Annotated in this window: 45 protein-coding genes (2 of these 45 running past the window's edge); 28 read left to right on the forward strand and 17 right to left on the reverse strand. The window is 54.7% G+C overall.

The features are described 5' to 3' along the window. Nucleotides 1–1,388, reverse strand: the 5' portion of a protein-coding gene (bcsE, locus tag DFO56_RS18835) for a cellulose biosynthesis c-di-GMP-binding protein BcsE (RefSeq protein WP_045507616.1). Its footprint begins 172 nt before the window's first position; only the first 1,388 of its 1,560 coding nucleotides appear in the window; it begins with the start codon at nucleotides 1,386–1,388; its stop codon lies beyond the left edge, outside the window. Between the two features lie 172 nt (nucleotides 1,389–1,560). On the opposite strand from bcsE, the gene bcsR reads away from it, so the two are divergent. The 9 genes from bcsR to DFO56_RS18885 all read left to right on the forward strand — a co-directional run bounded on the left by bcsR (nucleotide 1,561) and on the right by DFO56_RS18885 (nucleotide 17,507). Continuing rightward, nucleotides 1,561–1,749 (forward strand): cellulose biosynthesis protein BcsR, encoded by a 189-nt coding sequence (bcsR, locus tag DFO56_RS18840; RefSeq protein WP_017458258.1) that lies wholly within the window; start codon nucleotides 1,561–1,563, stop codon nucleotides 1,747–1,749. 12 nt (nucleotides 1,750–1,761) lie between these two features. Then, a complete protein-coding gene (gene bcsQ / locus DFO56_RS18845; RefSeq protein WP_045507619.1) occupies nucleotides 1,762–2,526 on the forward strand; it encodes a cellulose biosynthesis protein BcsQ in 765 nt (254 codons plus the stop codon). Further along, entirely contained in the window at nucleotides 2,523–5,126 is a 2,604-nt protein-coding gene (bcsA, locus tag DFO56_RS18850; RefSeq protein ID WP_045507623.1) for a UDP-forming cellulose synthase catalytic subunit, read from the forward strand. The genes bcsQ and bcsA overlap by 4 nt, the downstream gene beginning before the upstream one ends. A gap of 25 nt (nucleotides 5,127–5,151) precedes the next feature. Beyond that, entirely contained in the window at nucleotides 5,152–7,536 is a 2,385-nt protein-coding gene (gene bcsB / locus DFO56_RS18855) for a cellulose biosynthesis cyclic di-GMP-binding regulatory protein BcsB (RefSeq protein ID WP_072051616.1), read from the forward strand. Nucleotides 7,537–7,542: 6 nt separating this feature from the next. Beyond that, on the forward strand, nucleotides 7,543–8,649 hold the full coding sequence (gene bcsZ, locus DFO56_RS18860; protein ID WP_072051617.1) for a cellulose synthase complex periplasmic endoglucanase BcsZ: 1,107 nt from the start codon (nucleotides 7,543–7,545) through the stop codon (nucleotides 8,647–8,649). Next, nucleotides 8,631–12,119, forward strand: a complete 3,489-nt coding sequence (gene bcsC / locus DFO56_RS18865) for a cellulose synthase complex outer membrane protein BcsC (protein ID WP_045507632.1) — start codon at nucleotides 8,631–8,633, stop codon at nucleotides 12,117–12,119. Before bcsZ ends, bcsC begins: the two co-directional genes overlap by 19 nt. A gap of 220 nt (nucleotides 12,120–12,339) precedes the next feature. Then, nucleotides 12,340–14,346 (forward strand): biofilm formation regulator HmsP, encoded by a 2,007-nt coding sequence (hmsP, locus tag DFO56_RS18870; protein ID WP_045507635.1) that lies wholly within the window; start codon nucleotides 12,340–12,342, stop codon nucleotides 14,344–14,346. A 157-nt stretch (nucleotides 14,347–14,503) separates the two neighbouring features. After that, nucleotides 14,504–15,790 carry a dicarboxylate/amino acid:cation symporter gene (locus tag DFO56_RS18880; RefSeq protein ID WP_045507638.1) on the forward strand — a complete coding sequence of 429 codons (1,287 nt, stop codon included), beginning with the start codon at nucleotides 14,504–14,506 and terminating at the stop codon, nucleotides 15,788–15,790. Nucleotides 15,791–16,007: 217 nt separating this feature from the next. Beyond that, entirely contained in the window at nucleotides 16,008–17,507 is a 1,500-nt protein-coding gene (locus DFO56_RS18885; protein WP_045507640.1) for a pitrilysin family protein, read from the forward strand. Between the two features lie 43 nt (nucleotides 17,508–17,550). On the opposite strand, the gene DFO56_RS18890 is transcribed toward DFO56_RS18885, so the two are convergent. Then, entirely contained in the window at nucleotides 17,551–18,480 is a 930-nt protein-coding gene (locus tag DFO56_RS18890) for a sugar kinase (RefSeq protein ID WP_020455662.1), read from the reverse strand. Between the two features lie 232 nt (nucleotides 18,481–18,712). Here DFO56_RS18890 and pdeH point away from each other — a divergent pair, with 232 nt between their 5' ends. Further along, nucleotides 18,713–19,483 (forward strand): cyclic-guanylate-specific phosphodiesterase, encoded by a 771-nt coding sequence (gene pdeH / locus DFO56_RS18895; RefSeq protein ID WP_020455661.1) that lies wholly within the window; start codon nucleotides 18,713–18,715, stop codon nucleotides 19,481–19,483. A 67-nt stretch (nucleotides 19,484–19,550) separates the two neighbouring features. After that, entirely contained in the window at nucleotides 19,551–21,605 is a 2,055-nt protein-coding gene (locus DFO56_RS18900) for an AsmA family protein (RefSeq protein WP_045507649.1), read from the forward strand. Between the two features lie 50 nt (nucleotides 21,606–21,655). On the opposite strand, the gene DFO56_RS18905 is transcribed toward DFO56_RS18900, so the two are convergent. The 3 genes from DFO56_RS18905 to DFO56_RS18915 all read right to left on the reverse strand — a co-directional run bounded on the left by DFO56_RS18905 (nucleotide 21,656) and on the right by DFO56_RS18915 (nucleotide 25,228). Then, nucleotides 21,656–22,972, reverse strand: coding sequence for an MFS transporter (locus DFO56_RS18905; protein ID WP_020455659.1), 1,317 nt, complete (start codon nucleotides 22,970–22,972; stop codon nucleotides 21,656–21,658). A 272-nt stretch (nucleotides 22,973–23,244) separates the two neighbouring features. Next, nucleotides 23,245–24,276: an inner membrane protein YhjD gene (gene yhjD, locus DFO56_RS18910; RefSeq protein WP_020455658.1), complete on the reverse strand. Its 1,032-nt coding sequence runs from the start codon at nucleotides 24,274–24,276 to the stop codon at nucleotides 23,245–23,247. Nucleotides 24,277–24,325: 49 nt separating this feature from the next. Then, nucleotides 24,326–25,228, reverse strand: a complete 903-nt coding sequence (locus DFO56_RS18915; RefSeq protein WP_044489752.1) for a LysR family transcriptional regulator — start codon at nucleotides 25,226–25,228, stop codon at nucleotides 24,326–24,328. A gap of 119 nt (nucleotides 25,229–25,347) precedes the next feature. Here DFO56_RS18915 and DFO56_RS18920 point away from each other — a divergent pair, with 119 nt between their 5' ends. Further along, on the forward strand, nucleotides 25,348–26,106 hold the full coding sequence (locus tag DFO56_RS18920) for an SDR family NAD(P)-dependent oxidoreductase (protein WP_045507652.1): 759 nt from the start codon (nucleotides 25,348–25,350) through the stop codon (nucleotides 26,104–26,106). Nucleotides 26,107–26,147: 41 nt separating this feature from the next. Here the strand turns inward: DFO56_RS18920 and DFO56_RS18925 are convergent, their stop codons facing one another. After that, nucleotides 26,148–26,546: a YdeI family stress tolerance OB fold protein gene (locus tag DFO56_RS18925; RefSeq protein ID WP_045507655.1), complete on the reverse strand. Its 399-nt coding sequence runs from the start codon at nucleotides 26,544–26,546 to the stop codon at nucleotides 26,148–26,150. 68 nt (nucleotides 26,547–26,614) lie between these two features. Beyond that, complete coding sequence (locus DFO56_RS18930) at nucleotides 26,615–27,145, reverse strand: GNAT family N-acetyltransferase (RefSeq protein ID WP_370447823.1); 531 nt, start codon at nucleotides 27,143–27,145, stop codon at nucleotides 26,615–26,617. 163 nt (nucleotides 27,146–27,308) lie between these two features. Between DFO56_RS18930 and DFO56_RS18935 the strand changes: the two genes are divergently transcribed. Next, nucleotides 27,309–28,898, forward strand: a complete 1,590-nt coding sequence (locus tag DFO56_RS18935) for an STY4199 family HEPN domain-containing protein (protein WP_045507658.1) — start codon at nucleotides 27,309–27,311, stop codon at nucleotides 28,896–28,898. Nucleotides 28,899–29,023: 125 nt separating this feature from the next. Here the strand turns inward: DFO56_RS18935 and DFO56_RS18940 are convergent, their stop codons facing one another. Further along, the gene (locus DFO56_RS18940) at nucleotides 29,024–30,673 is read right to left on the reverse strand and encodes an alpha,alpha-trehalase (RefSeq protein ID WP_045507661.1); all 1,650 of its coding nucleotides are present in this window, start codon (nucleotides 30,671–30,673) and stop codon (nucleotides 29,024–29,026) included. A 307-nt stretch (nucleotides 30,674–30,980) separates the two neighbouring features. Between DFO56_RS18940 and DFO56_RS18945 the strand changes: the two genes are divergently transcribed. Further along, entirely contained in the window at nucleotides 30,981–31,388 is a 408-nt protein-coding gene (locus DFO56_RS18945) for a GNAT family N-acetyltransferase (protein WP_045507664.1), read from the forward strand. A 31-nt stretch (nucleotides 31,389–31,419) separates the two neighbouring features. On the opposite strand, the gene aguA is transcribed toward DFO56_RS18945, so the two are convergent. Together aguA and aguB are read right to left on the reverse strand one after the other, a co-directional pair. Next, nucleotides 31,420–32,502: an agmatine deiminase gene (aguA, locus tag DFO56_RS18950; protein ID WP_045507667.1), complete on the reverse strand. Its 1,083-nt coding sequence runs from the start codon at nucleotides 32,500–32,502 to the stop codon at nucleotides 31,420–31,422. A gap of 3 nt (nucleotides 32,503–32,505) precedes the next feature. Beyond that, the gene (aguB, locus tag DFO56_RS18955; RefSeq protein WP_020455649.1) at nucleotides 32,506–33,390 is read right to left on the reverse strand and encodes an N-carbamoylputrescine amidase; all 885 of its coding nucleotides are present in this window, start codon (nucleotides 33,388–33,390) and stop codon (nucleotides 32,506–32,508) included. Nucleotides 33,391–33,523: 133 nt separating this feature from the next. Here aguB and DFO56_RS18960 point away from each other — a divergent pair, with 133 nt between their 5' ends. From DFO56_RS18960 to DFO56_RS18975, 4 genes are all read left to right on the forward strand, one after another. Continuing rightward, complete coding sequence (locus DFO56_RS18960) at nucleotides 33,524–34,417, forward strand: LysR family transcriptional regulator (RefSeq protein ID WP_082071761.1); 894 nt, start codon at nucleotides 33,524–33,526, stop codon at nucleotides 34,415–34,417. Between the two features lie 280 nt (nucleotides 34,418–34,697). Next, on the forward strand, nucleotides 34,698–35,231 hold the full coding sequence (locus DFO56_RS18965; protein WP_072051618.1) for a type VI secretion protein: 534 nt from the start codon (nucleotides 34,698–34,700) through the stop codon (nucleotides 35,229–35,231). A 2-nt stretch (nucleotides 35,232–35,233) separates the two neighbouring features. Further along, complete coding sequence (locus DFO56_RS18970; RefSeq protein ID WP_147271689.1) at nucleotides 35,234–35,668, forward strand: putative T6SS immunity periplasmic lipoprotein; 435 nt, start codon at nucleotides 35,234–35,236, stop codon at nucleotides 35,666–35,668. A gap of 177 nt (nucleotides 35,669–35,845) precedes the next feature. Further along, entirely contained in the window at nucleotides 35,846–36,454 is a 609-nt protein-coding gene (locus DFO56_RS18975; RefSeq protein WP_045507676.1) for a histidine phosphatase family protein, read from the forward strand. Between the two features lie 16 nt (nucleotides 36,455–36,470). Here the strand turns inward: DFO56_RS18975 and DFO56_RS18980 are convergent, their stop codons facing one another. The 3 genes from DFO56_RS18980 to DFO56_RS18990 all read right to left on the reverse strand — a co-directional run bounded on the left by DFO56_RS18980 (nucleotide 36,471) and on the right by DFO56_RS18990 (nucleotide 39,263). After that, nucleotides 36,471–36,851 (reverse strand): hypothetical protein, encoded by a 381-nt coding sequence (locus tag DFO56_RS18980; protein WP_045507678.1) that lies wholly within the window; start codon nucleotides 36,849–36,851, stop codon nucleotides 36,471–36,473. A 134-nt stretch (nucleotides 36,852–36,985) separates the two neighbouring features. After that, on the reverse strand, nucleotides 36,986–38,338 hold the full coding sequence (gene gorA, locus DFO56_RS18985; protein ID WP_020455643.1) for a glutathione-disulfide reductase: 1,353 nt from the start codon (nucleotides 38,336–38,338) through the stop codon (nucleotides 36,986–36,988). Nucleotides 38,339–38,420: 82 nt separating this feature from the next. Continuing rightward, complete coding sequence (locus DFO56_RS18990) at nucleotides 38,421–39,263, reverse strand: 23S rRNA (adenine(2030)-N(6))-methyltransferase RlmJ (protein ID WP_020455642.1); 843 nt, start codon at nucleotides 39,261–39,263, stop codon at nucleotides 38,421–38,423. Nucleotides 39,264–39,446: 183 nt separating this feature from the next. Here DFO56_RS18990 and DFO56_RS18995 point away from each other — a divergent pair, with 183 nt between their 5' ends. From DFO56_RS18995 to rsmJ, 3 genes are all read left to right on the forward strand, one after another. Further along, complete coding sequence (locus DFO56_RS18995; protein ID WP_045507681.1) at nucleotides 39,447–42,296, forward strand: RHS repeat protein; 2,850 nt, start codon at nucleotides 39,447–39,449, stop codon at nucleotides 42,294–42,296. 221 nt (nucleotides 42,297–42,517) lie between these two features. After that, the gene (prlC, locus tag DFO56_RS19000) at nucleotides 42,518–44,560 is read left to right on the forward strand and encodes an oligopeptidase A (RefSeq protein WP_045507684.1); all 2,043 of its coding nucleotides are present in this window, start codon (nucleotides 42,518–42,520) and stop codon (nucleotides 44,558–44,560) included. 4 nt (nucleotides 44,561–44,564) lie between these two features. Beyond that, entirely contained in the window at nucleotides 44,565–45,317 is a 753-nt protein-coding gene (rsmJ, locus tag DFO56_RS19005) for a 16S rRNA (guanine(1516)-N(2))-methyltransferase RsmJ (RefSeq protein WP_020455639.1), read from the forward strand. A gap of 189 nt (nucleotides 45,318–45,506) precedes the next feature. Here rsmJ and uspA read toward each other — a convergent pair whose 3' ends face one another. Then, nucleotides 45,507–45,944, reverse strand: coding sequence for a universal stress protein UspA (gene uspA, locus DFO56_RS19010; RefSeq protein WP_007369617.1), 438 nt, complete (start codon nucleotides 45,942–45,944; stop codon nucleotides 45,507–45,509). A gap of 26 nt (nucleotides 45,945–45,970) precedes the next feature. On the opposite strand from uspA, the gene DFO56_RS19015 reads away from it, so the two are divergent. Both DFO56_RS19015 and uspB read left to right on the forward strand, forming a co-directional pair. Beyond that, nucleotides 45,971–46,186 carry a hypothetical protein gene (locus DFO56_RS19015; protein WP_020455638.1) on the forward strand — a complete coding sequence of 72 codons (216 nt, stop codon included), beginning with the start codon at nucleotides 45,971–45,973 and terminating at the stop codon, nucleotides 46,184–46,186. Nucleotides 46,187–46,393: 207 nt separating this feature from the next. Further along, nucleotides 46,394–46,732 (forward strand): universal stress protein UspB, encoded by a 339-nt coding sequence (uspB, locus tag DFO56_RS19020; protein WP_020455637.1) that lies wholly within the window; start codon nucleotides 46,394–46,396, stop codon nucleotides 46,730–46,732. Between the two features lie 61 nt (nucleotides 46,733–46,793). On the opposite strand, the gene pitA is transcribed toward uspB, so the two are convergent. Further along, nucleotides 46,794–48,290, reverse strand: a complete 1,497-nt coding sequence (pitA, locus tag DFO56_RS19025; protein ID WP_045507687.1) for an inorganic phosphate transporter PitA — start codon at nucleotides 48,288–48,290, stop codon at nucleotides 46,794–46,796. Nucleotides 48,291–48,519: 229 nt separating this feature from the next. Between pitA and DFO56_RS19030 the strand changes: the two genes are divergently transcribed. Continuing rightward, on the forward strand, nucleotides 48,520–49,722 hold the full coding sequence (locus DFO56_RS19030; RefSeq protein WP_045507690.1) for an NAD(P)/FAD-dependent oxidoreductase: 1,203 nt from the start codon (nucleotides 48,520–48,522) through the stop codon (nucleotides 49,720–49,722). Between the two features lie 73 nt (nucleotides 49,723–49,795). Here DFO56_RS19030 and DFO56_RS19035 read toward each other — a convergent pair whose 3' ends face one another. Beyond that, the gene (locus tag DFO56_RS19035; protein WP_045507693.1) at nucleotides 49,796–50,632 is read right to left on the reverse strand and encodes a DUF1796 family putative cysteine peptidase; all 837 of its coding nucleotides are present in this window, start codon (nucleotides 50,630–50,632) and stop codon (nucleotides 49,796–49,798) included. Nucleotides 50,633–51,301: 669 nt separating this feature from the next. Here DFO56_RS19035 and DFO56_RS19040 point away from each other — a divergent pair. Further along, complete coding sequence (locus tag DFO56_RS19040) at nucleotides 51,302–52,723, forward strand: hypothetical protein (RefSeq protein WP_045507695.1); 1,422 nt, start codon at nucleotides 51,302–51,304, stop codon at nucleotides 52,721–52,723. Between the two features lie 150 nt (nucleotides 52,724–52,873). On the opposite strand, the gene DFO56_RS19045 is transcribed toward DFO56_RS19040, so the two are convergent. Then, on the reverse strand, nucleotides 52,874–53,578 hold the full coding sequence (locus DFO56_RS19045; protein ID WP_020455632.1) for a GNAT family N-acetyltransferase: 705 nt from the start codon (nucleotides 53,576–53,578) through the stop codon (nucleotides 52,874–52,876). A 531-nt stretch (nucleotides 53,579–54,109) separates the two neighbouring features. Between DFO56_RS19045 and DFO56_RS19050 the strand changes: the two genes are divergently transcribed. The 3 genes from DFO56_RS19050 to DFO56_RS19060 form a co-directional block, all read left to right on the forward strand. Next, nucleotides 54,110–56,035, forward strand: coding sequence for a type VI secretion system Vgr family protein (locus tag DFO56_RS19050; RefSeq protein WP_020455631.1), 1,926 nt, complete (start codon nucleotides 54,110–54,112; stop codon nucleotides 56,033–56,035). After that, the gene (locus tag DFO56_RS19055; protein ID WP_017458296.1) at nucleotides 56,035–56,454 is read left to right on the forward strand and encodes a DcrB-related protein; all 420 of its coding nucleotides are present in this window, start codon (nucleotides 56,035–56,037) and stop codon (nucleotides 56,452–56,454) included. Before DFO56_RS19050 ends, DFO56_RS19055 begins: the two co-directional genes overlap by 1 nt. 2 nt (nucleotides 56,455–56,456) lie before the next feature. Further along, nucleotides 56,457–57,671: part of a DUF6531 domain-containing protein coding region (locus DFO56_RS19060; RefSeq protein ID WP_147271690.1), annotated on the forward strand (this coding region is incomplete at its 3' end). The annotated region continues 2,348 nt past the right edge of the window; the window shows 1,215 of its 3,563 annotated nt.

Here is a 57,671-nt window from a genome sequence, read left to right on the forward strand (position 1 = left end):
ATCTGGTTATCTTCAAACCACACCACGCGATTAGAAAAAATATCTGCCGTTGGCAGCGGGAAAATGTGGTTCAGCGCCGTGTCGAGATCGTTAACCCGGCAGAACGACAAAAACAGCACCAGGCGATTATCGCTAAGGCTGACAATATCGCCCACGCGGTTTGGGCGGCACAGCGTTAGCGCTTGTTCAACGCGGATGCCTGGCACCGGGCGCAGCGCGACCAGCACCCCTTTGCCATCGGCGGGCAACAGCGGGTTATTAACCATATTCCCGACGGCGTCGCAGAACACGTTCCACGGCTGAAAACCACGCAGTTTTAATGGCTGAGTCATAGACAGTAATGTGGTGATATCTTCCGGCACCAGACGGTTAAATTGCTGGCCCTGCACGCTTTCAATCAGCGTCAGACAACGGGAAAGAGGGGCGTTCCACGGGATCACCATATTGGCGCCACAGCCGAGCAATAAGCGTTCGTCGGTAGCACGCAGGCTGGCCTGGGTTTCACGGACAATAATTTTCAGCCCGCTGCCGCGCTGGCGGCGCAGCGTGTGCACCTGGCGTGCGATGTTGTCGATTTGATTGTTTCGCGCAAGGGTGAAAATCAACGTCGCCGCCTGGCTGGAGCGCGCTTCTTCAAATAACGCTTCGTTGGTATCAAATAAGGTCCAGTGTTCCGACAGCGGCGGTGCGCCTTCCAGCACGGCGACATTACTTAATATGCGTTTCTCATCGCTGCGGGGTTGCACCGACGTTTCTTCTTGCTGCGCGAGCTGCCAGCGACCTTGATGATGATTAAGCACTAATTGCTGGCGCGCGCTAATGCCCTTTTCATTGCACCACCAGGCAACATCATAAAGATACATATCGTTGCGGTAGCGTAAACTCGCCAGCCCAAACAACGAACGGTATTCACTCATTAAAATGGATGATTGTTTGTCGTTATTACTGCCAGGATTAATAACCAGTAAGGAGCATTTATGATATTTCGCCCAGGCATGAGTTCTTTCTAACCATTGTTGTAAATCAGGCGCCGATATATTCTGCCAGGCATTATTTTCCCCCAGCAGAATCAGTAAATAGTTTTCAGGTTCAAATGAGCAAAGTAAATCGCGGGTGAAAAAGTATAGACTATTATTCTGATTCGGCATTGTGAAAATTCTGATTTTGTCAGGACCATACTCTTTATCTAATTTAATGATTTTCCGCAGGTCCTGACCCATACCGATTGCCGCCACCTGTGCGTCTTTGTTCTGGGCTGCAAGTGTTTGATTTATGAGACTTATTGCATCTTGTTGACGATCGGTATTTACCCACCAAACGCCGCCCGCGGGCATATGACGCAATTCGTCCCATAATGACTCAATGCCAATAGAAAATATGGGCTCCACGATGTCCCTCTTGATGCAAAATTGTCTGTATCTCAGTTTACTAGCGAAAGCCGAGAAATAAACCTAACATTGAAATTAAAGAACATCAGATTTAGCATGTAAACGAATTTTCTCGGGTGCGATGCCCTGCTACTTCTGTACATGTATTTCTTTTCAAAGGGATCGGGCCAGAATGCATAACAATGAACCTAAAACGCAGTCAGACCCTACTCTGGGCTATACATTCCAAAATGATTTTCTGGCGTTAAGTAAGGCATTTTCATTGCCTGAAATTGATTACGCCGATATTTCCCAGCGAGAACAGTTGGCAGCGGCATTTAAGCGCTGGCCACTGCTGGCAGAATTAGCCCGTCAACAATAAGGGATAACCAGGATGGCCATCTTGGGATTACAGGGGATTCGCGGTGGTGTGGGTACAACATCGATCACCGCGGCTCTGGCCTGGTCATTACAAATTTTAGGCGAATCGGTGCTGGTGATTGATGCCTGCCCTGATAACCTTTTACGCCTGTCATTTAATGTCGACTTTGAACATCACCACGGCTGGGCGCGCGCGGTACTGGATGGGCAAGACTGGCGCGATGCCGGTATGCGCTATACTTCGCAGCTCGATCTGCTGCCTTTTGGCCATCTGGCGGCAAATGAGTGGGAAAACCTCCATTTATTACACGAACCCCTTAGCCAACTCACCACCATTTTGCAGGCGCTGAAAACGCAGCAAAGTTATCAGTGGGTATTAATCGATATCCCGCACGGCGTTTCACCGCTGACGCGCCAGTTCGTGGCGCAGTGCGACCATCTGTTTACGGTGGTAAAACCCGACACCAACTGCCATATCCGCTTGCACCAGCAGCTTTTACCTGCTGGCGCGCATATTTTGCTTAACGATCTGCGCATCGGCAGCCAGTTGCAGGACGATCTTTGGCAGGTATGGCTGCAAAGCCAGCGGCAGATCCTCCCGACCCTTATCCACCGCGATGAAGCGATGGCGGAATCTCAGGCGTCGAAACAGCCGTTGGGCGAATACCGGGCGGATTCGCTGGCGGCGGAAGAGATATTAACGCTGGCGAACTGGTGCCTGTTGCATTGTGCGCAGCCGCAAGAAGTAAGCGGTGAGCAGGAAGGGAGCCCGCAATGAGCCGCCTTTCCGCCTGGTTGCTGATCCCGCCGGTGAGCGCGCGTTTAAGCGAGCGCTACCAGCGTTACCGTGAACACGGCGCTTCCGGGTTTAGCGCAGCGTCTGGCTGCTTCTGGGCGATCCTCGCATGGGTGTTTATTCCGCTGGAGCACCCGCGCTGGCAGCAACTCCGTGCGCAGCAGCATTTGTGGTTCCCGCATATTGATCGGGATAAACCGCGACCGCTCGATCCGGCGCGTTACCTGTTGCAAACCTTGTGGTTGCTGGTCATGCTGCCCTGGGGTGACAGAAAATCGCCTCGTCGCCAGCGTTTCGCCCGGGCGCGCGTGCTGCGCGGGCGGTGGTATCACTGGCTGGATACGCTGCCGGAGCGCGTAACGCATCGCACCGGTCATCTGGATGATAAAAAAGAGCTGGCGCATATTAGCCCGCGTACGCGCCGCTTTATTCTCGGCGTCATTGTGGTGTTCTCGCTGATCCTCGCCATTCTGTGTATTACGCAGCCGTTTAATCCGCTTTCGCAGTTTGTTTTCCTGATGCTGCTATGGGGCGTGGCGCTGCTGGTACGCCGAATTCCGGGGCGTTTCTCCGCCCTGATGCTGATCGTGCTCTCGCTAACCGTTTCCTGCCGCTATATCTGGTGGCGCTACACTTCGACGCTGAACTGGGACGATCCGGTGAGCCTGGTATGCGGCCTGGTGCTGCTGTTCGCGGAAACCTACGCGTGGATTGTGCTGGTGCTTGGCTATTTCCAGGTGGTGTGGCCGCTTAATCGCCAGCCGGTGCCACTGCCGAAAGATATGTCGCTATGGCCTTCTGTCGATATCTTCGTACCGACCTATAACGAAGATTTGAATGTGGTGAAAAACACCATCTACGCCTCGTTGGGCATCGACTGGCCGAAAGACAAACTAAAGATTTGGATCCTCGATGATGGCGGACGCGAAGAGTTCCGCCAGTTTGCCAAAAGCGTCGGCGTCGAGTACATCGCGCGAACCACTCATGAGCACGCAAAAGCGGGCAACATCAATAACGCGCTGAAACACGCGAAAGGCGAGTTCGTGTCGATTTTCGACTGCGACCATGTGCCGACACGCTCGTTCCTGCAAATGACCATGGGGTGGTTCTTAAAAGAGAAAAAGCTGGCGATGATGCAGACGCCGCACCACTTTTTCTCGCCGGATCCGTTTGAACGTAACCTTGGCCGTTTTCGTAAAACCCCGAACGAAGGCACGCTGTTCTACGGGCTGGTGCAGGATGGCAACGATATGTGGGACGCCACCTTTTTCTGCGGTTCTTGTGCGGTGATCCGCCGTGGGCCGCTGGATCAGATTGGCGGTATCGCCGTTGAAACCGTCACCGAAGATGCGCACACCTCACTGCGGTTACACCGCCTTGGGCATACGTCGGCGTATATGCGCATCCCGCAGGCGGCGGGGCTGGCGACAGAAAGCCTGTCTGCGCATATTGGCCAGCGTATTCGCTGGGCGCGCGGCATGGTGCAGATTTTCCGTCTTGATAACCCACTGACGGGCAAAGGGCTCAAGCTGGCGCAGCGTTTGTGCTACGTCAACGCCATGTTCCATTTCTTATCGGGAGTACCACGGCTTATCTTCCTTACCGCACCGCTGGCGTTCTTGCTGCTACATGCCTACATCATTTACGCGCCAGCGCTGATGATTGCGCTGTTCGTACTGCCGCACATGATTCACGCCAGCCTGACCAACTCGAAGATTCAGGGCAAATACCGTCACTCTTTCTGGAGCGAGATCTACGAAACCGTGCTGGCATGGTATATCGCGCCGCCCACGCTGGTGGCGCTGTTCAACCCGCACAAAGGGAAGTTTAACGTCACTGCCAAAGGCGGCCTGGTGGAAGAAGAGTATGTGGACTGGGTGATTTCACGTCCTTACATCTACCTTGTGCTGCTCAACCTGTTAGGCGTACTGGTGGGGATTTGGCGTTGTTTCTACGGCCCGGAAAACGAAATACTCACCGTGTTCGTCAGTATCGCGTGGGTGTTCTACAACATGGTTATCCTTGGCGGTGCGGTCGCGGTTTCTGTAGAGAGTAAACAGGTTCGTCGCTCGCACCGCGTTGAAATGTCGATGCCTGCGGTAATTGCCCGAGAAGACGGGCATCTTTTCTCCTGTACCGTGCATGATTTCTCCGACGGCGGGCTTGGCGTCAAGATTAACGGCCAGGCGCAGGTGCTTGAAGGGCAAAAAGTGAATTTGCTGCTCAAACGCGGCCAGCAGGAGTATGCGTTCCCCACGACCGTGGCGCGTGTTCACGGCAATCAAGTGGGCCTGCAACTGATGCCGTTGACGACCAAACAGCATATCGATTTTGTTCAGTGTACTTTTGCCCGCGCCGACACATGGGCGCTGTGGCAGGACAGCTTCCCGGAAGACAAGCCTCTGGAAAGTCTGATGGATATTTTGAAACTGGGTTTCCGCGGCTATCGCCACCTCGCGGAATTTGCTCCACCGTCTGTCAAAGTGATTTTCCGCTCATTCACCATGCTGGTGTCCTGGGTGGTGTCATTTATTCCGCGCCGTCCGGAACGGAATGTGGCAGTGCAGCAACCGATGACGTGATTGGCTTAACAATGATGAAAACGCGATGAAAAGAAAACTTTCCTGGATTTGTGCAGTGGCTATGGGGACGAGTGTTTTATCTCCGGTGATGACGTATGCAGCGCCAGCCCCGACGGTTCCGGCTGTTGCGCCCGCCACTGAACCGGTGGCAACGCCTGCGCCGGGACAAACGGAATCATTGACGCCAACCACGCCAACCGATGGCCAGAACGTTGTCGGACAGGTAATGCCGGGCGTACCGGGGGCGAATGCGCCGGTGGTCTCCGCCAACGCGCCGTCGCGCGATGTGAAACTGACGTTCGCCCAAATCGCGCCGCCGCCTGGCAGTATGGTGCTGCGCGGTATCAATCCGGACGGTGGCGTTGAGTTTGGTATGCGCAGCGATGAGCTGGTTTCGAAAGCGGTGCTCAATCTTGAGTACACGCCATCGCCCTCTCTGCTGCCGGTGCAATCGCAGTTGAAGGTTTATCTGAATGATGAACTGATGGGCGTCTTGCCGGTCACCAAAGAGCAACTCGGCAAGAAAACGCTGGCGCAGGTGCCGATCAACCCGCTGTTTATCACCGATTTCAACCGTGTGCGGCTGGAATTTGTCGGCCACTATCGTGATGTGTGCGAAAACCCGGCCAGCAGCACGTTATGGCTGGATATTGGCCGCAGCAGTTCGCTGGATTTGACTTACCAGAAGCTGGCGGTGCAAAACGATCTCTCCCATTTCCCGATCCCCTTCTTCGACCCGCGTGACAACAGGGCGCTGACGCTGCCGATGGTTTTCGCTGGCACACCGGATATTGAACAGCAGCAAGCCGCTGCGGTTATCGCCTCCTGGTTTGGCTCCCGCACCGGCTGGCGCGGGCAGAGTTTCCCGGTCACTTACAACGCGTTGCCGGACCGCAACGCGATCGTCTTCGCCACCAATGATAAACGTCCTGATTTCCTGCGTGATGCGCCGGCGGTGAAAGGGCCGACCATCAGCATGATCAACCACCCGAATAACCCGTACGTGAAGCTGCTGGTAGTGTCTGGTCGGGATGACAAAGATCTGATGCAGGCGGCGAAAGGTATCGCTCAGGGTAACGTGCTGTTCCGTGGCGATAGCGTCACGGTGGATGAGGTGAAACCGCTGCTGGCGCGCCAGCCTTACGATGCGCCTAACTGGATACGTACCGACCGCCCGGTTACCTTTGGCGAGCTGAAAACCTATGAGGAGCAGTTACAGTCGACCGGGCTGGAACCCTCGGCGATTAACGTGTCGCTGAACCTGCCGCCGGATCTCTATCTGCTGCGCAGTACCGGTATCGATATGAACCTGAATTATCGCTATACCGCGCCGCCGACCAAAGACGGCTCGCGCATGGATATCAGCCTCAACAACCAGTTCCTGCAATATTTCAACCTGACCAGCAACCAGGACACGAACCGTCTGCTGCTGCATCTCCCGGTGTTGCAAGGGATGCTGGACAGCAAAACGGATGTCTCTATTCCGGCGCTGAAACTGGGCGCGGTGAACCAGTTGCGCTTTGATTTCCAGTATATGAATCCGATGCCGGGCGGCACTATTGAGAACTGCGTGACCTTCCAGCAGGTGCCAAACCGCGTGGTGATTGGCGACGACTCCACCATCGATTTCTCGAAGTATTACCACTTTATTGCGATGCCGGACTTACGCGCTTTCGCCAATGCGGGCTTCCCGTTTAGCCGCATGGCCGATTTGTCGCAAACCATTGTCGTCACGCCGCCGCAGCCGACACCTGCGCAGATGGGTACGCTGCTGGATTCGCTGGGCGCGGTGGGCGCACAAACTGGTTTCCCGGCAATCAATGTGCAACTCACTAACGATGGTAACCAAATCAAGGAGAAAGACGCCGACATCATGATCATCGGCACCATTCCTCCGGCGTTAAAAGACGATAAGAAAATCGATCTGCTGGTGAATGCGGCGCAAAGCTGGGTGAAAACGCCGCTGCGCCAGACGCCGTTCCCGTCGATTGTGCCGGATGCCGCCGACCGTCAGGCCGATGCGCAAACCGGGATCACGTCAGATGGCCCGATGGCGGCGATTGTCGGCTTCCAGTCGCCGTATCATGATCAGCGCAGTGTGGTCGCGCTGCTGGCAGACAGCCCGCGCGGGTATGAATTGCTTAACGGCGCGATGAATGACAGCGGCAAGCGCGCGGCGATTTATGGCTCGGTGACCGTGATTCGTGAATCTGGCGTAAGTGGCCTGCGTGTCGGCGATATTTACTATGTCGGCCACTTGCCGTGGTTTGAGCGCATCTGGTACGCGCTGGCTAACCATCCGGTGCTGCTGGCGGTGCTGGCGGCAATCAGCGTGGTGTTGCTGGCGTGGGTACTGTGGCGTCTGCTGCGGATCATTAGCCGTCGCCGTCTCGACCCGGATCACGAGTAACGAAAAATGAGAACGCTACGTTGGTGGGTAATAGTGGCGTTGATGCTGGCGGCGGTAAATGTGCGCGCCGCCTGCACCTGGCCTGCCTGGGAACACTTCAAACAAGCCTATATCAGCGATGGCGGTCGGGTGGTTGATCCCAGCGATCAACGCAAGATAACCACCTCGGAAGGGCAGAGTTACGCGCTGTTCTTCGCGCTGGCGGCTAACGATCGCGACACCTTTGCCAGGGTGCTGCAATGGACGCAAAACAACCTGGCGCAGGGCTCGCTCAGTACCCATCTTCCCGCCTGGCTGTGGGGCAAAAAAGAGGACAATAGCTGGACGGTGCTCGACACCAATTCGGCGTCAGACTCCGATCTGTGGATTGCCTGGTCGCTACTGGAAGCGGGGCGTTTATGGAAAAACGACGAGTATAGCCAGACGGGTAAGGCGTTGTTAGCCCTCATCGCCAAAGAAGAAGTGGTGACGGTCCCAGGGCTGGGATCGATGCTGCTGCCCGGTAAAATCGGCTTTGCCGAACCGACCACCTGGCGTTTTAACCCAAGCTATTTGCCGCCGCAACTGGCGAGTTATTTCAGCCGCTTTGGCGCACCGTGGTCGACGCTGCACGAAACCAATCTTCGCCTGTTGCTGGAAACCGCGCCGAAAGGCTTTGCGCCCGATTGGGTACGTTTTCAGAAAGAGGGCGGCTGGCAGCTTAAACCCGAAAAGACACTGGTGAGTGGTTATGATGCCATCCGCGTTTATTTGTGGGTCGGCATGATGCATGACCGGGACACGCAGAAAGCGCGCCTGCTGGAAAAATTCAAACCGATGGCCAGCGTGACCACCAAAAACGGCCGCGTGCCGGAAAAAGTGGATGTGGCGAGCGGAAAAACTCTTGGGGATGGCCCGGTGGGGTTTGCCGCCGCGCTGTTGCCCTTTTTACAGGATCGTGATGCGCAAGCCGTACAACGGCAACGGGTCGCCGATCATTTCCCCGGCGACGATGCCTACTATAGCTATGTTCTGACCCTGTTTGGCCAGGGGTGGGACCAGCACCGTTTTCGCTTCACCCCTCGCGGTGAGTTACAACCTGACTGGGGCCAGGAATGCGCAACTTCACAGTAAGTTTACTCTGTTTCTCACTCGCGCTTGCGCTGGCTCCCGCCGCGCTTGCGGCCGATACTGGCGCGCAGCAACAACTGCTGGCGCAGGTGCGACTTGGTGAAAGCACCAAACGCGAGGATCTGGTGCGCCAGTCGCTCTACCGCCTTGAGCTTATCGCGCCGGATGACCCGGAAGTCATCGCCGCGCGCTTACGCTATTTGCTGCGCCAGGGCGATAACGCGGGTGCGCAAAAGCAGCTTGATCGCATGAAACAACTGGCACCCGACTCCAGCACTTATAAATCGGCGGTGACCACCATGGCGCTCTCCACACCGGAAGGCCGCCAGTCGCTGCAACAAGCGCGTTTGCAGGCCACCACCGGCCATACGCAGGAAGCGCTTGCGGCCTACGACGCCTTATTCAAAGGTAACCCGCCGCAGGGCGATCTGGCGGTGGAGTACTGGATGCTGGTGGCAAAAGTGCCCGCGCGTCATGCGGAAGCGGTTAAACGTTTGCAGGCGTTAAATGCCGCTAACCCTGGCAACGATCAGTTGCAGGGCGGGCTGGCGCAAATGTTGTTTGCCGACGGGCGCAGCGCGGAAGGGTATGCGGTGCTGGAACAGATGGCGAAAACCAGCAATGGACGCGCAGCAGCAGCGAGCATCTGGTATCAACAAATTCAGGCGATGCCGACCAGCGACGCCAGCGTAAAAGCCCTTCAGCGTTTTCTGACGCTGTTTAGTTCAGGCGACACGGTAGACAGCGCCCGTACGCTGCTTGCCGCGCAGCAAAAACAGCTGGCCGACCCGGCGTTTCGCGCGAAAGCGACAGGGCTTGCGGCGGTGGATGCCGGGCAGGGCGCGAAAGCGGTGAGCGAATTGCAGCAAGCGGTCAATGCTAACCGCGCGGACAGCGAAGCGGTCGGGGCACTGGGGCAAGCCTATTCACAAAGCGGCGATCGCGCCCGCGCGGTGGCGCAACTGGAAAAAGCCATCGCCATGGATCCGACCAGCGGCAATCGCAGCAAGTGGGACAGCTTGTTGAAAACTAACCGCTACTGGCTATTGATTCAGCAGGGTGATGCGGCGCTGAAAGCCAACAACGTGCAGCAGGCAGAGCGTTATTACCAGCAGGCGCGCAACACGGATAACACTGACAGCTACGCGGTGCTCGGGCTTGGTGATGCTGCCGCGGCGCGCAAAGATAATGCAGCGGCTGAAGGGTTCTATCGCCAGGCGCTGCGCATGGATAGCGGCAACAGCAACGCGGTGCGCGGCCTGGCGAATATTTACCGCGTGCAGTCGCCGGAAAAAGCGGAACAGTTTATTCAGTCGCTCTCTGCCAGCCAGCGGCGCAGCATTGATGATATTGAACGCGGGTTGACGAACGACCGGCTCGCGCAACAGGCAGAAGTGCTGGAAAACAGAGGTGAATGGGCGCAAGCGGCAGAGTTGCAACGTAAGCGGCTGGCGCTCGATCCTGGGAGCGTTTGGATAACCTACCGGCTGGCCAGCGATCTGCGTAAGGCGGGGCAGCGGGGCGAAGCCGATTCGCAGATGAACCGTCTGGTCACGCTCAAACCGCACGACCCGGAACAGGTCTACGCGTATGGCCTCTACCTTTCCGGCAATAACCAGCCACTGGCGGCGCTGAATCACCTAAATGCGCTGCCGAAAAGCCAGTGGAACAGCAATATTCAGGAGCTGGCCGACCGGCTGCAGGCCAACCAGTTGCTGGACAATGCCAACCGTCTGCGCGATGGCGGTCATGAAGATCAGGCGGTAGCGCTACTGGCGCAGCAACCGGCGTCTTCACGCATTGATTTAACCCTCGCCGACTGGGCGCAGCAGCGCGGCGACAACGGCGAAGCACAACGTTATTACCAGCGTGTTCTGCAAAGAGAACCCGCCAATGAAGAGGCGTTGCTTGGCCTTGCGGAACTGTATGCCGCAGACGGCAATCGCATGGCCGCGCGTGCGGCGCTGGCGAAACTGCCGGCAGCGACGCCCGCCCAGCCGCCGTCAATCAACACCCAGCGTCGGCTGGCGCTGGTGCAAACCCAGTTGGGCGATACCGCCAGCGCAAAACGGATCTTCGCAACCATCCTCCCGCAGGCAAAATCTCAGCCACCATCAATGGAGAGCGCGCTGGTCTTGCGCGATGCGGCACGTTTTGAGGTACAAAATGGCGAGCCACGGCAGGCACTGGACAGTTATAAAGATGCGATGGTGGCGTCTGGCGTCACGACGACGCGCCCGGTGGATAACGACACCTTTACCCGCCTGACACGCAATGATGAAAAAGATGACTGGCTGAAACGCGGCGTGCGCAGCGATGCCGCCGATCTCTACCGTCAGCAGGATCTGAATGTCACATTGCAGCATGAGTTTTCGGACTCCAGCGGCACGGGCGGGTATTCGGATTTGAAAGCGCATAACACCATGTTGCAGGTGGATGCGCCGCTGTCGGACGGGCGGATGTTCTTCCGGACTGACGTGATAAATATGGATGTCGGAACTTTCAGTAAACGCGATGACGGTACTTATAACCCCCGTTTTGGTACCTGTGTCGATGTGCCTTGCGTTGGCGGGAATCGCCACCAGTCTGATAGCGGTGCCAGCGTTGCGGTGGGGTGGCGAAACAATACCTGGTCGATGGATATTGGCACCACGCCGATGGGCTTTAACGTTGTGGATATGGTGGGCGGAGTCAGTTACAGCAGCGATCTCGGGCCGTTTGGCTATACCGTGGATTTACATCGCCGCCCCATTTCGAGTTCCTTGCTGGCCTTTGGCGGGCAACAAGATCCGAGCAGCAACACCGGTAAAACCTGGGGTGGCGTGCGGGCGAACGGCGGCACGTTGAGTCTCAGTTATGACAAGGGCGAAGCGAACGGCGTGTGGGCGAGCCTCGGGGCGGATACGCTGGAAGGCAAAAACGTTGACGACAACTGGCGCGTGCGCTGGATGACCGGCTACTACTACAAACTTATCAACGAAAATAACCGGCGCGTTACCGTGGGCCTGAACAATATGATCTGGCACTACGACAAAGATTTGAGTTATTACACCTTAGGCCATGGTGGTTACTACAGCCCGCAGGAATATCTCTCTTTTTCGGTTCCGGTGTTGTGGCGTGAGCGTACCGAGAACTGGTCCTGGGAACTTGGCGGTACGGTATCGTGGTCGCACTCCCGCACTAAAACGATGCCGCGTTACCCCCTGCTTAGCTTGATTCCTGCGAATTTCCGCACCCTGGCAAGCGAGCAGACCGAATCCGGCGGCAGCAGTAATGGCTATGGTTATACCGCGCGTGCGCTGATTGAGCGCCGGGTGACTTCCCACTGGTTTGTCGGTGCGGGTGTCGATATTCAGCAGGCCAAAGACTACACCCCAAGCCACGCGCTGATTTATGTGCGTTATTCCGGTGCGGGCTGGCAGGGCGATATGGATATGCCGCTCCAGCCTCTGGTGCCGCACGCCGACTGGTAAAAAAGGAGTATTCCTGGCGGGAAATAACGGTATAAAGCGACAAGTCTATCGTTGTTAACCGCCAGCGATTCAATAAGTTATCACCTGCTTTCCCTGCAGTTTTCCGCTGAGTGAGATTCTGCTTAGCGGTTTATCTCAAGCGACGCGCGATAGAGTATACTCTGGCGGCTAAGTGCCCTTTTTTTCTGTTCTGCGCTCATTGTGTCTCTGGAGAGTGATTTTGCGTGTCAGCCGTTCTTTAACCATTAAACAAATGGCCATGGTTGCTGTTGTCTCTATGGTGTTTGTTTTTATTTTCTGCGTCATTTTGCTGTTCCATTTCTTACAGCAGAATCGCTATAACACGGCCACACAACTGGAAAGCATTGCCCGCTCCGTACGCGAACCGCTTTCAGCGGCGATTTTAAAAGCCGACATCCCCGAAGCAGAAGCGATTATCAAACAGATTAAACCGGCGGGCGTTGTCAGCCGCGCGGATGTGGTGCTGCCGAATCAATTTCAGGCCTTGCGCATGAGTTTTATCCCGGAACGTCCGGTTCCGGTGATGATCACACGGATGTTTGAACTGCCTGTGCAGATCTCCTTACCCATCTATTCGCTGGAGCGCCCGGCAAACCCGCAACCGCTGGCCTACCTGGTGCTGCAGGCGGATTCATATCGGGTTTACAAGTTCGTCATCAGCACCTTATCAACGTTAGTGACTGCTTACTTACTGTTGACGTTAATGCTCACGGTGGCGCTCACCTGGTGTATCAACCGGCTGGTGGTTCACCCGCTGCGAAAAATTTCCCGGGAGCTTAACGATCTTCCGGCGTCGGAACTGGCCGGGCATCAATTGCCTGTGCCTCGTCTCCATCATGATGATGAAATCGGCATCATGGTGCGCAGTTACAACCGCAACCAGCAGTTGTTGCTGCGTCAGCAAGAAGAGCTGAACACCCAGGCGACGCATTTCCCGGTTTCTGAATTGCCGAATAAAGCCTTCCTGATGGCGCTGCTGGAGCAAACGGTGACCCGGCAAAATCCCACCGCGCTGCTGGTTATCGCCTGCGAAACACTGCGTGATACCGCCGGTGTGCTGCAGGAGTCTCAGCGCGAGATGTTGCTGCTGACGCTGGTGGAGAAACTGAAATCAATACTGACGCCGAACAGGGTGCTGGCGCAGGTGAGCGCTTATGACTTTGCGATTATCGCCCACGGTGTGAGTGAGCCGTGGCACGCCATGACGCTCGGTAAGCAAGTGCTCACTGTAATTAACGAGCGTGTGCCGCTGCACGGCATCCAACTGCGTCCCAATGCCAGTATTGGTGTGGCGATGTTTTACGGCAACCTTTCTGCCGGGCAGCTTTACCACCGGGCCGCTTCCGCTGTCGTCAGCGCGCAGCGCAAAGGGAAAAACCAGATCCAGTTCTTCGATCCAGAGCAGATGGAGCGGGCACAGCAATGGCTGGCGCAGGAGAGCGACATTCTTACCGCGCTCGATGAGGGTCGTTTCGCGATCTGGTTGCAGCCGCAGGTGGATGCGGCGAGCGGCGAACTGGTGAGCGCGGAAGCGTTGCTCCGTTTGCGCCAACCAGATGGCAGCTGGGCATTACCGGAAGGGCTTATCGAACGTATTGAGTCCTGCGGATTGATGGTCAACGTCGGCTATTGGGTACTGGAAGAGTCCTGCCGCCTGCTGGCGGGCTGGCAAGCGCGCGGCATTATGCTGCCGCTCTCGGTGAATCTCTCGGCCTGCCAGCTGACGCATCCCACCATGCTGGCCGATATGCTGGATTTGTTGCAGCGTTACCGTATTGCGCCGCAGACGTTGATCCTCGAAGTGACCGAAAGCCGCCACATTGATGATCCCCAGGCCGCAGTGGCGATTTTGCGCCCGCTGCGTGATGCCGGGGTACGCATTGCGCTGGATGATTTCGGCATGGGTTATGCCGGGCTGCGCCAGTTGCATCATATGAAGTCGCTGCCGGTCGATGTGCTGAAAATCGACAAAATGTTTGTTGAAGGTTTGCCGGATGAAAACAGCATGGTGGCCGCCATTATCCACCTGGCGCGTAGTCTGGATCTGCGCATCGTCGCCGAGGGCGTGGAGAATGAAGCGCAACGGGCATGGCTGGCTGACGCGGGTGTGGATGTGGCGCAGGGCTTTTTATTTGGCCGCGCGGCGTCTGCCGAGGCGTTTGAACAGCAGTTCTTTGCTGGATCGGATAAGCCTGAAAATACGTAATTTGTTACGGGCTTGTGCGAGTCAGTTCAAAGTTTTTAACATTGTTGTTTCAGATTTGATGTAAGTTTATTTCTGTCATGTTTGACGGGTGTTATTTTTAAACCGCAGGCTAACTGAAAACCCTACAAAGCCTGAGGTTTAATCTCAAGGACACCTTATGAAAACCTCCCTGTTTAAAAGTCTCTACTTTCAGGTTCTGACCGCGATTGCCATCGGTATTCTGCTTGGTCATTACTACCCTGAACTCGGGGCACAGATGAAACCGCTTGGTGATGGCTTCGTGAAGCTCATCAAGATGATCATCGCCCCGGTGATTTTCTGTACTGTTGTCACCGGTATCGCCGGCATGGAAAGCATGAAGGCGGTAGGTCGTACCGGTGCGGTTGCACTGCTTTACTTCGAAATTGTCAGTACGCTGGCGCTTATTATCGGGCTGGTGATCGTTAACGTGGTGCAACCGGGCGCCGGAATGAACGTCGACCCTGCAACACTCGATGCCAAAGCCGTGGCGGTGTATGCCGAGCAGGCGCAACAGCAGGGGATTGTCGCCTTCCTGCTTGATGTCATACCGGCGAGCGTGATTGGCGCTTTCGCCAGCGGCAATATTCTGCAAGTGCTGCTGTTCGCGGTGCTGTTTGGCTTCGCGCTGCATCGCTTAGGCCATAAAGGCCAGCTGATTTTTAACGTTATCGAAAGTTTCTCGCAGGTGATCTTCGGCATCATCAATATGATCATGCGCCTTGCGCCGATTGGCGCATTCGGGGCAATGGCGTTTACCATCGGTAAATATGGTGTCGGTACGCTGGTGCAACTCGGCCAGTTGATTATCTGCTTCTATGTCACCTGTATTCTGTTTGTGGTGGTGGTGCTGGGAACGATTGCCCGTGCAACAGGCTTCAGCATCTTCAAATTTATCCGCTATATCCGCGAAGAGCTGCTGATCGTTCTGGGCACCTCTTCATCTGAATCCGCGCTGCCGCGCATGCTGGAGAAGATGGAGCGCCTGGGCTGCCGTAAATCGGTGGTCGGGCTGGTTATCCCAACCGGCTACTCCTTCAACCTGGATGGCACCTCCATTTACCTGACGATGGCGGCGGTGTTTATCGCCCAGGCAACCAACAGCCATATGGATATTTTCCATCAGATCACGCTGCTGGTCGTGCTGCTGCTGTCCTCAAAAGGTGCCGCCGGGGTGACGGGCAGCGGGTTTATTGTGCTGGCCGCCACGCTTTCCGCCGTCGGGCATTTGCCGGTGGCAGGGCTGGCGCTGATTCTGGGCATTGACCGCTTTATGTCCGAAGCGCGCGCGCTGACCAACCTGGTGGGCAACGGCGTCGCGACTATCGTGGTGGCGAAGTGGGTAAAAGAGCTGGATCAAAAACAGCTGGTCGACACGCTGGATAACCGTTCCAGCGCGGCGAAAACCCCCGGAATTTCTTCATAATTTCGTGACTTATGACCGCAGTCCCTTGTCGGGCTGCGGGTACCTGCGCATAATTACCTCCTGGATCCGTCACAATTTACGATGAAATTTCGTGATAATTCACATCGCGATGTGACGTTTTGCATTTCCCGCGGTCTAAAAGCGAAGTGTTTTAACACGCTTTTAGCCCCTTTGCGCGGGCATACTTTTTAACCAGGAATGTTGATTAGGGGTTCACATGCAGGGCACAAAAATTCGACTGTTAACGGGCGGTTTGCTGATGCTGGCAGCTGTCGGTTATGTGCAGGCAGATGCGCTCCAGCCTGACCCGGCCTGGCAACAAGGGACGCTGGCAAATGGTTTTCAGTGGCAGGTTCTGGCCACACCCCAGCGCCCCAGCGATCGCATTGAGATTCGCCTGTCTATTGATACCGGTTCGCTCACCGAAGGTAGCCAACAGAGCGGTTTCAGCCACTTTATTCCCCGCGTTGCGTTGACCCACAGTGGTCGGCTCGAACCTTCCCAGGTACGCTCGCTGTGGCAACAAGGTATTGACCCGAAGCGCCCGCTGCCGCCGGCGCTGGTCTCCTACGAATACACGCAATATAACCTCAGCATACCGAACAACCGCAGCGACCTGCTGAAAGAGGCGATGGTTTACCTGGCGGATGCCGCCGGAAATCTCACCATCACGCCGGAAACGGTGAATCACGCTCTCGCCAGCAACGATATGGTTGCTACCTGGCCGCCCGACACCAAAGACAGCTGGTGGCGCTACCGCCTGAAAGGTTCGCCGCTGCTGGGGCACGATCCCGCCGGAACGCTGAAAGAGCCGGTCGATGCGGCGCAACTGAAAGGTTTCTACGAAAAATGGTACACGCCGGACGCGATGACGTTGATTGTGGTCGGGAATGTGGATAGCCGCGCTATCGCCGAGCAGATTGGTAAAACCTTCGGCGAGCTGAAAGGGAAACGCCAGACGCCTGCGCCGGTTGCGACGCTGTCGCCGCTACCGCGCCAGTCGGTTAGCCTGATGAGCGAGGGTGTCACCCAGGATCGTTTGTCGATCATGTGGGACTCCGCCTGGCAACCGATTCGCGAGTCCGCCGCGCTTGAGCGTTACTGGCGTGCGGATTTGGCGCGTGAAGCCCTGTTCTGGCATATCCAGCAGAACCTGAGCAAAAACAACGCCAAAGAGATTGGTCTCGGTTTTGACTGCCGGGTGCTGTTCCAGCGGGCGCAATGCGCCATTAACGTTGATTCACCCAATGACAAGCTCAATACCAATGTCGGCGTGATTGCGCGTGAGCTGGCGAAAGTGCGCGAGAAAGGGCTGCCGGAAGAGGAATTTAAAGCGCTTATCGCGCAGAAAAACCTTGAGCTGCAAAAGCTGTTCGCCACCTATGCGCGCGCCAGTACCGATATTCTGATCAGCCAGCGGATGCGTTCTTTGCAAAACCAGGTGGTGGATATTGCGCCGGAGCAGTATCAAAAGCTGCGCCAGAACTTCCTGAACAACCTGACGCCGCAGATGCTGAACCAGGATCTGCATCAGCAGCTTTCACAGGATATGGCGTTGGTGTTGCTGCAGCCGAAAGGCGAGCCGGAGTTCAACATGAAGGATTTGCAGGCAACGTGGGATGAAGTGATGGCACCGCCAGCGGATAACGCCGCAGCGCCTGCTGCCAGTGGTGACGAAAGTCATTCTGACGTCTCGGACATTCCCCCGCAGCAGTAATGCTTAATTGCCCCTCTCCGGTAAAGGAGAGGGGTGAACAGCGTTATTGCGGCATGGCATCGCGCGGAATAATCGCGCCGCGATATTGAATGACCGTGCTGGCGGTTAAATGTCCGCGTTTTGCCGCTTCTGTCGCATCGCCACCGGTCAGACGTACCGACAGGTAACCCGCGCTGAAGGAATCCCCGGCCGCTGTGGTATCAATCACTTTCTCTTTTGGCAGTTTCACCGCCGGAACTTCCACCAGCGCTTCACCCGCAATCGCCACCAGGCATGAGTCTGCGCCGCGCTTGATAACCACTTCTTTTACGCCCGCGCGCTGCGTGCGTTCGATAACTTCTTCTACCGGTTTCTCGCCCCACAGCAGGTCTTCGTCATCAAGCGTCAGGAACGCGATATCCGTGCAAGCCAGCATTTGCTGATAAACCTGACGCGTCTCTTCTTTGCTGGCCCACAGGCGTGGACGGTAGTTGTTATCAAAAATGACTTTGCCGCCATTCGCCCGGCATGCCTGCAACAGCGACAACAGCTTGTTGCGGCTTGCCGGGCTAAGAATGGCAAGGCTGATGCCGCTCAGGTAGAGGTAATCGAAGGTCGCAAGTTGTTCGCAGATAGCCGCAGACTGCTCGCTCTCCAGCCAGAATTTGGCGGCTGCTTCGTTACGCCAGTAGTAGAAAGTACGCTCGCCGGTGCTGTCGGTTTCGATGTAATAGAGGCCAGGCAGGCGGTTTTCCATACGTTGCGTCAGGCTGGTATCGACGTCCTCGCTTTGCCAGGCATCCAGCATCTGCTGGCTGAAATTGTCGGTGCCAAGCGCGGTAACATAGTGCACGGAAAGCGCAGCAGGATTGACCTGGCGGGCGATATAAACGGACGTGTTAAGCGTATCGCCACCAAAGCCACGGTTCACTTCCGTGCCTTTTTGTGACAGTTCAATCATGCATTCGCCAATGACGGCAATTTTCCTGGACATAGTCATCAACCTGGATCAGATAAATTAACGGTAGTGTGCGTTGTGGGTGATTCGTGGTCAACTATATTAAAACAACGTTCCAGTATTTTTTTGAGCTAAAGCCTGTTCCTGGCAGATTTCCCGTCGGCGGTTTTTAAATTTGCCCGCAGACGGAGCGTAAAGTTATTGACACGCCCGCCGATAACTCATTGACGAATTCCTCCCGGTCATCGCCTTCGACAGGACAGCAGAAATGAAGTTAAAGCAGGTCATCCAGCAGCTAAACATTCCGGAAGCAAGCATTGAAAGCTTGCAGGAGCGTCGTTATTGGCTGCAATGTGAACGTGCTTATACTTATCAGCCCATCTATAAAACCGATGGTCGTCTGATGGCGGTTGAAGTATTAACCATTGTTACCCATCCGTCGCAGCCGGAAACGCGCATTGCGCCGGATCGCTACTTTTCCGAAGTGGCGGTGCGCCAGCGTGTTGATGTGGTGCATGAGCAAGTGGCGCTGCTGGCGGAACAAAAAGCCTTCTTCCTCAGCAATGATGTGCTGGCCTCGGTGAATGTTGACGGCCCAACCCTGCTGGCGATGCGCCAGGATACCGATCTGATGGCGTTGATTAATTCACTGCCGTGGATCCGCTTTGAACTGGTCGAACATATCCGGCTCCCGCAGGATTCGACGTTCGCCTCGATCAGCGAAATTGGTCCGCTGTGGCTGGACGACTTCGGCACCGGCATGGCGAATTTCTCTGCGTTAAGCGAAGTGCGTTACGACTACATCAAAGTGGCACGCGATCTGTTCATCATGTTGCGTAAAACGCCGGAAGGGCAAAACCTGTTCACCATGCTGTTACAGTTGATGAACCGCTATTGCCAGGGCGTGATTGTCGAAGGTGTGGAAACGCTGGAGGAGTGGCGCGATGTGCAGGATTCACCGGCTTATGCGGCGCAGGGCTATTTTCTCTCCCGTCCGGTTCCTTTAGCCAAACTTGAACACGTGATACTCGAGCTGTAACCGCAGCCCTTTCTGCGAGCCTCTACTATCTTTATGACAGGTAAGGCTTTAAAGGAAAGGCAGAACGATGACAAAAACGAGTAAAGCGATTATCGCCGTCTTCGCGACGTTGCTGTTGCTGATTGTGGTCGCCATTATCATCATCGCCACATTCGACTGGAACCGCCTCAAACCCACCATTAACGAAAAAGTCTCCACGGAGCTTAACCGTCCGTTCGCTATTCGCGGTGATTTGGGCGTGGTGTGGGAACGACAAAAAGAGGAAACCGGCTGGCGCAGCTGGGTTCCATGGCCGCATGTTCACGCCGACGATATTATGCTGGGCAACCCGCCGGGTATCGACGAAGTGACGATGGTGCATTTACCCCGCGTTGAAGCCACCCTTGCGCCGCTGGCGCTGTTCACCAAAACCGTTTACCTGCCGTGGATCAAACTGCAACAGCCCGATGCCAGGCTGATTCGTCGCTCGGAAAAGCTCAACAACTGGACCTTCACGCTCGCCAGCGACGCCAACAAAGACGCCAATGCGCAGCCTTCGAGTTGGTCATTCCGGCTGGATAACATTCTTTTTGATCGCGGGCGTATCGCCATTGATGATGCGCTCAACCGCGCTGATATCGAGATTCTGGTAAATCCCTTAGGCAAGCCGCTGCCGTTTAGCGAAGTGACCGGCAAAAGCGACAGCAAAGTCAACGCCGGGGATTACATCTTTGGTCTGACGGCGAAAGGGCGTTACAACGGCCAGCCGGTGTCCGGCAGCGGCAAAATTGGCGGCATGCTGGCGCTGCGCAGCGAAGGCACACCTTTCCCGGTGCAGGCGGATTTCCGCTCCGGTAACACGCGCGTGGCGTTTGTCGGCACCATCAACGACCCGATGAACATGGGCGGTGCTGACTTACAACTCAAGTTCGGTGGTAACTCCCTTGGCGAACTGTATGACTTAACCGGCGTGTTGCTGCCGGACACGCCGCCGTTTGAAACCGATGGCCATCTCATCGCGAAGCTCAACAACGAAAAAGGGGCGGTGTATGACTATCGCGACTTTAATGGTCATATCGGCGAAAGCGATATTCATGGCACGCTGCGCTACACCACCGCTAAACCGCGTCCAAAACTGGAAGGCGACGTTGAATCGCGCCAGTTACGGCTGGCAGATTTAGGGCCGCTGATTGGTGTCGATTCCGGCAAAGGCGCTGAGCAGTCGAAACGCACCGAGCAGCAAAAGAGCGAGAAAGCAGGGCAACCGGCAGACAAAGTGCTGCCGTATGACCGCTTTGAAACCGACAAATGGGACGTAATGGATGCCGATGTGCGCTTTAAAGGCCGGCGGATTGAGCATGGCTCAACGTTACCCATCAGCGACTTGTCGACCCACATTCTGCTGAAAGATGCCGACCTGCGCCTGCAACCGCTGAAATTTGGTCTTGCGGGCGGCACCATCTCATCGAATATCCATCTCGAAGGGGATAAAAAACCGATGCAAGGTCGGGCGGAGATCCAGGCGCGGCGGCTGAAGCTCAAAGAGCTGATGCCTGATGTCGAGCTGATGCAGAAAACCCTCGGTGAGATGAACGGTGACGCAGAGCTTCGCGGCGTGGGCAACTCCGTAGCAGCGCTGCTGGGCACCAGCAATGGCAACCTGAAACTGTTAATGAACGACGGGGTAGTCAGCCGTAACCTGATGGAAATTCTTGGTCTTAACGTCGGCAACTATATTGTCGGTCAGTTGTTTGGCGATGACGAAGTGCGGGTAAATTGTGCCGCAGCGAACCTCGATTTAGTCAACGGCGTCGCGCGTCCGCAAATCTTCGCCTTTGATACGGAAAACGCGCTGATTAACATTACCGGCACCGCCAGCATGGCGTCGGAACAACTCGACTTAACCATCGATCCTGAAAGCAAAGGCGTGCGTATTGTCACGCTGCGTTCACCGCTCTACGTGCGTGGCAGCTTTAAAAACCCGCAGGCGGGGGTGAAACCCGGGCCGTTGATTGCGCGCGGTGCGGTGGCGGCAGCGCTGGCAACCCTGGTCACCCCGGCGGCGGCATTGCTGGCGTTGATCTCGCCATCGGAAGGTGAGCAGAATCAGTGCCGGGCGATTTTGTCACAGATGAAACACTAGGAAGCGCAACGGGAAGTAGCCCTCTCTTCAGCGAAGAGAGGGCAAAAAGTTTACAGCGACTGGTGTTTAGTTTCGTGGGTCAACAGCAGCGCGATAAGCGTTAATGTGGCCATCGCGGCCAGGTAGAACCCGACATACATCAGACCATAATTGGCCTGCAGCCAGGTGGCGATATAAGGTGCCACCGATGCGCCGAGGATCGACGACACGTTGTAAGAGAACGACGCGCCGGTATAACGCACTTCCGTCGGGAACAACTCCGGCAGCAGCGCGCCCATCGGACCGAAGGTCAGCCCCATCAGGCTCAGGCCGATCAGCAGGTAGGCCATCACCAGCACCGGGCTACCGGAACCGAGCAGCGGCGGGAAGACAAACAGCGCGAACAGGATGATAAGCGTGGTGATGATCACCATGCTTTTGCGGCGACCAAAGGCGTCCGCCAGCAGACCCGCCACCGGCACCATCACACCGAAGCCAATCACCGCCATCATCAGCATCCACAGCACTTCGTTACGCGGCAGGCCCAGGCCCTGCGGCGAGGTGCTGAAGGTCATGGAATAGACCGTCATGATGTAGAATAGCGTATAGGTCGCCAGCATGATAAAGGTGCCCAGCACGGTAACGCGCACATGTTTGGTCAGCAGCGTGCCCAGCGGCACTTTCACCTGTTTCTTCGCGGCGGCGACTTTGGCAAATACCGGTGTTTCATGCAGCGAAACGCGAACGTACAGGCCAATCAGCACCAGCACGGCGGAGAAGATGAACGGCACGCGCCAGCCCCACGCCATAAACTGCTCATCGGTCAGTAACCAGGAGAGCAGCAGGAAGGTGCCATTCGCAAAGAAGAAGCCAATCGGCGCGCCCAACTGCGGGAAAGAGCCGTACAGCGCGCGTTTGCGCGGCGGGGCGTTTTCCGTGGCCAGCAGCGCCGCGCCGCCCCATTCACCGCCCAGCCCCAGACCCTGGCCGAAACGCGCCAGTGCCAGCAGCAACGGTGCCATCACGCCAATGGTTTCGTACCCCGGCAGCAGACCGATCAGCACGGTTGAGATCCCCATCGTCAGCAGCGAGGCCACCAGCGTCACTTTACGGCCAACGCGGTCGCCAAAGTGTCCAAACACAGCGGAACCAATCGGGCGCGCAATAAAAGCAATGGCGAAGGTCGCCAGCGACTGTAGCGTGGCGGCCGTCGGGTCGCCCTGCGGGAAGAAGATATGCGGGAATACAATCACCGCAGCGGTGGCGTAAATATAGAAATCGAAGAACTCGATGGCGGTGCCAATCAGAGACGCAACGACGACTTTATTACGTGAATTTACCGGGGGATTTTCCTGCTCGTTGTCGAAAGTTGTGGCTGTAGCTTGCATAGAATTTTCTTATTTTTGCGCGAACGAACGACCATATTAGCCACAGCAAAAGCGACATTTCAATCTGTAACAAACCGGGCTTTCGCGCAAAAAACCGGCAAAAAGCGAATAATTTTCAGACTCACGATTTACCTTCTATGAAATGCTTCACAGATTTTAATAATCAGAGAATAAAACTGGTTTTTGGTTAAATAAAAGTTACGGACTGGATTTTCATGCTGAAATCGCCAGGCGGGCTGAAATATTCCATTTCCTTCAGCCCGATAGCAGTGTTAGTGGTGGGTTTTGTCCGGCATGCGCGGGTCACCTTTGTACTGCGCAGTGGCGATCCACGCGGCGCAAAACAGCGTCAGGCGAGCAAAGAAGTAGAAGAACGCCATCAGCCCGAGCACCGAGCCAAACGCCGCGCCGGAAGGCGATTTGACCAGCGATGGCAGCGTCCAGGTCATGATGATTTTGATCACTTCAAACCCAATCGCGGCGAGAAATGTGCCGCGAATCAGCGCCTTTTTACGCGGGCGGTGGCGCGGCAAACGCCAGAAGATCCAGAAGAAGAGCAAATAGTTCGCGAAAATCGAAATAGCCAGGCCAATCAGCCGCCAGGCCGGTTTCAGCCATTCAATGTAATCCAGGTGCAGCGCGTTGATGATCAACTGCTGCGCGGAGCCCGCCACCGACGTTATGGAAAGCGTCACGATCAGCGCGACTAACAGACCAATCAGCGAAATGAAGTCGCGGAAATACTTTACCCAGATTTTTTCTTCATCCTGCGCGTTACGCTCCCAGACATCGCGCGACTGAGCGCGGATTGCCTCACGCAGGTTGCCGGTCCAGTTGACGCCGGAATAGAGGGCGATAGCCAGCCCGACAATCCCTACCGTCGTGCGCTGCTGCACGGCAATATTGAGGGTGTTTTGCAGTGTCGAAGCCATCGTCGGATCGCTCACGCTCATCAGGATCTTATTGAAGATGTCCTGCAACAGCGTCGGGTGCGAGGCGAGCACAAAACCGGCGGCGGCAAACGACACCATCATGATGGGGATCATCGACAGAAACGAGAAGTAGGTAATGGCCGCGCCAAACTGGTTGCCCATGCGGTCGTTAAAACGTTCCGTCGCGCGGATCAGGTGCGCCACCACAGGCCAGCGCTGGATCTTTTGCACCATGTCGGTGAGGGATGCCAGCGTGGTACTGGCGGCTGAAGGGGCAGAGTGTTTCTTTTCGGTGGGCTGCTCAGCCATCTTCCTGACGGGTTCGTAGTCGAGGTCTTGCGTCGGGCGTTTTTCATGATTTTCCGGCGTCATCAGGTTTGTTTTCCTTCTCCTGAATGTGTGGTAACTGAAATTATAGCTGCTAGTGGTCGACGTAATCCTTCAGTACGGTCGCCAGCCACTCCATAAACAGATGCACGCGGCGCGATAAATTACGGCGGTGCGGGTAAATCAGCGAAACCGGCATCGGCTCCGCACGATATTGCGGCAGGATCTCCACCAGTTTCCCCGCCCGCAGCGCTTCGCGTACGCCAACGCGCGGCACCTGAATAATCCCTAATCCGGCCAGACAGGCAGCCTGGTATGTTTCGGTGCTGTTCACCGTCAGTATGCCGCCCGTTTTCACCCAGTGTGTCTGTTTATCCTGCCAGACCTCAAAGCCTGGCGGACGCGTTCCTAGGTTAACGGCGTAATGCACCAGCGCGTGGGAGGATAAATCGTCGAGCGTTTCCGGGTAGCCAAAACGTGCCAGATAATCGGGGCTGGCGCAGTTAATGACCGACAGCCGCCCGAGCTGGCGGGCGATCAGACCGGAATCTTTGAGCGTGCCAACGCGCACGACGCAGTCGAACCCTTCGCGAATAATATCCACCAGCCTGTCGCTGCTGCTGAGCTCCAGTTCAATGCCGGGGTATTGTTGCAGGAAAGCGGGCAGGCGCGGGATCAGCAGATTTTTCGCCACCCCGACCGGCATATCGACGCGCAAACGCCCGCTGATGCTTGATGGATCATGCAGGAACATCCCGTCGAGCTCATCCATATTCGCCAGCAGATCTTTCGCCCGCTCGTAGTAAACCATGCCGTCCTGCGTGAGCTGGACGCGGCGTGTGGTGCGGTGCAACAACTGGGTGCCGAGGTGCGTCTCCAGCGCCTGGATCTGGCGCGATACGCTACCCTTAGGAAGCCCCATCGAGTCCGCCGCGCGGGAAAAACTCTCCAGTTCCGCCACGCGGATAAACAGTTGCATTGCGTAAATTTTATCCATCATCACGCTCGATTGTTGCCTGTAATGAAACAGTGAAGCGTAATTTAGCACCTTTATTGTTTATTCGTCAGCTAATAAGCTCTTTTCACGGTCTCACATCAGCGAAAACGAGGTTTCTTATGACACAACATATTGCTTTAGTGACAGGTGGCAGCCGCGGTTTGGGTAAAAACGCGGCGCTGAAGCTGGCAGCGAAAGGAACGGGCATTATCCTGACCTACAACAATAACGCCGAAGAAGCGCAGAATGTGGTGCGTGAAATTGAGCAAAAAGGCGTGAAAGCGGTGGCATTGCAGCTTAACGTCGGTGATATCACCGGATTTGATGCTTTTGCGCGCAACGTGCAGGAACAATTGAAATCGGTATGGCAGCGCGAAACGTTTGATTATTTATTGAACAATGCTGGCATCGGTATCAGCGCAACTTTCGCCGAAACCAGCGTTGAGCAATTTGATCAGCTGGTGAATATCCATTTCAAAGGCCCGTTCTTCCTGACGCAAAGCCTGCTGCCGCTGCTGAAAAATGGCGGGCGCATCCTGAATGTTTCCAGTGGCCTGGCGCGTTTTTGCCAGCCGGGCTATGCGGCGTATGCGTCAATGAAAGGGGCAATGGAAGTGCTGACCCGTTACCAAGCGAAGGAGCTTGGCGCGCGGGGCATTTCGGTGAATATCATTGCACCGGGGGCGATTGAAACCGATTTTGGCGGCGGGGTAGTGCGTGATAATGAGCAGGTTAATCAACACATTGCTGCGCAAACCGCGTTGGGTCGTGTCGGCCTGCCGGATGATATTGGCGATGCAATTGCCGCACTGCTGAGCGACGAGCTGGCGTGGATGAATGCGCAACGCGTGGAAGTGTCGGGTGGGATGTTCCTGTAAGACCGTCACGCCCGGCAGGGTTCGCTGCCGGGCGTGCAGCTTTACTGTTTCTGAAAATGCGTTACCCGGATACGCACCGGTTGCTGTTTTTTATCCAGCGAGCCGCTGATGCCGACCAGTTCATCCGGCGACACGGATTTACCATCAAATATCGCCGCTGGAATATAGACCTGAACCTGATCGGTTTTGTCGCGGAACAGGTAAAGATCACCGCTCTCCTTCTCAACCAGGTTACCGCGCAGCGAGACGGACGCGCCATCATGCAGGGCTTTTGCCTGTTTGACGGTCATGGTGCGCGCATCTTCCATGCCGCGATAGCCGTCATCCATTTTATGCGGCGGTGGCGGCGCTTTGTCCGCTTTCAGACCGGGTGCATCTTCTGCGAATGCCGTCATGGAGAACAGCGCCACCAGACTGGCGACAAGCACAATTTTCTTCATAACCTCTCCTGAATATTGCCGGAACACGTCCTTAAGCCTGGCAGAGCATAGCGAACTATGCTGACGAATTATCGTTTTTCGTCATATTCGTGGCGCAGTAAGCCAAACAGCCAGTCGTTATGCCAGCGTCCTGCCAGCCAGTAGGACTCGCGCAATTCGCCTTCGAGAATAAAGCCGGTTTTTTCCAGCAAGTGTCGGGACGCGTGGTTTCCCGCCGTTACGGTAGCGGTGAGCTTACGAATGCCGCCTTCGCTGAAGGCGTAATCACACAGCGCTTTTAGCGACTCCTGGCCATAGCCTTTGCCCTGTGCGGCAGACGCGAACAGAAAGCCGACTTCGGCGCAGTCATCCTCGCGGTGAATATAACCGGTGACGCCCAGCGGTTCGTTTGTCGCCGTGTCGCGTACCAGCAGGCAGAGCCAGTGTCGGCTGCCGGGGGACCAGGGGGCCAGCCGGGCGTCGAATGCTTCACGGATCTCATGTTCACTGCGGGCATCGGCAACGTAGCGCATTACCTGCGGATCTTGTTGCAGTGAAAGAAAGAATGGCCATGCTGCTTCTGTTATTGGCGAACAGGTCAGTCTTGGGGTAAAAAGCATTAACACAGTGAATATCTCCTGCTGTTTTTTTTTCGGCTTGAAACCACTATCACTGATAATAATCGTCAACTGAGCTATCTTTTACTTATTCATAAATAAAGAAAAAATTAAGCGCTCAGGTTGGCCAGTTAATTGTTTCTTCAGTTGTACTTAAAGGAAAATAATGACTCTTTCTGCCCCATTGAATACGGGTGAACAGTTTGAAAAATGCATTGCTATTATTCGCGAGGCGTCTGTTGAAATCTTATTGCTGCTGAATGTGCATTTTGATGAAGGTAAAGACCCTCGCTGGTTTTTAGAACAACTGGATGTTGCGCGCCTGAGTTTGGGTGGCTGGGGCGCGGTGGCTAAACGACTAAAACTCAACGATGCGGAATTAACACAGTTCACTTTACAGCTTCGTCACTTGCAGCAGCTCGTTCCGCGTTATGAGAACGGGCAGAATGTGACGGAAAATCAGCTTATTGCGGCGCTGCGATTTATCAGCGCGCTGGAAAACCTGCGTAATAAGCAGAAGTTGCTGAGCTACAACACCGCCTTGCCGTCGGATGATGCGCAGCAGCGGCAAGGGCTACAGCAGCTACGCGCCATGGAAACGATGATTAAATCGCTGGTGATGCAGGTGTGGCCGGATAGCGAAAAGCTGCGTAATCACCTGAAAACACAGTTTGGTGCCGATCGTGTGCGGCGCTGGTTACGGCTTGGCGATCACAATGATGTACTGAGCGGCATGCGGTTTAGCGAGCTGGCGCTGTTGCTGATAGATAAAAAAGAGTTTAGCCAGCGTTATGCCCGGCTGTTTAATGACGCCTCGGAACTGAACCTGCTCCTGGAACCGCGCAAAACGTTGCAAACCTTTCTGGATGACATTCGCCAGATGCGTGCAAGCGTGGTGTCAGGACAGCCGCTCACCTCTAATCAGCTGCTCTTATTGAACAGCTATTATCCGCAAATTACCGGACCGGTTCAGCGCGCGTTCGATGAAGGGCGCACGCAAACCAATCCCGCTGAAATACTGCGTGAGGCCGGCGGGGATTTAGACGCTTACTGGGAGCAGACGCGGAAAAAAGACCGCGCTGCCGGAGGTGATGCGATGCCGATGCGTGACAGTATTGATAAACCTGCAAAACGATCGGTGCGCAGCCGCGAAGAGCGCGACCAGATGCTCTCTGGCGTGCTGTGGAGTGCGGTCGGTGTGATGGTGTTGCTGATGGCGATTGGCGCCTTCTGGATGTTTACCAGCGGGATGTCTGGACCGGTGGCGCGTCAGGCCCGGGTTACCGTGCCGATTGCCGAGGATCGCGAACGCCCCTCACCGAAAGAGGAACTCAGCCGCCTGGGACTGCCGCGCGACGAAAATAACTTCCGCGCGGCGATTGATCGCAACGATACGCGCGTGGTGTCGCTGTTTTTACGCACCGGGATGAACTGGAAGCTCTCCTGGACGGAAAACGCGGTGATAGCGGATTACAACGATGTGCTGGATCTGCTGCTGCGATATCGCCTGCAAATGGATGAAAACCGCCCCTGCCGGCGTTTTATCACCACGCTGACGCACGAAATGGCGGCCAATAACAAAAAGCTGACCTCGATTACGCGCGACTATCTACGCGCGTTTTGTACCGTCAAGCCGGTGGTAGATCGCCAGCGGTATGAGATGGAGCAAGCGCAGTTACGTTTCGAAGCCGATCCGTCGGATGAAAACCGCAAGTGGTCGGATATTCAGACCTCGATTTATGAGGTAATTGATTAATTTTCGCAGGTGCATACTTTCGTGTTACGCACAGCAACCTGGCACATCCTGGCGCTTACAAGCGTAAGCGACCAGGATGCACCAGCATAGCCAATGACGTGATAGCGCGCCGCTGAAGCGGCAGCTTACGGTTCGCCGTACAAACCGATAAGGCGGCGCACTACGCCGTTCGTCCAGCCGAAACCATCCTGCAACGGGTATTCACCCCCACCACCTTCACGCGGCGTACTGCTGGCGATATGGTACTTCTCAATCAGCTTGTGGTGCTGCTGATAGTAGTGATTCACCGTCTGCAACCAGCTATGGGCGATCTCATTGCCCAGCGAGTCGTTACCGTACATTTTGAAGCCCTGAATCGCCATCCATTGCAGCGGTGCCCAGCCGTTGGGTTTATCCCACTGTTCGCTGGTTTCGTACTCTGTTGCCAGAATACCGCCAGGCGTCAGCAGGCGTGCTTTTACGGCGTCCGCCAGCCGCTCTGCCTGCTCATGGGTTGCCATGCCAACATACAGCGGGACAATACTGGCCGCAGAAAACAGCGCCATCTGCTCACGACGCCAGTCGTAGTCGCGATAACAGCCATTCTCGTCATCCCACAGATAGCGGTTCACCGCCGCGCGGCGATCGCTCGCTTTCTGGCGGAACAGTGCTTCGCGTTCTCTGTCGCCTTTCAGCCCGGAAATATTGGCAATAGCGCTTTCCAGTTTGAACAGAAACGCGTTCAAATCAATCGGGATGAACTGCGTGGTGCGAATGCTCGCCAGCCGTTGCGCATCGCGCAGCCAGCGCGAGGAGTAGTCCCAGCCGGAAGCCGCGCCCGCGCGCAAATCGCGATAGACTTCACTTGCCGGTCGCCCGGAATGACGCGCCGTTTCAACGTCCTCAAGCCAGGATTCATCACGCGGCGTGTCGCGGTCGTCCCAGTAACGGTTGAGCAACGCACCATCCGGCATACGCACCGCGTGGCGGTACGCCTGGTTCAGCGCCAGCGATTCCGCGCCATCCATCCAGAACGCGTACTCCATTAACAGATGATCAAGGTAGCGTCGCGCACCGCGTACGCCGTCCTCTTCAAACAGCTCAACCATCAGCGCGAAAACCGGTGGCTGCGAGCGGCTCAGGTAATAGGTGCGGTTGCCGTTCGGAATATGACCGTAACGCTCAATCATCCACGCGAAGTTATCCGCCATACAGCGCAGCAAATCATCGCGCCCGCTCTCTGCAAGGCCAAGCATGGTGAAGTAGGAATCCCAGTAGTAGGTCTCGCGGAATCGCCCGCCGGGCACAATGTACGCCTGCGGCAGCGGCAGCAGGGAAGACCACGGAATGTGATCCTGTGGCTCGCGGGTGAGGATCGGCCACAACTGGTCGATATGCTCTTTTAATGAGTTCTCCGGGTTGGAGACATAGGCTTTGGAGTAGTCCTCCGGCATCCAGAAATGCGCTTTCACGAATTGGCGCAGATCGAACTCCGGTTTGCGTTTGATTTTGCGATAGCGAATCAGAATATCGAGCGGATCCATTTTCGGCGCGCAGTCGGGAAAGGTTTTGCTGTCGGCAAAAATACGCGACGACTGCACGTGTTCAAACAGTTCAAGATAACGATCGGCAGGGGTTAGCGCGTCGGACGCCGGTAACCCTTCGATCATTTCCGGCTCCGGCTCCGCCTCGATCATTTCATCCAGTTTTAACTCGCACGGATCGGTTTCGTAGACGATCTCTTCCTCAATCACGAACTCGACGGATTCTGCGCTTTGTAGTTTCTGGTTGAACATAAGGATTATGGCCTCCGGATGTCGTCGTAAAAAATTACGGGTGTTGCCCGGCTATCTATTAAGCGTAGACATTCGCTTCGATCCGTGAAGGACGAAGTGTGCGGTTGATCACATTTTAGCGTGGTAAGAAATAAACGCTAAAACCCACAACCTACTGATTAATAGTGTATAAAACGTACTGAAGCTCATTTAACGCCGCGGCGAAATTAGGAGCATTCGTTTTGCAACGATTTGTGAACAATCGCCCGCAGAACCTAATCATGGGGTGTAGCCGGTCCGTACCCCCGCAATGACTGAGGAAAAGCCTTTGCAGCTCGTCTCTATTACGTTAGAGCAATGTCTCGATATCCGCCATACGGTACTGTGGCCGCATCTTGCCCGCAATGCTTCACGCGTAGAAGGCGATGAAGACGCCTGGCATTTTGGTGTGGCTGAAGACGGGAAAATTGTCAGTTGCTTATCGGTTTTTATGCTTGATGAACGGCGGTGTCAAATCCGTAAATTCGCCACCTTACAAGCGCATCAGCAGCAAGGTTATGGCCGTTTTCTGTTGCAGAGCGTGCTGGAAAAGTTAGTCCGGGCCGGCGCTGATTTTGTGCAACTGGATGCCAGAACGTCGGCGGCGGCATTTTACGCGCGCTTTGGCTTTATGGCGCAAGGCGAGCCGTTTTATAAACAAGAAGTGCAGTACATTCGTATGTCACGCACGTTGTAAAACCCGGCGACGAACGCCGCCGGGGTAAGGATTACCGCGGGATTTGCTGCGTAATGCAGTGGATGTTGCCACCGCCGAGCAAAATCTCACGCGCCGGAACGCCGGTGATGACGAAATCCGGGAACATCTCTTCGAACAGCGCCTGCGCTGCGCCATCGGTGGCCGGATCCAGCAGCGGGTAAATAATCTGCTGGTTACTGACCAGATAGTTAACGTAAGAACCCGCCAGGCGGTTGCCTTCGTGGCGCTCAATCGCCGTGCCTTTTTCGACATCACGGGTCTCTTCGGCGCTGGCGAACAGCGGCAGCGGAGACGGCACTTTCCACACTTTCAGCGTGCGCCCTTGCGCATCTTTGGTGTTTTCCAGCACCTCAAGTGCGGCAACGGAGCGCGCGTACTGCGGGTCGTTCTGGTCATCTGTCCAGTGCAGGGCCACTTCGCCAGGACGGACGAAACAGCACATGTTGTCGATATGACCGTCGGTTTCGTCATTGAACACGCCTTCCGGCAACCAGATAATCTGCGTCACGCCCAAATAATCGCGCAGTTGCTGTTCGATCTGCGCTTTGCTCAGATGCGGGTTGCGGTTCGGGTTCAGCAAACATTCCGCGGTGGTCAGCAACGTGCCTTCGCCATCGACGTGAATGGAGCCGCCTTCCAGCACCAAATCGGTGTGATAGCACGGCATCTGGTGATAAGCCGCAACCTGCCCGGCCACCAACTGATCGCGATCCCAGCTTGCATACAAACCGCCATTCAGCCCTCCCCAAGCGTTAAATGTCCAGCTAATACCACGTTTTTCACCCGCGTTATTTATTACCACTGTCGGGCCGGTGTCGCGCATCCAGGCGTCATCGCTTTCCATCTCCACCAGCGTCACGTCCGCAGGCATGGTGGCGCGCGCTTTGGCCATTTCGGCGGCAGGCACGCCCATGATCACCGGCGTGTTGCGTGAAATCGCTTTGGCGACAGCGGCAAACGCCTGCTGCGCCGGCGCGGCGTCAGCACGCCAGTTATCGGTGCGGTAAGGCCAAATCATCCATACCGCCTGATGCGGCGCCCACTCCGCCGGCATGGCGAATCCATCTTTTGTCGGCGTGGTTAGCTGTGACATCGCTTAGCTCCTTACGCTGCCATCGGAGGTGGCAATCGCGCTGTACATATTCGGGCGGCGATCGCGGAACAGCCCCCATGCGGCGCGCTGCGCGGCAATGGCGTCGAGATCGAAGGTATGCACCAGCACCGCTTCGTCGGTTTTGTTTGCCTGTTCAACCAGCGCACCGGTTTGATCGGCGATAAAGGAAGAGCCGTAGAAGGTCATTTCCAGGCCTTCGATGTATTTGCTGGTTTCGGTGCCAATACGGTTAGACGCAATCACCGGAATGACGTTCGCGGCGGCGTGGCCCTGCTGCACGCGCGTCCAGTGCGGCTGGCTGTCGATATCCGGATAAGCGGGTTCAGAGCCGATCGCGGTCGGGTAGAAAATAATTTCCGCGCCCTGCAAGGCGAGAACGCGCGCGGTTTCCGGGAACCACTGATCCCAGCAGATGCCGACGCCGATCTTCGCATAGCGGGTGTTCCACACTTTGAAACCGGTGTCGCCAGGGATAAAGAACTGTTTTTCCTGGTACGCCGGGCCGTTCGGAATATGGGTTTTACGGTAGGTGTCGAGCACGCTGCCATCGGCGTCAATCATCACCAGCGAGTTGTAATAGGCGTTGTTGCACTTTTCAAACAGGCTCAGCGGCAGCACCACTTCCAGCTCTTTAGCCAATGCGGAGAAGTGCTTGATCAGGGGGCTATTCGCTACTTCCTGCGCCAGCGCGTAGTGTTCCGGGCTTTGATCGATACAGAAGTAAGGCGCGGCGAACAGCTCCTGAATCAGGATCACCTGCGCGCCTTTGCTGTGCGCTTCACGCACCAGACGTTCAGCGTTTTGAATGTTCTTATCCAGATCCCAGCTACACGCCATTTGCGTTGCGGCGACGGTTACATTTCTCATAAAAAACTCTCCCGTTGTTCTCGGTTCAGGCAGTGCAAATCGACAGCACTTATTTTGCTGCAAACTATAGCAACGAAATACGTTATGCATAAAATGTATTGTTATCATGAAAACATGAACAGGATGCATAGTGGTGATCGACCTGAATTTGCTGCGGCTGGTGCCGATTCTGGCGAAAGAGAAGAGCGTGACTCGCGCGGCGCTGAAAGCGAATCTGTCACAATCTGCCTTTAGCCATGCCCTGAATCGCCTGCGTGAACAGCTCAACGATGAGATGTTTATCCGCACGCGCAATGGCATGGAGCCAACGCCCTACGCCGCGATGATGATCCCGGTGATTGAGAGCGCGCTCAGCAAGCTGGATACCGCCACGCGCGGGCCAAGCCATTTCGACCCGCTGCGCGACGCACACACGTTTTATATTGGCGCGGTGGACTATTTCGAGTTCATGTTTATGCCGGTGCTGACCGCGCGCTTTAAAACCATTGCGCCAAATGTCCGGCTGTCGGTCGATATTCTTTCAGAAACCATCAAGGTTGAGCGGGTGGAGCAGGGGCAACTGGATGCGTTTATCGGCGTCGATAACGTACAACACATTCCCCATTATTTTAATAAACATAAACTTATCTCCGACCACTTTGTCGCTATCGCCTCGGTCGAACGTACCGATTTGCCGGAACAGCTCACCATGAAACATCTGGTCAGTGAAGCGCAAATCCATTTACCGGCGGTCAGCTCCGGCGCGGATCATATTGACAGTTGGCTGCTCGAACAGCACCTCTACCGGCCGCTGGCGACGGTGGTGCAAAGTTACGCCGTTGGCGGGCGCGTGGCGGTGGCGACCGGCTATTTAATGTGTGTGCCGTTTCGCATTGCCAGGGAGCTGGCAACCATGTTGCCGCTGCGCATTATGCAGTTGCCGGAAGGCGCGCCATCGTATGATTTGCTGCTGCTGACACACCGGTTGTTCGACTACCAGCCCGCAGTGCAGTGGCTGATTAACGAACTGAAGGCGGCGAGGATTTAGCGGGAAAATGATTTTACATAAATCGTATTGCTTGAATGCTCCCCTAAAAAGAGCAGAAATGTATTTTTATTGTCTGCGGTTGAACAGTTCATGTTGATATTATTAGGTTTGCATATATTGAGTTCTTGGTTTTATTTGTCATAAGAATATTCTTAATGAATGGGTGGCGGCGATATTGATGCCAGTGAGTTGTTTCATTGGTGACTATAGAAAATGATAAGATGGTAGATGAAATATTTATTGGTTGATAATTATAGGGATTAAATCCAGGGAGGAAGATGTGGCAGATAATGAAGGTTCGATAAGGTTATTGACATTAGGTGAGTTGTGCCTTGCTAAATCAGTTTTCGGAAATTCAATTCCTTACCACACTGTTTGGATCCACCACGATAGCTATTTCCCGTTGGGACTGCAAAAAAGAGAATTCTCTATGTCACCTAATGGGGAATTGTATTTTCGGGATTGGTTCAGAGATGATTTTTCACGAGAGAAAATAGATTTACAGCATCTTTTTATTCATGAAATGACACACGTTTGGCAACGAGAACGTGGTATGCAGGTCAGACTCAGAGGTCTTTTCAGCTGGAATGCCGATTACGGCTATCGCTTAGATGGGCGAAGACTCGCACAATATCCGCTTGAACAGCAGGCACAGATAGTGGCTGATAATTTTGTTCTCGAAACATATGGATTAGGTAATTGGATAGAGCTTAAAACGTCAAAGACGGTCACCTCAAGAAATATAGTGCAGCATGAGGCTGATTTGAAAGCTCTTTATAAAGTCGCGTTACGTAATTTCCCAAATGGATTATGAAAATGAAAATATGCGCTAAATATATTCCTTTCTTGTGTCTACCTCTGCTTAGCGGTTGCCCAATGGGGGACCGGCTGGACCAGCGATATAAGCCAGCGGAGACCACCTCTGTTGAAATGAAGAGTGAGCAAATTTGTTTTGGGATCCTCTCTGCTGAAGATTATCAGCCAGTATTTATCAGCATTGCACCGCGCCACACTCCTCATAAAGAGCGTTGGTATCAGCAACATCCTCGCTTATCTGTTAATAACGGTGAAATGTGCATTCCGCCTGGTGTTTATAAATTTCCCGCTAAAGGGCAGTTTGTGGCGAGTTTCACGCTGGAATCGAAAGAAAAAGCAAAAACTACTGAATTTAATACCCGCCGTTTTGATACCGCTTTTGAGATAAAAGAGGGGCACGCAACAGTAATCGAGGTCGATAACAATGAGTTTTAAAAGAGACCGTTGCTTCGCTTTGGTACGGTATTTCACTGGCAGGCATAAAGCAGGATAAAAACTACTTCAGCAAAGTTGATTGTTCCGTGTGTAAAATGCGGCTTCATTACTTTTTTATAAGAGCCTCACTCGAATGGGTATGATTCTCTTATAACTTTCGGATGGATATACCGGGATATGAAAGCGCTATTGATTCGCCATCCGCAAACCGAGTGGAACCGGGCGGGTATCATTCAAGGCCGGCTCGATAGCCCGCTAACACCGCGCGGTCGCGAAGAGGGCCACGCTTTGCTTCGCGGGCTGCGGGAGGCGGGGATTCACCCTGGCGCTGTTTTCTCATCGACGCTCGGCAGGGCGCAGCAGATGGCTTTGCTGATTGCTGAGCAATATCACTGTGATATCTGCCTCGACGAGGCGTTACAGGAGCGGGATTTCGGTGAGTTTGATGGTCGACTGCTGAGCGATATTCGCCGGGAATATCCCCGTTTCGGTGATGATGAGACTTTTCAACCGCCACAGGGTGAATCGCTGGGGCAGGCCGCGCAGCGGTTGCTCGACTTTTTACACCGCTTGCCGGATCTCTGCTCGCATGACACGGTAGCGCTGGTGTCGCACGGGCAAATTATGCAGGCGGCGATAGCGCAATTGCTGGAAAATTCCCTCGGAAATGTGGCGCGTTACCACCATCCCAATGCCAGTTATTCGTTGCTGGAGATCGACCACGACACCTGCCAGGTGGTGCGCTGGGGAGTGGCCAGCCATTTGCTGCGGCGAAAAAGTTTTTAACTTCAGCGCGCCATGCTCACTTCTTAAAAAAAAGGATGATCTTTTGCCACAATGACGTTTTGGTTGCAGAGCGTGCCCACGAAGGGTTGAGCAAATCCCCCGGCAGCAGATAAGGGCGATCATCATCATCGCGCAGGTGCGCATTCAGGGCTGTGGCAATCTCCAGCATTTTCTCGTAGAGCGGCTGCGTGGGTGATTTGCTGTAGATTTCGCCATCACGCCACTCCAGCCAGCAGGTTTCTTGCCCTTTCCAGATGGCGTAAAATTCGCCATTTCGCCGATCAAAGGCGAGTTCGTCATCGCTGTTAATCAGCGCTACCCACTCTTCGCTGCCGATCGGCTGCGTTTCGCTTTCCGCCCAACATTCCGCCCGGGTGATATGCATTTCCCAGCCCAATAGTGACTCCTTTTTTACTGCTGAATAATGTTGCTATTTTTTTAGAAAATCGCGCCGGTAAGACGGTAAAAAAGAGAAGCCCGCCGGGGGCTTCTCTTCGTGTTTAACACACCGTAAAAACGTGCAGCCGCTGCTTAACGCATGGTGACGAATTCTTCTGCGGCTGTCGGGTGGATTGCCACCGTATTGTCGAAGTCTTTTTTGGTTGCGCCCATTTTCAGCGCCACCGCGAAGCCTTGCAGCATTTCGTCCATGCCGGATCCGATACCGTGAATGCCGACAATTTTCTCCTCCGGACCAACGCACACCAGCTTCATACGGCACGGCTGGCGGTGAGTGGTGACGGCGGTATACATCGCGGTGAAGGATGATTTGTAGATTTTCACCTGGTCATCGCCGTACTGCTCGCGCGCCTGCGGTTCGGTCAGGCCAACGGTGCCAATCGGCGGATGGCTGAACACCACGGTCGGAATGTTGCTGTAGTCCAGATGCTCATCCGGCTTGTTGTTAAACAGGCGTTCAGAGAGACGACGACCGGCAGCCACGGCAACCGGTGTTAGTTCCACCGCGCCGGTGTTATCACCGACCGCGTAAATGCCCGGTACGCTGGTGTTCTGGAATTTATCGACTTCGATATACCCTTTGTCGTTGGTTTTCACGCCAGTGACCGCCAGGTTGAAATTATCGGTTGCCGGTTCGCGGCCAATCGCCCAAATCAGGCTGTCCACGGTTTGTGAACGACCATCTTCCAGCGTCAGCGTCAGGCTGCCGTCAGCGTTTTTCACCACCTCTTTCGGCACCGCGTGGGTGTGCAGCGTCGGGCCTTCTGCCGCCATCACTTCCACCAGCGTTTCGGTGATGAGCGGATCAAAGCTGCGCAGCGGCGCATGTTTACGCACAAACAGGTGCGTTTCGGCACCCAGGCCGTTGATCACACCCGCCAGTTCCACGGCGATATAACCTGCGCCAACCACCGCGACGCGTTTTGGCAGCGCGGGCAGGGCGAAGAAACCGTCAGAATCAATGCCGTATTCCACGCCCGGAATGTTCGGGTGGCTTGGACGACCGCCGGTGGCGATCAGGATATGATCGGCAGTGATCGTTTCGCCGTTCACTTCCACGGTTTTGGCATCGACAAAGCGCGCGAAACCGCGGATCACATCGACATTGTTTTTACCGAGCACGTTATCGTACGAAGTATGAATGCGGTCGATGTAGGCGCTACGGCTGGCGACCAGTTTGCTCCAGTCGAAATGATTCACTGTGGTGTCGAAACCGTAATCCGGGCCGTACAGATGAATCGCTTCAGAAATCTGCGCCGCATGCCACATCACTTTTTTCGGCACACAACCGACGTTCACGCAGGTGCCGCCAAGTTCCTTTGCTTCGATCAGCGCGCATTTTTGACCGTACATAGCTGCACGGTTAATCGATGCGATACCGCCGCTGCCGCCGCCAATAGCGATGTAGTCGTAATGTTTGCTCATGGTTGTTTCCTTAATCCTGAACGAAGTCGAAAATATTCGCGATTGTAGCGCGCAGCCGAAAAGGTTCCACCAATGGCTGCGATTACTCCGGCACCACCTGGTGAATCAGCGTATGCCCGGTGCCGGCTGGCACCAGTTTGCTGTGCAGCCACGGCAGCACATTGTTCATCTGCGCTTCGAGTTTCCACGGCGGGTTAATCACAATCATGCCGGAAGCGGTCATGCCACGCTGGTCGCTGTCCGGGCGCACGGCCAGTTCGATTTGCAGAATGTTACGAATGCCGGTGGCTTCCAGATCGCGCAGCATGCGTTTGATTTGCTGGCGCATCACCACCGGATACCACAGCGCATAAACACCGGTCGCAAAGCGTTTGTGACCTTCGCTGATGCCGCTGACTACCGCCTGGTAGTCGGTTTTCATTTCGTAGGGCGGGTCGATAAGGATCAGACCGCGACGCGAAACCGGCGGCAGCTTGGCTTTTAACTGCAGAAAACCGTCGGCGCGATCAACGCGGGTACGGCTATCTTTCTGGAACTCCTGGCGCAGCAGCGGGTAGTCGCTCGGGTGCAGTTCAGTCAGTTGCAGGCTGTCCTGCTCACGCAGCAGTTCACGGGCGATCAGCGGTGAACCGGGGTAATAACGTAACTGCCCGCTACGGTTGAAATGGCGCACCACGTTCATATACGGCTCCAGCTCAGCCGGTAAATCATCCTGCTGCCAGATACGGGCAATGCCTTCCAGATATTCGCCAGTGCGTTCTGCATGTTCACCGGAAAGCTGATAGCGCCCGGCACCCGCGTGGGTGTCGAGATAGAGAAACGGTTTCTCTTTTTCTTTCAGCGCTTCGATGATCAGGCTCTGAACGGTGTGTTTAAGGACGTCGGCATGGTTGCCTGCGTGAAAGCTGTGGCGATAACTGAGCATGGGTACTGAGATTCCGGAAAATAAACGAGATTTCGCACAGTTTACCGCAGATTAGCGCAGATTACTGTATGAACCCCTTACAACGAGGGATTAATGCGGCATGACGTTGATCCACTCTAACGAACCCAATTCACTATACTGAGTGTGGTTATATCACCTAACGAAACGTAAAGAGAGGATAGTATGACGCTATTTACCGCTACGCCCTCAGTCGCGGTGTTTGGTAATCGTGGTCAGACGGTACGAAATATTACTTATTATCGTCACCCGGATGCACCGGATGCCACCGACGAACGCATCACCTTTCATCAGTATGATATGCACGGTTTTCTCGCCCAAAGCAGCGATCCGCGTCTGCATACGGCTGGTTTATCCAACATTAACTCTATTCATGATCTCAATGGCACCGCGTTGCGAACGCAAAGCGCAGATGCGGGCACAACTATCACCCTGAACGATTCAGGCGATCGGCCTTTTTTAAATATTCTCAATGTAAATTCTGAAAATGATCGCAGTCAGGCCATCAAACGTACTTATCAGTACGAGGAGAATTCTCTGCCGGGGCGGCTGCTGTGCATCACTGAGCAGGGGAAAATCAGCGAACGGTTTGTCTGGGGCGGCGCTTCAGTGGATGAACAGAGCCACAATCTTGCCGGTCAACTGCTCAGCCACTACGACCCGGCGGGTCTGCTTTCCACGACCAGCATTTCCCTGAACGGTGTACCGCTTGCCGTCACCCGCCAGCTGTTGCCGGACGATACCGACGCAGACTGGCAGGGTGCGGATGCTTCCGCGTGGAACGACCTGCTGGCGGGCGAAACTTACACCACGCTGAGTACAGTGGACGCCGCCGGGAATGTCCTGACCACGCTTGATGCGAAAGGCAATATGCAGCGCGTGGCCTATGATGTGGCGGGGCTGCTGAAGGGAAGCTGGCTGACGGTGAATGGCGGTTCCGAGCAGATTATCGTGAAATCCCTGACCTGGTCCGCCGCCGGGCAGAAACTGCGCGAGGAGCACGGCAACGGCGTGGTGACCACATATTCGTATGAAGCGGAAACCCAGCGGCTGGTTGGCATTAAAACGGAACGTATGACACCGGCAAAAGTGCTGCAGGACCTGCGCTATGAATACGACCCGGTGGGCAATGTGCTGGTGATTACTAATGATGCCGAGGAAACGCGTTTCTGGCGCAATCAGGAAGTGGTTCCCGAAAACCACTACGCCTACGACAGCCTGTACCAGCTGGTCAGCGCCACCGGACGCGAAATGGTCAGCGCGGTACAGCAGAACAGCAACCTTCCGGCGTATTCCTCTTTTGATGACGCCACGTACACAAACTACACCCGCACATACACCTACGATAATGCCGGTAATCTGACGAAAATTCAGCACAGCGCACCGGCGTCCGGCAACAACTACACCGTGAACATGACCGTATCCGACCGCAGTAACCGCGCAGTAATCAGCACACTCACCGAAAATCCGGCCGATGTCGACGCGCTGTTCACTGCCGGTGGTCAGCAGAAACAGCTTTTACCGGGGCAGAGCCTGCTGTGGACGGAGCGTCAGGAGCTGCAGCAGGTCACGCCCGTCACCCGCAGTGGTGCAGCGGACGACCGCGAACGTTACCGTTACGACGCCGCCAGCCAGCGCATCGTGAAAATGACCTCGCAGCTGACCGGCAACAGCATGCAGACCAGACGGGTGGTTTACCTGCCGGGTCTGGAGCTGCGCAGCAGCGCAGCCGAAGAATTACAGGTGGTAACCGTCGGCGTGGCCGGACGCGCGCAGGTACGCGTTCTGCACTGGGAAAGCGGGCAGCCTGGCGGCATCAGTAATGACCAGATTCGCTACAGCTACGACAACCTCACCGGCAGCAGCAGTCTGGAAGTGGACAGCAGCGGTGAGCTTATCAGCCAGGAGGAGTATTACCCGTTCGGCGGTACGGCGCTGTTTGCCGCGCGCAGTCAGCTGGAGGCGGATTACAAGACCATTCGTTATTCCGGCAAGGAGCAGGACGCCACCGGGCTGTATTACTACGGCTACCGCTATTATCAGCCGTGGGCGGGGCGGTGGCTCTCAGCGGATCCTTCGGGAGCGGTGGACGGGCTGAACCTGTTCAGGATGGTTCGCAACAACCCGATATCGCTCATCGATTCAGACGGCAGAATTAGCTTACCAGCAGAAATCCTTATTGTTGATGTACTTAACCCGCTTTCAAAAGATCCGACCAATGCCTGGTTTGAAGAGCTGAAATGGAACCCAGAAACAAGCCGCTTAGAAACGACACCGGCAGTTTATACACGAGGAGGGAAAGTCCTGGAAGGTGAAACATCTCAATGGGAAAGCGCCACTGATTCACCCACGGCGTTCACGGTGTTTCAGGATCCATCAGGAGCTAATCGTCTTTTTGTGAGTACTTTCCAGCAACATATTGGCGTTAAACCCGGTATGGGTAACCCTTTGTATGCGGGGATATTGATGCCCAAAAGGGATCAACAAGGCAATTTGTTTTATCGAATAGATAATGAATCCGGACATTATCAACCTTCGGGAGATATCAACGCAGCCGAGCTATTCAGAACCATAGTGGGCGACGAAGGGTTAAGTCATTTCACCTTTTCAACATCAACGAAATCGTCAGCGCCCGCGAATACGCGGCTCGTACACTTAACCTCACCAGAGGAATATGGCGAGGCGGCCAGCCGGTTACGCCGGGAAGAGAACAAGCAGCAGAGCGTCATTGACTATCTTAATGAACATGGACTGTGGGAGCCGACAAAAAGCCAGCGTAGCCACATGCCGTGGGTCAATGAGTTAATGAGATGGGAAGCACAACAGAACCCAACTCCAGCCGTAGCACGGGCACCCGCGCCGGTGACAAACCGGAGGGCGACTGCACCTGAAACACCGCGTGTTTTTGCTGGGACGTCTCCCGGTAGATGGGCGCGCTTTAGAGGGTGGATTTCAGGAATATTCAACCGTGCAAGGAACGTCTTCCGCTCCCGGGCGACTTCGCTGGCTCATTAGTTTTGCTGTCGGAATGGCTGCAAAAAAAGCAGCCATTCCGTTTCGATAAATGCGACAAATTTCCGCAGACACTTCTCCGATAAAAGTGTGCGTCTCTGGCATGAGCAACGCGTGTGCAAGCAGCAACCTCCGGGATTGAAATCTCCTACACTTAACCCCATGCTAGAAAACATTGCCAAGCGCCTAAGCGCTTTATTCACCTCATTCCAAGGACTGCGCATATGACCAACCCTTTATTGACGCCTTTCGTGCTACCGCCGTTTTCTCAAATTCTTCCTGAGCATGTTGTTCCCGCCGTGACCAAAGCGCTGGAAGATTGCCGGAACGCGGTGGAAAGCGTTGTCGCGCAGGGCGGCCCGTATACCTGGGCGAATCTTTGCCAGCCGCTGGCGGAAGTGGATGACCGTCTTGGTCGCCTGTTTTCGCCGGTCAGCCATCTCAATTCGGTGAAAAACAGCCCGGAACTTCGCGAGGCTTACGAACAAACGCTGCCGCTGCTCTCTGAATACAGCACCTGGGTAGGGCAGAACGAAGGGTTATACAACGCCTACCGCGATCTGCGCGATGGGGAGCATTACGCTTCGCTGAGTGTGGCTGAGAAGAAATCGGTAGATAACGCCCTGCGTGATTTCAAATTGTCGGGCATCGGCTTGCCGAAAGAGAAACAGAAACGTTACGGCGAAATCGCCGCGCGTCTCTCTGAACTTGGCAACATCTACAGCAACAACGTGCTGGACGCCACCATGGGCTGGAGCAAGCTCATCACTGATGAAGCAGAGCTGGCCGGTATGCCGGAAAGCGCGCTGGCGGCGGCGAAAGCACAGGCGGAAGCCAAAGAGCAAGAAGGCTGGCTGCTGACGCTGGATATCCCGAGCTATCTGCCGGTGATGACTTACTGCGATAACCAGGCGCTGCGTGAAGAGATGTATCGCGCTTACAGTACCCGCGCCTCCGATCAGGGGCCGAACGCCGGGAAATGGGACAACAGCCCGGTGATGGCGGAAATCCTCGCGCTGCGTCACGAGCTGGCGCAACTGCTGGGCTTTGAAAGCTACGCCTTTAAATCACTGGCTACCAAAATGGCGGAAAACCCGTCGCAGGTGCTGGAGTTTTTAACCGATCTCGCCAAACGTGCGCGTCCGCAGGGCGAAAAAGAGCTGGCGCAGCTGCGCGCTTTCGCCAAAGCCGAGTTCGGCGTGGATGAGCTGCAACCGTGGGATATTGGCTACTACAGCGAAAAACAGAAACAGCATCTTTACAGCATCAGTGATGAACAGCTGCGCCCGTACTTCCCGGAAGAGCGCGCGGTAAACGGCCTGTTTGAAGTGGTAAAACGCATTTATGGCATCACCGCGAAAGAGCGTAAAGATATCGACGTCTGGCATCCAGATGTGCGCTTCTTCGAACTGTATGACGAGAGCAACGAGCTGCGCGGCAGCTTCTACCTTGATCTCTATGCGCGTGAGAACAAACGCGGCGGCGCCTGGATGGACGACTGCGTGGGGCAGTTGCGCAGAGCCGATGGTTCGCTGCAAAAACCGGTGGCTTATCTCACCTGTAACTTTAACCGCCCGGTCAACGGCAAACCGGCGCTGTTTACCCATGATGAAGTGATTACCCTGTTCCATGAATTTGGGCATGGCTTGCATCATATGCTGACGCGTATTGAAACCGCCGGCGTGGCGGGTATCAGCGGTGTGCCGTGGGATGCGGTCGAGCTGCCGAGCCAGTTTATGGAAAACTGGTGCTGGGAGCCGGAAGCGCTGGCGTTTATCTCCGGTCATTATGAAACCGGCGAACCGCTGCCGCAGGAGCTGCTGGATAAAATGCTGGCAGCGAAGAACTACCAGGCGGCGATGTTTATTCTGCGCCAGCTGGAGTTCGGCCTGTTCGACTTCCGTCTGCATGCTGAGTTCAGCCCGGAACAAGGAGCGAAAATCCTTGAAACACTGGCAGAAATCAAACGCCAGGTCGCGGTAGTGCCGGGACCGTCGTGGGGGCGCTTCCCGCATGCGTTCAGCCATATTTTCGCTGGCGGTTACGCGGCAGGTTATTACAGCTACCTGTGGGCCGATGTGCTGGCGGCGGATGCGTTCTCCCGCTTCGAAGAAGAGGGCATTTTCAACCGCGAGACCGGGCAGTCGTTCCTCGATAATATCCTCACCCGTGGCGGTTCGGAAGAACCCATGGATCTGTTCAAACGCTTCCGTGGCCGCGAGCCGCAGATTGACGCGATGCTTGAGCATTACGGTATCGAAGGCTAACGCATTGAAAATTTGTTTGCTGGATGAAACAGGCGCCGGAGACGGCGCCTTATCTGTTCTTGCGGCCCGCTTTGGGCTGGAGCAGGACAATGACAACCTGATGGCGCTGGTGCTCACGCCGACGCATCTGGAGCTACGTAAGCGCGACGAACCGAAGCTCGGCGGGATTTTTGTCGATTTCGTGGCAGGCGGCATGGCGCACCGGCGCAAATTTGGCGGCGGGCGCGGTGAAGCGGTGGCGAAAGCGGTCGGCATCAAAGGCAGTTATCTGCCGGAGGTGGTGGATGCGACCGCCGGGCTGGGACGCGATGCATTTGTGCTCGCGTCGGTGGGTTGCCGGGTGCGGATGCTGGAGCGCAATCCGGTTGTCGCCGCGTTGCTGGAGGATGGTCTCAATCGCGGCTATGCCGATGCGGAGATTGGCCCGTGGTTGCGTGAACGGTTGCAGTTGATTCACGCCTCCAGTCTGACGGGGTTGGCGGATATTACGCCGCGCCCGCAAGTGGTTTACCTCGACCCGATGTTCCCGCATAAGCAAAAAAGCGCGCTGGTGAAAAAGGAGATGCGGGTGTTTCAGTCGTTGGTTGGCCCGGATCTGGATGCCGATGGTTTACTGGAGCCCGCGCGCCAGCTCGCCATCAAACGCGTGGTGGTTAAACGTCCGGATTACGCGCCGCCGCTGGCGGGGATCGCGACCCAATCGGCGGTCGTCACGAAGAGCCATCGCTTCGATATCTACCCCGGTTCGGGAGAGTAAACAGACGGCGGCATGGATTGCGCTCTGTAAGGGTGTACCAAAAACCTGCCACATCTGTGGGCTTAACCCGACAACGCGGCGCCAACGCCTGTTGATAGGCACGTGGAGTTTGCCGTGAGCAATAAAAAGCCCGGCCGCATTGCGCGGGCCGGGCGGTATTTAGCCTAACGTTAAGCCGTTAGCGAAATATCAGTCTTCTTCTTCATCCCGCAGCGGGACAATCAGCATATCAACGTGCACGGTGTTAATAAGCTGGCGTGCGGAAGACATCAGTTTGCTCCAGAAGTCCTGATGGTGGCCGCATACCACCAGATCCATATCGTATTTTTTAATCGCATCCACCAGCACTTGCCCCAGATCGCCGCTGCCGCTCAGGGTTTCAGTGATCGGGTAACCCGCGTTGGTGGAAAGCTCTGTCAGCGCCTGATGCGTTTCGTCGGAGATACGTTTTTGCATATCGCCGAGGTTAACGTCGATAAGGCCTGTATAAAGATCGGAGTAGTTTACATCGACATGAATCAGGGAAATTTTCGCGTTGTACGGTCGCGCCATGGATACCGCTTTCTCAACCAGCAATTTGCTTTCGGGGGAGAGATCGACTGCGATAAGGATATGTTTGTAAGCCATAGTGTTACTCCTTCCATAAGTTGTCGATGACCATCGGGGTTATACCCCCTGATGCTGTTGCACTGCGCCCGCATCCTGCGTTTCACGTGAGCGTAGCGCCCGGCCTTAAAGATCTCATTGTGAAGATATTTCTACCTTATAACGCTCTTTTAGCACCGTCAATCAACCTGGATCACGATTCACTTAAGCCAGATTTACAGCCAGATGCATTGATGATGGTGATGCTGGTGGCAAAAAAATAAACTGATCTCCTACACTATAAATAAACCGTACGGAAAACAGACGGTGTCCCTCAGTTGTCTGGCGCATGGAAGCGAAGTCAATTGTGGGACACCGCCTGTGTTGTCATCCCGTACGGCGATTAATACTCTTCGTTGTTTGGCTTGGTTGGGTATCCGGGAGCGAGGGTCCAGGAGCGAATCTCTGTGGGCGGTCGCCGGGGAGGGGATATGGTAATCAGCACTGTTGCGCTGTTTTGGGCTTTGTGTGTCGTATGTGTGATTAACATGGCGCGTTATTACTCATCGCTGCGCGCGCTGTTAGTAGTACTTCGCGGATGCGACCCTCTACTTTATCAATACGTGGACGGTGGCGGCTTTTTCACTTCCCACGGTCAACCGAGCAAACAGATGCGGCTGGTGTGGTACATCTACGCCCAGCGCTATCGCGATCATCATGACGATGAATTTATTCGCCGCTGCGAGCGTGTGCGCCGTCTGTTCATTTTAACCAGTTCACTCTGCGGTCTGGTGGTGGTGAGCCTGATTGCGTTGCTGATTTGGCACTAAATTGAAACCATAAAAAAACGGGCCAGCAAGCGGGCCCGTTTTTTGTCGTGCGTGAAGCGCGTTAAATCAGATGCAGCGCCAGCCAGTACAGCACGCCGGACAGAATAATCGATGCTGGCAGGGTGAAGACCCACGCCATCAGAATATTGGTCACGGTTTTACGCTGCAGGCCACCGCCGTCAACGATCATCGTCCCGGCAACGGAAGACGACAGCACGTGCGTAGTGGAAACCGGCATCCCGGTGTAACTCGCCAGACCGATAGAAACAGCGGCTGTCATCTGCGCGGACATGCCCTGCGCATACGTCATGCCTTTCTTACCGATCTTCTCACCGATGGTTGTCGCCACGCGACGCCAGCCGATCATCGTACCCAGGCCTAACGCCAGCGCGACGGCCATGATTATCCAGATTGGCGCGTACTCGATGGTGCTCAGCATATCGCCTTTCAGCTTCTTCAGCAGACGCTGATCGTCAGCGCTGACTTCCGGCTGCTTGGCCACCTGGTCGGTGATATCAGACAGGCAGAGCATAATGCGACGCAGCTGGCTGCGTTGTTCCACCGGCAGTTTGTCGTAGCTTTCAACGTTGGTCAGCATCGTTTTCGCGCGATCCAGCGCCATAATGGCGCGGCCCGGATGGCAGTGGAACTCACCCGGTTGGGTGGCCACTTCTTCCGGCGTTGGGATAAGCGGATCGACACCGGTCACTTTTTGCAGCAGCGCCGGATGTTGCTGGAAGTACGTTTCCACGTTGTTGACGGCATCACGCGTACGGGTGATGTCGTAACCAGAGGCATTCATATTGACCACGAAGCCCGCAGGCGCAACGCCAATCAGCACCAGCATAATTAAGCCGATACCTTTCTGACCGTCGTTCGCGCCATGCGAGAAACTCACGCCAATCGCGGAGAGGATCAGCGCGATACGCGTCCAGAACGGCGGCTTTTTCTTGCCGTCGATTTTCTCGCGTTCAGCAGGGGTCATATGGATGCGCGCACGTTTTTTCGTGTTGCTCCAGTAACGACGCAGGATAAACACCAAACCGCCAGCGAAGACCAGGCCCACGATCGGTGAAACGATCAGCGAAGCGAAGATATTCAGCACTTTCGGGATGTTTAACGCGTCCACCACAGAGGTGCCGGTCATCAACGCATTGGTTAAACCAATACCGATAATCGCGCCAATCAGGGTGTGGGAGCTGGAAGCAGGCAGGCCCAGATACCAGGTGCCAAGGTTCCAGATAATAGCGGCCAGCAGCATGGAAAAGACCATCGCCAGACCATGCGCAGAGCTGACATTCAGCAGCAGATCGGTGGGCAACATATGCACGATCGCATACGCGACGCTCAACCCACCCAGCAAGACGCCGAAGAAGTTAAACACCGCTGCCATCACGACCGCCAGCTGAGAACGCATAGCGCGTGTATAAATGACGGTTGCTACGGCGTTGGCTGTGTCATGGAAGCCGTTGATGGCTTCATAGAACAGAACAAAAACCAGAGCAAGCAAGAGTAACAGCCCGGTATGAAGATCCAGGCCGGCAAACAAATGTACCATAGGTCGTTAAGCCATTTTGAGGACATGAACGCGGCGCATTATCAGGGACATTGGCAGCGTCGGCAAAGTGAATTATGGATTTTTTTTGACATTATTTCTTAAATTAAACTGACATTTTAAAATTAATTTATATTTTTCAATGCCCTGTTACCATTCGCGCGTATTCACGCTGGTGCGACCAGCGTGAACTCTTTACAATCCGCCACGATTTATCAATGAGGGTGAAGTTGTGGAAAAGTTTGATGCCATTATTATCGGCGCCGGTGCGGCGGGCATGTTCTGCGCGGCGCTGGCCGGGCAGGCGGGTCGTCGGGTGTTATTGCTGGATAATGGCAAAAAACCCGGCCGCAAAATTTTGATGTCCGGCGGCGGACGCTGCAACTTTACTAACCTTTATGTCGAGCCTGCGGCATATTTGAGCCAAAACCCGCATTTTTGCAAATCTGCGCTGGCGCGCTACACCCAGTGGGACTTTATCGATCTGGTTGGTAAATACGGTATCGCCTGGCATGAAAAGACGCTGGGGCAGCTTTTTTGCGATGATTTAGCGCAACAAATTGTCGATCTGCTGGTGGCCGAGTGCGAAAAAGGGAACGTCATCCTGCGTCTGCGCACGGAAGTGCTGAGCGTTGAGCGCAACGACGATGGTTACACCTTGCAACTCAACGGCGAAAGCGTGCAGGCGAAAAATCTGGTCATTGCTTCCGGCGGTTTGTCGATGCCGGGGCTGGGCGCTTCGCCGTTTGGTTATAAAATCGCCGAGCAGTTCGGTTTAAAGGTGCTGCCAACGCGTGCCGGATTAGTGCCGTTTACCCTGCATAAACCGCTACTGGAGCAGATGCAGACGCTTTCCGGCGTCTCGGTGCCATCGGTAGTTACCGCCGAGGATGGCACGGTTTTTCGCGAAAACTTGCTGTTTACCCATCGGGGATTATCCGGCCCGGCCATTTTGCAAATTTCCAGCTACTGGCAGCCGGGTGAATTTGTCAGCATCAACTTGCTGCCCGATGTCGATCTGGACGGCTTCCTCACTCAGCAGCGCGATGCGCACCCGAATCAGAGCCTGAAAAATACGCTGGCGATGCAGTTGCCAAAACGGCTGGTGGAGTGTCTGCAACAGCTTGAGCAGATCCCGGATGTCACATTGAAGCAGCTCAATAGCCGCGAGCAGGAGAATCTGGTTGCGCGGCTGACGAACTGGCGTGTGCAGCCGAATGGCACCGAAGGTTATCGCACCGCAGAAGTGACGCTCGGCGGCGTCGATACCCATGAATTGTCGTCGCGCACCATGGAAGCCCGCAATGTGCCGGGCCTGTATTTCATTGGTGAAGTGATGGATGTCACCGGCTGGCTTGGCGGATACAACTTCCAGTGGGCGTGGTCGAGCGCCTGGGCCTGCGCACAGGCCTTAGCGGCGGAACCCTCGGCCTGAGTCCGCGCTGCGATGAATAAAAAAGCCCTGTCCGGGCTTTTTTCTCGCCGTTTAATCGCTAACGTTTCTTTTGTTACAGCGGCACGCCTGAGCCGGTGGAGACGAGGGCGCTCTCGGGGAGCGTGTGTCGCTGACTGAGATTGTATTGGTCCACTATCCCGAACATCTCGGCGAAAAGCGCATCGTCTTTTTTCGCCCAGAATGTATCTAAATCATCCCCGCCCCATATCTCATGGGTATGGCATACAAATTCAAGCAAACCGTTTTCATGCGGCGTGAAGTCGATACGTTTGGCGCTATTTGCCGCAATAATGTGTTGATAGAAAAGCACGATCTTACAGTCGCAACCTTGCGCGTTATACAACGACAGGAATTCATTGAGATGTTCCCGTAAAAGGCAGAGATCGGAATGCTCGGTGATACGGTGATGATAAAGAAACACAAAATCTTTTTTGCCCCGGTATTGTAGCTGGCGGGAAATACGGCGTTGAAAGGCGCGGCTGTCTTCTTTAATTCTTAGCGGGTCATGATGGGTGAATTCAAAACCCAGCATATGCCTTTCGCTGTATTGCCCTGTACATTTTTCGTAAAACGTTGAACGCACAACGGCATGCTCGCCATCCGGGAAATGTTGTAAATGCTCTTTTTCCAGCAAATGGCGATAGTCGTCTTTTTCCATTTGCAGAATATATTCAATATTCGAGCGCCCCGATGAAAAAACGGAACTGAAGGATTTTCGGTTATGTCGGCGAAGAATATCATCGGGAAGACAATTCTCACCCAATGAAATCCAAAGTACTTGCGAAGTGAAATTATTGCGATATTTCCATTTCTTATGCAGGTTACGCATCGTTCTTTTCAGCGATTTGAGGTTATCTCTTACGCGTTGTTTAATGGCTTCGCCTTTCATCAGGGGCACCTCATGTTGTTATTACACCATTCCGGATAAAGCGATGAGTGACCTTATCGCTGCTGATTTTATCTATTCCGCTGCCTCTGAATGTATGTGCAGCGTTAAGGTAAGTTATTGTTATATTTATTCTTGTCTGACGCAGGGTTGCTATTCTGCGTAGGCGTTGTGAAAGAAATTCGCTTTACTGACCGTGGTCAGTAAATGACGGGTGAATGCGTGACATCCGCTATTACTTCTCTTTGCGGATTTTAAAATAGGAAATTTTTGTTGATGGCCTGGTGGTGATTATTTCTTTGGCAGAAGAAATAAATTATGCCAGCCATAATAATAAAGTTAGGTCATATACATGATATATCCTGAGTTATGCGCTTCATTAAGAAATTCCTCACGGCACGTTTCATTAGCACCATGAACAGGAGATAAATTTGATATAAAGACTCACACGCCGTTACATATTTTACACTTTGTCTTGTCTTTACCCCTCATCAGGAAAATCTCAAAATAGTCCGCCGGGCTTGATGCAGGTCGCGGAATGAAAATAAAGCCGCGTCAATTTTTTGTGGAGCCGATTGTTTTTACGCCTTTAATGTTTGCCGCCATCTGCCGATAACGTCAGTACGCCCTCCGTTGCGCAATTAGTGAAAATACCTCTGACAAGGAATGAAAATGAAAACCGGCACGTTACTCCTGCCTGCACTGCTGGCTGTCGCTATTAGCGCACAAGCCACTGATTACCCTGAAATCCAGGGCAAAAAAATCGTCAGCAACACCGTAAACCCCTTACTGATGATGCGCGTGAATGACCGCATTTCCGCCCTGAACCAGCTGGTTTTCAGCGACGGGCAACACATTAACCGCTGGGATGGTTTTGATTGCACCACCAACAAAGCGGTGAAGCTGTACTGGGAAATGCTTGACGATCAAGAGGCGGTGATTCGTCGCTTCTACGGCGACAGCTACGAGCGTTACGCGGAACCAAAACCCCAAAGCGCGCTGGATGATATTGCTAAAAATCTTTGCCAGGCTTCCCGACTGAAAAACCCAAGCTGGGTTTATATCGAGAAAATGTCGAAATATGAGACGCCAATTCTGCTGGATACGGCTTCAGTGTTGCGGGTTAATGAGTTGGTGATCGCTAAAATTGGCTTTGAATACAGCGAGATAACTTTCGATCCGCCGTATGACGCGCCCTACGATTTGAAACTTGAAATACATGGCTATAACTGTGAAACCCAGCATGACAATGTGATTGCCGGGCTGGATATCACGCCCGAAGGTTATGTCTCGGACAGCCTGACCGGTAAAGCGGCACAGCGTCGCGCGGACACGTTTGTCAACACACCGGCCACCACCGCTGCGTTCAAACAGCTTTGCGCCATGAGCACACCTGCTGCGTTTAAAGGGGAAGGGGTATATGTTCCGTCAACGAAGAAAAAAAGCGTCTCCACCCTCCTTGGCCCAAGTCTGCCAGACTTCACCAACAATTCACCGCAATGGATGACCCAGTTCCCGCTGCGCGCAGATATCGAAAAGCAGGCTCTGCAAATCGTTAATCCATGGGCCACACCGCGCTTTAAAAAGCTGACATGGAACATGCAGTGGAGCGATAACGATGTCGTACCGATGCAACTCGATGTGCAACCCAACGGGCTCATGCTGCTGCTGGAAAACTACAAAATGTTCAAGGCGCAGCGCCTGACGATGGGCAACCTTGGACAGTTAAAAGGCGCCATCAGTCTGAGTTATTCACCAACGGTAACCAGTGAACTTCACACCAATCTGCGTTTTCCGCTGTACCAGGGGCAGAAATTTACCTTTGATACGGTTGCACCGAAAACGGGTAAAGGTGAGAAGAACACGGTGATTAATCGCCGGTGCGAAGTGAACGGCAGTGATGATGCGCGTCAGATCAACAGTGCGTTCAGCGGGCGTTACTGGAAAGTCGTCTGCGAGATTGAAAGCGATGGCGAAACGCATCAAGAGACGCTGGCCTGGCTGTCTGATTTGAATGTCTTTATGCCGTTAACCCAGTGGGAAAAAGGCAAAGAGACACCGGTGAAAGTGACCGATGTTGAGGTAACACGCTAGTTAAACGTAGACCTGAGCCGACCGGCTCAGGTACCACCGTTAACCAGGCCACCTGGGTGGGTTTCACCTGCCGGTGCAGGCAATGCAGAGCGTGTAAACGCGTTATTCGCAAGTACCATGCGTTGAGGTATCAATCAACGCATGGCGCTGTCAGTAGCGGCGGAATGAAGAGAGTTTATGCAACTGGCGACCGCGACCGTCAAAGTTATCCTCGTTCAGCCAGCCATTCATCATTGAGGAGAGACCCGACCATTCGCGCACGGTAATTGAAAACACCGTAATATCGCTCAGCCGTCCTTTACGGATTTTCTTTTCGCGCAAAATCCCTTCTTTCACAAAACCAATGCGTTCCGCCGAATGAATCGCATCCGCGTTATAACTGCCGGTGCGCCATTCACATCTGCGATACTTCAATTGATCGAAAAAGTAAGACAAAACAAGATAAAGACTTTCAGTACTCATCCGGGTTCTTTTCATTAACGGCGTCCAGTTAACGTCGCCAATATCGAAAGAACCATTTTCCTGATCGAATTTCCCGGTATAGAAAATGCCTTTTATTTGCTTATCGGCTTTATCTTGTACCGCGAAATAGATTCTGTCAGGACGTGACGCGAGATTTCTGAGATAGGCATAACATGCGGTCATATCTTTCGGCCGGGGATCTTCAAGATAAGTCCAGTCCCGGTCATCATCAATGCTTTGCCATTCCGGGAAGAGATCTTCCGCGTGATCCACGACAAGCGGTACAACGTCGCAGTAACGGCCTTTAAGCGAAATTTTTTCTGGCAGCGGGCGTTTTGTCCAGTCCTGGATTTCCTGACCAATGCGCTGTCCATACTGATTAAAAAATTCCATTATCCCCTCCTGATTATTACGAATTTAATCCTGCTTAACTTTTATTTAATGGGTGTTAAATGGTAATGATGTATAGAGCTATATTTTATCGGCATATAATTATGAGACTTTATATAATCACGGAAATAATATAACGGCGGGTGTTTTAAAAACTTATACTGCTTTTCATCTGGCGTGTCTGCGCTTTCGCGTGAAAGTGGGATAATAATCGCGAAACAGGTATTGCATAATTTAACTTAGCATTTTTGAATAACACGGCTGCAACAGCGCAATAGCAATTTAGCGGTATGAGATTTGGCCTAAGTGTCATTTTTTAGCGATTATTCAGCGTCTGCTTGTAAAAAAATGACTCTTTTTTTAGTAGGTTAATCGCGGATTAGGATAATTCCTGGCATTTCTTGCCGCGAAAAACCAGACAATATTGATCTTTTTGTTTACAGCAATCGTGCGGTAGCTTTTTCTCAAACCCGTAACGTTAAACTTCTGGACAGCACCCGGAATCGTGCATGTCCCTACGTCAGGATCCGATTTATGAGCAATCGAATTACTGTTCAGTTACCCGTCGATGGACTGCTTTTCTGGAAAATCTCCGGACGGGAAGCGCTGTCCGAAGCCTTCACCTTTAACCTGCAGTTGCTGGGCACCGACGCGCGAATGGACCGCAGCACGCTGCTGGGTAAATCGGTGACTGTCGCAATACCAACACAAACGCTGACCGGCGCGCCGCGCTACCTTAACGGCAAAATCACCCGCGTGGCGGTGAGCGCCGTTGAGCTTTCCGGCACCCGTTATGCGGTGTATCAACTCACCGTCGAGCCGGATCTCTGGCCGATGAAGCGCGACCGCAACCTGCGTATCTTCCAGGGCCAGACAGTACCGCAAATCGTCAAAACCCTGCTCGGCGAATACCAGGTCAACATTGAAGACAAACTGACCGGCAGCTATCGCACCTGGGACTACTGCGTGCAGTACCAGGAGAGCAGCTTTGATTTCATCAGCCGCCTGATGGAGCTGGAAGGCATCGCTTACCACTTCCGCCACGAAGCGGACAAACACACGCTGGTGCTGACGGATGCGGCGACTCAGCATGATCCCTTCAGTGGTTACGAAACCATCCCTTATCACCAGACCCCTTCCGGTGGCAGCACCGATGAAGAAGGCATCAGCCAGTGGGCGCTGGAAGATAGCGTAACGCCGGGGCTTTACAGCCTTGATGACTACGATTTCCGCAAACCCAACGCGTGGTTGTTTCAGGCGCGGCAAAATCCGAGTTCACCCACGCCGGGCACCATCGATGTTTATGACTGGCCAGGGCGCTTTGTCGAACACGGTCACGGCGAGTTTTATGCCCGCATCCGCCAGGAACGCTGGCAGGTGGAGCATCAGCAAATTGAAGGCACGGCGACAGCGATTGGTATTGTGCCGGGCAGTACGTTCCAGTTGACCAATGCGGCGTTCTTTAACGATAACGGCGAGTATCTGGTGACGGCGGCGAACTACTTTTTTGAAGAGAACCGCTACGCCAGCGGCGCTGACAGCGAAACCATTCACCGCATTGATTTCAGCGTTATCCCCTCATCGGTGGTGTTCCGCCCGGCGCAGCAAACCGCGTGGCCGCGCACGTACGGCCCGCAAACTGCGCGTGTTGTTGGCCCGCAGGGGGAAAGCATCTGGACGGATAAATATGGCCGCGTGAAGGTGAAATTCCACTGGGACCGGCTGGCGAAAGGCGATGACACCAGTTCCTGCTGGGTGCGTGTCTCCAGCGCATGGGCCGGGCAGGGCTTCGGCGGCGTACAGATCCCGCGCGTGGGCGACGAAGTGGTGATCGACTTTATCAACGGCGACCCGGACCGACCGATTATCACCGGACGTGTCTATAACGAAGCGAGTATGCCGCCGTGGGCGCTGCCCGCTGCCGCCACGCAAATGGGCTTCCTTAGCCGCTCAAAAGACGGTTCGGTAGACAACGCCAACGCCCTGCGCTTTGAAGATAAAGCAGGCGAAGAACAGGTGTGGATCCAGGCGGAACGTAACATGGATACGCACGTCAAAAATGACGAGACGCATACCGTCGGCGGTTCACAAAGCGTGAGCGTCACGCGGGATTACACCGGTTCGGTAGCGGGCAAACACACCCAGGCAACGCAGCTTTCGCACGAACAACTGGTCGGCGGCGGCTTTACACAGATGGTGCAAGGGCCGCTGGTGCAGGCTTCTGACAACAGTATTCAGCTGGTGGCGGGGCAATCGGTGCTGACGCTGGGCGCGAACGGCACCGTCACGCTGAAATGCGTGGATTTTCAGATCGATGCTATCGGTTCGGGGGCTATCAACACCGCAGGCCTGCTGGATTTAAACCTGACAAAACCGACAAAAGGTGAAGATGCGCAGCCCACCATTGCGCAGATCCAGGCGGCGGTAAAAGCGGCATTTAATCAAGGGACGGATAAATAATGGCGACGGCGCAATTTGTACTTTCCGAAGGCGAACTCACGCTGCCGGATGCTTACCAGGATCGCAGCATTAACGTGCTGAAATTCAAAGAGAATAATGCCACGCTGGTGATCACCCGCGCGTGGGATATCAAACCCGGCGACGAAGAGAGTTTCCTGAACCAGCAACTGGCGAAAGTGAAACGCAGCATGCGCAAAGTGGTGACGGGTGAAACGCAGGACAGCACGGTTGCCGGGCAGCCGGCCCGCGAAGTGTCGCTGCGTTTCGAAAACCAGGGGGCGGTGATATATGAAAAACTCGCCGTGACCCGCATTGACGATCACCTGCTGGTGCTGACGCTCAGCCGTACCATGCCCTTTGATACGGACGCAGATGCGTTCTGGACATCAATCCGTACAGGTTTACAGCTGAGGGCGTAAGGATGACGGATTACATCGCGGCCCGCATTGAAGATCCGCTGGTTCATAGCTCTGCGCTGGCGGATATGGTCAGTGGGCTGGTAGAAGGGGCGATTGTCCTGGGGATCATGTTCGTCGCCGGAACGGGCATTGGCGCCGTGGTGGGCGCGGTGGCGATTGGCGCACTGATGGTCAGCGGCACGCTGGGCAAAATTGGCGATGCGGCCGGGAAAATGGTGGATGCGCTCATCGACCCCGGACCGCCGGATGCGCATATCGTATCCGGCTCGGACGATGTCTTTATCATGAAGAAAAATGCCGCGCGCGCCGCCGCGACGGTAGACAGGGACTATTTACAAAACCTTGCCGCCGCGCCTGCCGATGAGAGCATCGACTGGGCAGCCATCGGCATGTTAGCCCTCGCTGGCGCCGCGGCGGTGATGAAAACCGCCCTGAACCCGAGTGCGGCGCTGCTGGCGGTTGCCGAACGCGCCAGCCACCTTACGCTCGACGACATGAAAAAGTGGGGCTCCAACCTGTGGGAAGATTTGACGCAGCCGATGGTGGAGAGCGCCGATCCGCATGCCACCCCGATGCCGAAAGATAATGTCGACTGCAAAAAAGGGCACATGGTTACCAGCAGTAATTTTGTCGCCCAGGGCTCCAGAACCGTTTTAATCAACAACCAGCCTGCCGCGCGCAACGGCGAGAAAAGTACCTGCGAAGCCGAAATCAAAGTCAAAGAAGATCCGCGCGTGCGCATCGGCGGTGAAACCATTACCGTGCGCGATATCCGCAGCGGCAAAAACCAGCTGGCTTACCTGATTGGTAACCTGCTGGGGAGCCTGGGTATTGGCGCGCTGTCGCGCCTGATCAAAATGGCCTGTGAGCGCCAGCTTATTCGCGGCTTGCTCAAAGAGATCATCTGCCCGCTCGGCGGAATGGCCATTTCACAGGTTCTTACCGCCGCAGCCATCAGCGCGGTGAATACCGCCTTCCCGGTGAACATTCCTACCGGCGCAAAAGTCCTCGCCAAAGAAGAGGATCTCGATTTTGTGCTGCCAGACCGTATGCCGCTTTACTGGCAGCGTATCTATCACAGCCGCAACCGCGCCACCGGCATGCTCGGCACCGGCTGGATGCTGCCGTTTGAAACACGATTGCTGCGCCTGGCCGATAACCAGTTGATCTTCCGTGATATGAGCGGGCGCGAGCTGGGGCTGGGCGAAGTGCTCAGC

The sequence above is a fragment of the Kosakonia sp. AG348 genome (assembly GCF_003337365.1).
In the GTDB taxonomy this organism is placed as follows: Bacteria; Pseudomonadota; Gammaproteobacteria; order Enterobacterales; family Enterobacteriaceae; genus Kosakonia.

What these genes read in the sequence shown, in the direction of transcription:
- DFO56_RS18930 (WP_370447823.1), bottom strand. Translation starts at nt 27,145, where the DNA reads ATGCTTTTTACCCCAAGACTGACCTGTTCGCCAATAACAGAAGCAGCA.
- bcsQ (WP_045507619.1), top strand. Translation starts at nt 1,762, where the DNA reads ATGGCCATCTTGGGATTACAGGGGATTCGCGGTGGTGTGGGTACAACA.
- bcsC (WP_045507632.1), top strand. Translation starts at nt 8,631, where the DNA reads ATGCGCAACTTCACAGTAAGTTTACTCTGTTTCTCACTCGCGCTTGCG.
- DFO56_RS18925 (WP_045507655.1), bottom strand. Translation starts at nt 26,546, where the DNA reads ATGAAGAAAATTGTGCTTGTCGCCAGTCTGGTGGCGCTGTTCTCCATG.
- pdeH (WP_020455661.1), top strand. Translation starts at nt 18,713, where the DNA reads ATGAAGTTAAAGCAGGTCATCCAGCAGCTAAACATTCCGGAAGCAAGC.
- DFO56_RS18990 (WP_020455642.1), bottom strand. Translation starts at nt 39,263, where the DNA reads ATGCTCAGTTATCGCCACAGCTTTCACGCAGGCAACCATGCCGACGTC.
- gorA (WP_020455643.1), bottom strand. Translation starts at nt 38,338, where the DNA reads ATGAGCAAACATTACGACTACATCGCTATTGGCGGCGGCAGCGGCGGT.
- bcsR (WP_017458258.1), top strand. Translation starts at nt 1,561, where the DNA reads ATGCATAACAATGAACCTAAAACGCAGTCAGACCCTACTCTGGGCTAT.
- DFO56_RS18935 (WP_045507658.1), top strand. Translation starts at nt 27,309, where the DNA reads ATGACTCTTTCTGCCCCATTGAATACGGGTGAACAGTTTGAAAAATGC.
- DFO56_RS18975 (WP_045507676.1), top strand. Translation starts at nt 35,846, where the DNA reads ATGAAAGCGCTATTGATTCGCCATCCGCAAACCGAGTGGAACCGGGCG.
- DFO56_RS18970 (WP_147271689.1), top strand. Translation starts at nt 35,234, where the DNA reads ATGAAAATATGCGCTAAATATATTCCTTTCTTGTGTCTACCTCTGCTT.
- pitA (WP_045507687.1), bottom strand. Translation starts at nt 48,290, where the DNA reads ATGGTACATTTGTTTGCCGGCCTGGATCTTCATACCGGGCTGTTACTC.
- DFO56_RS18905 (WP_020455659.1), bottom strand. Translation starts at nt 22,972, where the DNA reads ATGCAAGCTACAGCCACAACTTTCGACAACGAGCAGGAAAATCCCCCG.
- DFO56_RS19040 (WP_045507695.1), top strand. Translation starts at nt 51,302, where the DNA reads ATGAAAACCGGCACGTTACTCCTGCCTGCACTGCTGGCTGTCGCTATT.
- yhjD (WP_020455658.1), bottom strand. Translation starts at nt 24,276, where the DNA reads ATGACGCCGGAAAATCATGAAAAACGCCCGACGCAAGACCTCGACTAC.
- DFO56_RS18940 (WP_045507661.1), bottom strand. Translation starts at nt 30,673, where the DNA reads ATGTTCAACCAGAAACTACAAAGCGCAGAATCCGTCGAGTTCGTGATT.
- DFO56_RS18995 (WP_045507681.1), top strand. Translation starts at nt 39,447, where the DNA reads ATGACGCTATTTACCGCTACGCCCTCAGTCGCGGTGTTTGGTAATCGT.
- DFO56_RS18890 (WP_020455662.1), bottom strand. Translation starts at nt 18,480, where the DNA reads ATGTCCAGGAAAATTGCCGTCATTGGCGAATGCATGATTGAACTGTCA.
- DFO56_RS18915 (WP_044489752.1), bottom strand. Translation starts at nt 25,228, where the DNA reads ATGGATAAAATTTACGCAATGCAACTGTTTATCCGCGTGGCGGAACTG.
- bcsA (WP_045507623.1), top strand. Translation starts at nt 2,523, where the DNA reads ATGAGCCGCCTTTCCGCCTGGTTGCTGATCCCGCCGGTGAGCGCGCGT.
- DFO56_RS19050 (WP_020455631.1), top strand. Translation starts at nt 54,110, where the DNA reads ATGAGCAATCGAATTACTGTTCAGTTACCCGTCGATGGACTGCTTTTC.
- DFO56_RS19035 (WP_045507693.1), bottom strand. Translation starts at nt 50,632, where the DNA reads ATGAAAGGCGAAGCCATTAAACAACGCGTAAGAGATAACCTCAAATCG.
- bcsB (WP_072051616.1), top strand. Translation starts at nt 5,152, where the DNA reads ATGAAAAGAAAACTTTCCTGGATTTGTGCAGTGGCTATGGGGACGAGT.
- DFO56_RS19015 (WP_020455638.1), top strand. Translation starts at nt 45,971, where the DNA reads ATGACCATCGGGGTTATACCCCCTGATGCTGTTGCACTGCGCCCGCAT.
- DFO56_RS18885 (WP_045507640.1), top strand. Translation starts at nt 16,008, where the DNA reads ATGCAGGGCACAAAAATTCGACTGTTAACGGGCGGTTTGCTGATGCTG.
- DFO56_RS18900 (WP_045507649.1), top strand. Translation starts at nt 19,551, where the DNA reads ATGACAAAAACGAGTAAAGCGATTATCGCCGTCTTCGCGACGTTGCTG.
- prlC (WP_045507684.1), top strand. Translation starts at nt 42,518, where the DNA reads ATGACCAACCCTTTATTGACGCCTTTCGTGCTACCGCCGTTTTCTCAA.
- bcsZ (WP_072051617.1), top strand. Translation starts at nt 7,543, where the DNA reads ATGAGAACGCTACGTTGGTGGGTAATAGTGGCGTTGATGCTGGCGGCG.
- DFO56_RS19055 (WP_017458296.1), top strand. Translation starts at nt 56,035, where the DNA reads ATGGCGACGGCGCAATTTGTACTTTCCGAAGGCGAACTCACGCTGCCG.
- aguB (WP_020455649.1), bottom strand. Translation starts at nt 33,390, where the DNA reads ATGAGAAATGTAACCGTCGCCGCAACGCAAATGGCGTGTAGCTGGGAT.
- DFO56_RS18880 (WP_045507638.1), top strand. Translation starts at nt 14,504, where the DNA reads ATGAAAACCTCCCTGTTTAAAAGTCTCTACTTTCAGGTTCTGACCGCG.
- DFO56_RS19045 (WP_020455632.1), bottom strand. Translation starts at nt 53,578, where the DNA reads ATGGAATTTTTTAATCAGTATGGACAGCGCATTGGTCAGGAAATCCAG.
- uspB (WP_020455637.1), top strand. Translation starts at nt 46,394, where the DNA reads ATGGTAATCAGCACTGTTGCGCTGTTTTGGGCTTTGTGTGTCGTATGT.
- aguA (WP_045507667.1), bottom strand. Translation starts at nt 32,502, where the DNA reads ATGTCACAGCTAACCACGCCGACAAAAGATGGATTCGCCATGCCGGCG.
- DFO56_RS18920 (WP_045507652.1), top strand. Translation starts at nt 25,348, where the DNA reads ATGACACAACATATTGCTTTAGTGACAGGTGGCAGCCGCGGTTTGGGT.
- uspA (WP_007369617.1), bottom strand. Translation starts at nt 45,944, where the DNA reads ATGGCTTACAAACATATCCTTATCGCAGTCGATCTCTCCCCCGAAAGC.